Source organism: Bradyrhizobium sp. CSS354, assembly GCF_029051725.1.
GTDB lineage: Bacteria > Pseudomonadota > Alphaproteobacteria > Rhizobiales > Xanthobacteraceae > Bradyrhizobium.
In genome coordinates, this window is record NZ_JAACFU010000004.1 from 394645 (window position 1) to 450011 (window position 55367).

Sequence of the window (55367 nt, forward strand, 5' to 3'; positions counted from 1 at the left end):
GCTCGGCGTCGCGCTCAAGAGCGCCAACGAGGACGTCCGCAACTTCTTCTTCGGCAACATGTCCTCGCGTGCGGCAAAAATGCTCCAGGACGACATGGCGGCGATGGGTCCGGTCCGCCTGCGCGACGTCGACGAGGCCCAGGCGCTGCTGGTCAACCTCGCCAAGGATCTCGCGGCCAAGGGCGAGATCATGCTGACCAAGAACCGCGCCGACGACGAGCTGGTGTATTGATGGCCGCTCCGGCAAAATTCCTGTTCGACAACGACTTCGCCGCGCCCGAGCGGACGCGGGAGAAGGCCGCAACCGCGGCCGAGATCGCCCAGAAGGTCGCGGAAGCCGAGGCGCGCGCCTATCAGGACGGCTTCGCCGCCGGCCAACGCGAGGCCAAGGCCGAGAGCGACCGCCGTGTCGCGCTCGCCATGGAAGAGATCAACATCGCCATCCGGGGCATCGCCTCAGGCATCGGCAACATCGAATCCAAGATGGAGACCGAAGCGGTCGACGTCGCGGTCGCAGTGGCGCGCAAGCTGTGCGCCGATCTGGTCGCCGCCGAGCCGCTCGGCGAGATCGTCGCGCTGGTCAAGGACTGCTTCTCACATCTGGTCGCGACGCCGCATCTCGTCGTCCGCATCAACGACGCGCTCTACGATTCCGCGCGCGAGAACATCGAGCGGCTGGCCAGGCAGAACGGCTTCGAAGGCCGGCTGGTGATCCTGGCCGAGCCCGAGATTGCCACCGGCGACTGCCGGATCGAATGGGCCGATGGCGGCGTCGTCCTGGAGCGCGCCGCCATCGCGGCCAAGATTGACGAAATGGTGGGACGCTATGTTGCGTCCCGCAGGGGGAGCTAAGCCATGAGCGACACCGACGGACAGGTCCCGCTGCCCGATCTCAACGGCCCGATGCCGCCTGCCGGCACCGACGTCGGCTACAACGAGGACGAATACGCGACGCGCGCCGCCGCCGACCTCGAGGCCGTGTTCGACGTGCCGGTGCAGGTTTCGGCCGTGCTCGGCCGCTCCAAGATGGACGTCAGCGAGCTGTTGAAGCTCGGACCCGGGACGGTGCTCGAGCTCGACCGGCGCGTCGGCGAGGCCATCGACATCTACGTCAACAACAAGCTGGTCGCCCGCGGCGAAGTCGTCCTGGTCGAGGACAAGCTCGGCGTGACCATGACCGAAATCATCAAGACTGAACGCGCCTAAAGCGACGACGCGCGGCAGCGCGACCAGACGGACAGGAGACTGACATGCGGCTTCTCATCGTTGGCACATTGAAGGGCCAGCTCACCACCGCCACCAAGATCGCGATGGCGAACGGCGCCACCGTGACCCACGCCGAGGATAACGAACAGGCGATGCGCGTGCTGCGCGGCGGCAAGGGCGCCGACCTGCTGCTGGTCGACGTCGCCCTCGACATCCGCGATCTCGTGATGCGGCTCGAGGCCGAACACATCCACGCACCGATCGTTGCCTGCGGCATCACCAACGACGCCCGCGCCGCGGTCGCCGCGATCCACGCCGGCGCCAAGGAATACATCCCCCTGCCGCCAGACCCGGAGCTGATCGCAGCCGTGCTGGCCGCGGTCGCCAACGATTCCCGCGAGCTGGTCTACCGCGACGAGGCGATGGCCAAGGTGATCAAGCTCGCCCAGCAGATCGCGGGCTCGGACGCTTCGGTGATGATCACCGGCGAATCCGGCACCGGCAAGGAAGTGCTGGCCCGCTACGTCCACACCCGCTCGGCCCGTGCCAAGCGCCCGTTCATCTCGATCAACTGCGCCGCGATCCCCGAGCATCTGCTGGAGTCCGAACTGTTCGGCCACGAGAAGGGCGCCTTCACCGGCGCGATCGCCCGCCGTATCGGCAAGTTCGAGGAGGCAACCGGGGGCACGTTGCTGCTCGACGAAATCTCGGAGATGGACGTCCGCCTGCAATCCAAACTGCTCCGCGCCATCCAGGAGCGCGTGATCGACCGTGTCGGCGGCACCAAGCCCGTCCCGGTGGACATCCGCATCATCGCGACCTCGAACCGCAACCTGGTTGAGGCCGTACGCGAAGGCACGTTCCGCGAGGACCTCCTGTTCCGGCTCAACGTCGTGAATTTGAAGATCCCGCCGCTGCGCGAGCGTCCCCTCGACATCCTTGAGCTCGCCCAGCACTTCGTGAAGAAATACGCCGAAGCCAACGGCGTGCCGATGCGCCCGATCTCGGCGGAAGCGCGGCGCGTGCTCTCCACCAACCGCTGGCAGGGCAACGTCCGCGAACTCGAAAACACCATGCACCGTTCGGTCCTGATGGCGCAGGGCGACGAGATCGGCGCCGATGCGATCCTCACGCCCGACGGCGACCGCCTCGACCTTGCCAAGACCGCGCCGGCCGTGGCGCATGCCACCATGGCTGCCGAGCAGGTGACGCGGGCGCTGGTCGGCCGCACTGTCGCGGATGTCGAGCGCGACCTGATCCTGGAGACGCTGAAGCACTGCCTCGGCAACCGGACCCATGCCGCCAACATCCTGGGCATCTCGATCCGCACGCTGCGCAACAAGCTCAACGAATATTCCGACGGAGGCATTCCGATCACCCCCGCCGGCACGCCGGGTGAATATCCGCGCATGCCGATGGTGGGGGCGTAGGCGCTCTATGCTGACCGAGAGAAACGAATGCCCGGGCTGGTGCCGGGCATTTTTCTTTGAGAAGAACGCCACCGCGCGCCACACCCCTGTGTCGTCCCGGCGAAGGCCGGGACCCATAGCCACAGGGAGCAGTTTGGCGAAGATTCGTCGTTCGGTACCCTATCGTCCGTACTCGATAGATTCCGCGGTATGGGTCCCGGCCTTCGCCGGGACGACGGTGGAGAGATATCCCACCTTGAACCGCAACATAGCCGCACCGCATCCTGCGACTAGGTCAAGGCCCCACAAGGCCCTATAACCCCGCGTGAAACCACGCGAGGGTCAACATGTCTCAAGCTCAAATCACGGACTGGCTGGCGACGCAGCGGCAGGCGATGATCGACCTGCTGCGCGATGTCGTGAACATCGATTCCGGATCCTATGACAAGGAAGGCGTCGATGCGGTCGGGGCGCGGTTCGAGCGGCATTTCGCCGAGCACGGCATTCCGTTCCGGCGCGAAAGCCACGGTACTTTCGGCGATGCGATCCACGCCGAGGTGGCAAAGCCCGGCAGCAACGAGAAGCCGGTGCTGTTGATGGGGCATCGCGACACCGTGTTCGGCAAGGGCGAGGCCGGTCGGCGTCCGTTTACAATCGAGGGCACGCGCGCCTATGGTCCCGGCGTTGCCGACATGAAGTCCGGCGTCGTCATGAACATATTCGTGGCAACCGCCTTTCACAAATTCGGCGGCAACCCGCACCCGATCAAGCTGCTGATCACCTCGGACGAAGAGATCGGCTCGCCGTCCTCGCGGCCGGTGATCGAGCGCGAGGGACGCACCGCGCGCGTCGTGTTCAATTCCGAGCCGGGCCGTCCGACCGGCAATATCGTCACGGGACGCAAGGGCGGCATCTTCATTCATTTCGCCATTACCGGCAAAGCCGCGCATTCCGGCGCCAATTTCGCCGCCGGCGTCAGCGCAATCGGCGAGCTCGCGCACAAGATCGTGCATATCCACGCGCTGACCGATCTCGACAAGGGCATCACGCTCAATGTCGGCCTCGTCTCGGGCGGGCAATCCGTCAACACGACGGCGCCTTACGCGGAAGGGCAGATCGACCTGCGCTACGTCGATCCCGCGGACCGCGCGAGGGTGATGGCTGCGATCGAAACAATCATCGCGACACCTTACGTGCCTGGCACCAGCGCGACGCTGACCGTCAAGGGCGAGTTCGTGCCGGTGGTGCAGAGCGCCGATTCAAAGGCGCTGTTCGAGAACTATCAGGCCGCAGCAAAGCAGGCCGGTCTCACCACGCTTCAGGGCGAGTTCTCCGGCGGTTGCGCCGATTCCGGCTTCACCGCCGCGGTCGGGACGCCGACCATCTGCGGGCTCGGCCCGGTCGGCGGGCTCGCGCACACGCCGGAGGAATATCTCGAGCTCGACAGCATCGTGCCGCGCGCGCAGGCGCTGGCGCTGGCGATTTTGCGGGGGTGAAAACAGGTGCCGTAGGGTGGGTTAGCGTAGCGTAACCCACCTCTTCTGCTCCCGCGGATATAGAGAGTGGTGGGTTACGCTACGCTAACCCACCCTACACAGCGCCCGTCCGCGAGAACCTCACGAATAGCTCGGCGCATCCGGCCTGCGGAAGATCTGGATGGGGTCGCCCGGCACGATCGGATGGCCGCTGAACATGGCATAGGCGTAGAGCGCGAGATAGGCGATCGCGAGCGCGCCAACCGCGTAGAAGGCCCAGGTCGCGACGCGTTTCATCATTGCTCCATTGCTGTCCCGGCGGGAGGCTGAGGCAGCGCTTCTAGAGCGATGACGGGGAAAAAGCCAGCCTGCACGGCCTGTGGCCGGCGGCGATCAAATGCCGCGCCGGACGTGGGTGGGAACGCTGACGTCCGCAAGCCTGACCGGGTCTTCGTCCTGATCCACCGCCACGTACTGGCCGTGCCAGTAGGCCAGCGCTGCGTTGCGGGTCGAATTCCTGACGTCTAGCACCCGCCCGATGACGATGCCGTGCGAATGGCGCTCGATGATCTCCTCGACTTCGCAATCGACGGCGGACAATGCGCCAACCAGCAGCGGAACACCCGAGACCGCGGTCCCCCATCTGGCGCCCGCGAAACGATCGGCCCCCTTGAGCCCGCCCTTGCCGGCAAAGCGCTCGGCGATGTCGAGCTGATCGGCTGCTAGGATGTTCACGCCGAAGGCGCCATGGCGCCGGATCAGCGGGACGGAGGAGGCGTCGCGGTTGATGCTGACGATCAGCGTCGGCGGATCGACCGAGAACGAGCTGACCGAGGTGACCGTCATGCCGGTGATGTCCTTGCCCCGTCCGGCGGTGATGACGCTGACACCGCCGGTGAGGTGGCGCATGGCGCCGCGGAAATCGGCGGACGAGACGGGGATTTCAGTCATGAGATCGCGGGGCACTACATTCATGGCATACTCCCCGAACCGGGGTTCCCTCTATTTAGGTACGATCGTCCGCCGACAAAAGGTGGCTCAGGATCGAGCCTTCGAGACCCGCGAGCTCGGCCGAGCCGCGTTGGCGGGGCCGGCCCGTGTTAACCACGACGTCATGGGCGATCCGCCCTTCCTCGATCACCAGCACCCGGTCAGCGAGCGCGACGGCCTCGGCGACATCGTGGGTCACCAGGATCGCGGTAAAGCCCTGGTCGCGCCAGACGCGCTCCAGCAACCGCTGCATCGAGATGCGGGTCAACGCGTCCAGCGCGCCGAGCGGCTCGTCAAAGGCGAGCACACGGGGGCGCGAGACCAGCGCGCGGGCTAGGGCTACGCGCTGCTTCTGGCCGCCCGACAGCACAGACGGCCACTGGTCGCGCTTGTCGGCGAGCCCGACTTCGGTCAGCGCCTTCTCCGCGCGCGAATGCGCGTCGGACGAGGCGCGATCGCGGCCTAGGCCGACCTCGACATTCGAGAGAACGCGGGCCCACGGCAACAGCCGGGGCTCCTGGAACATCACGCGGATATCCTCGGGCTTCACGGCGTCACCGAGCGAGATGCTGCCGGCGTCGAACTTTTCGAGGCCGGCAATGAGACGCAGCAGCGTGCTCTTGCCGCAGCCGCTTTTGCCGACGATGGCGACGAACTGGCCGGCGGGGATGTGCAGATCGATTCCGCGCAGCACCTCGTTGTCGCCGTAGGATTTGCGCAGGCCGCGGATGCTGAGCGGCAGGCCAGAGGCCTGCACCGGGCGCTCCTCGCGCACTACGCGGGCGTGAGGCGCGAAATTGGCGCGGCTGGCGATCTCGGTTTCCGGAAGGGAGGTACGAAGGGCTGTCTGCATGTGATTTCCAGTATGTCTGATCAACGTTTCTGGAAGGCGGGGTGCCAGGAGAGCGTCAGGCGCTCCAGCACGCGGGAGGCGCTGTCGGCGAGCTTGCCGAGCAGCGCGTAGATCAGGATCGAGAGCACCACGACGTCGATCAACATGAACTCGCGCGCCTGCATCGCCATGTAACCGAGGCCAGAGGACGCCGCGATGGTCTCGGCGACGATCAGGGTCAGCCACATGATGCCGAGCGCGAAGCGGATGCCGACGAAGATCGAGGGCAGCGCGCCCGGGAAGATCACCCGGCGAAACAGCTCGCCATCGGTCATGCCGTAGATGCGACCCATCTCGATCAGCTGCGGGTCGACGGTGCGGATGCCGTGCAGCGTGTTGAGGTAGATCGGGAAGAACACGCCGAGCGCCACGAGGAACAGCTTCGCGCTCTCGTCGATGCCGAACCACAGGATGACCAGCGGGATCAGCGCCAGATGCGGCACGTTGCGCACCATCTGCAGCGTCGTATCCGTGAGCTTGGCCGAGAGCTGCGACAGCCCGTTGGCGAGGCCAAACGCGAAGCCGATGCTGCCGCCGATCAAAAAGCCGATGGAGGCGCGCCAGAACGAGACCCAGATGTTGCGCACGAGCTCGCCGGAGAGCAGCAGCTGCCAGCCTGCAAGCAAGACGTCGCTCGGCGCCGGCAACACCCGCGTCGGCACGAAGCCGGTGACGCTGGCGACCTGCCAGATCGCGATGATGGCGAGCGGCACGATCCACTGGATCAGGCCGTCGACGCGCGGCAGGCGCAAACTGCGCGGAAGTGAAACGCTGTCGATCAGGCTCATGATTGCGACACCTGCTGCTGCGGACGATAGTCACTGCCGACCGTTTCACCAAAAGGACCACCGTTGAAGTGAAGCCTGGTCACGTTGCTGGGCTGCTCCAGCGAGAGCAGCGGAAACACCAGCTCGGCGAAGCGATAGGCTTCCTCCAGATGCGGGTAGCCCGACATGATGAAGGTATCGATGCCGATGTCCTGGTACTCCCTAATGCGGGCCGCGACCGTCTGGGCGTCGCCGACCAGTGCCGTGCCGGCGCCGCCGCGCACGAGGCCGACGCCGGCCCACAGGTTCGGGGCGATCTCGAGCCTGTCGCGCTTGCCGCCATGGAGCTGCGCCATGCGCTGCTGGCCGACCGAATCCATTCGCGCGAAGTTCTTCTGCGCGGTCGCGATGGTCTCGTCGCTGACATGCTTGATCAGCTCATTGGCCGCACGCCAGGCCGCGTCGCTGGTCTCGCGGACAATCACGTGGAGCCGGATGCCGAACGATAGTTTTCGGCCGCGTGCGGCGGCCACTTCCCTCACCTTCGCGACCTTCTCCGCAACCAGCGCCGGCGGCTCGCCCCAGGTGAGATATTTGTCGACGGTGTCGACAGCGACGTCGATGCCGGCATCCGACGAGCCGCCGAAATAGAGCGGCGGACGCGGCGACTGCACCGGCGGAAACAGCAGCTTGCCGCCCTCGACATGGATGTGCTTGCCCTCGACATTGACGGTCTTGCCGGCGAGCAGCTCGCTATACACGTTGAGGAACTCTCGGGTGACCTCGTAGCGCTCGTCATGGGCCAGGATGATGCCGTCGCCCTTGTTCTCGACGGGATCGCCGCCGGTGACGACGTTGACCAGAAGCCGGCCGTTGGTGATGCGGTCGAGCGTCGCGGTCATGCGCGCGGCCACGCTCGGCGATTGCAAGCCCGGCCTGACCGCCACGAGATAGCGCAGTCGCTCGGTGAACGGCGCGACCGAGGAGGCGACGATCCAGGAATCCTCGCAGGATCGCCCGGTCGGCAGCAGCACGCCGAAATAGCCGAGTTGATCGGCGGCCTGCGCGATCTGGCGCAGATAGTTGAAATTGACCTCGCGGCCGCCGATGCCGGTGCCGAGATAGCGGCCGTCGCCATGGGTCGGCAGAAACCAGAGGATGTTGGCGTTGCTCATGGATGTGCTCCGATAACTAGCCGTAAGTCGTTCCGACCGCGGCAGCGACGATGCCGATCGACATAACGATGGCTGCGATTACGCGTTGAACGATACGCCTCATGTTCAAACCCTTTGAGATGGGGAGATTGGTGGGCACGATCAGGCTGCCGGGTTGCGCCAGACGATGTCGCGGATCACGATTGGCTTCGGGATCAGGCCGAGCTTGTGGAAGCGGTCGGCGACACCCTGCTGGGTCGTGACGATGTCGTCGGTGACCGGGCCGACCACGAAATTCGCGCGATTGGCAGCGACGATCTGGATGTCCAGTGGGACGCCGGTGATCGCGGCGAGCGATTTGGCGACCTCGTCGCGGTGTTGTTCGGCCCATTGACCGGCCGCGGTCGTCACATCGATGATCTGCTGCAGGATGGCGCCGTTGTTCTTCGCGAAATCGCGATTGGCGATGAAGAAGGAGTTGGTCTTGGTGACGTCGCGCGCATTGATCAGGATGCGGCCGCCCTGCTTGGTCTCGCCGATCGCGAAATACGGATCCCAGATCGCCCAGGCCTCGATGCTGCCATTGGCAAACGCAGGCCCGGCATCCGGCGGCGTCAGATAGACCGGCGTGATGTCGGCATAGGTGAGGCCCGCTTTCTCCAGCGTCTGCACGACGATGTTGTGGGCGCTGGATCCCTTGGTGAAGCCGACGCGCTTGCCCTTCAGGTCGGCGATGGCGCGGATCGGCGAGTCCTTCGGCACCAGGATGCCCTGCCCGTTGGTGATCGGCTGGCCGGCGGCATAGACGATCGCCGCGCCCGCGGCCTGGGCGAACACCGGCGGGGAATCCCCGCCCGAGCCGAAATCGACGCTGCCGACATTCATCGCCTCCATCATCGGAGGTCCCGACGAGAACTCGACCCATTTCACGTCGATGCCAAAGGGCGCGAAATGTTTTTCCAGGGCGGCCTGCTGACGCGTGATAACGAGCACGCCGGTCTTCTGGTAGCCGATACGAATTTCCTTCACCGCGCCTTGTGCTTTGGCACTTGAAGCGAAGGCGGCGGCTGCCGCAGTTCCAGCGGATAGTTTGAGAAAGTCCCGACGTTGCATCCGACACTCCCGACCGCGTGCGGCCGTCCTTCATTCGTGCTCGGGAATGATGGTGCGGCTTATCGGAGGTGTCGAGACGCGCGGAAAAATAGCGATGCAGGCACTGCGCGCGTGGCAGAGCGCATGATTAATCTTTCAATCCACGGAGCGAATGCAGCGGATATTTTTCCGCACGCGAATGTGAAAAAACGCGCGCGCCCGGCCGAGATAAAAAAAATCGCGAAAACAACCCCATGCACAGTAGCCGGGCCGTGCGAAAACAATGACTTACGCATTATCCGAAATGCGTTTGACTCGTCGGGCAAAACAGGAGCAGGATGTCATCATGGCGGCGTTGCGGATGGACCGGTCCTTGCCGGACTAATGCAGCCACCTCACCGGCAGGTTTTGCAGCCCCCGAAACGCCCAGCCGCCGATCCGCACCGGTTCGTCGTCGGCGATCTCGAGCCGGCTCGCACGGGCGAACAATGTCGGCAGTGCGACGTCGGCGATCATGGCACGGGAGGCCCAGGCGCCGGCGCAGAAATGCGGGCCGGCGCCGAACGCGACGCTCTTGGCCGTGTCACGCCGCACGTCGAACTGATCGGCGCGCTCGAAATGCTTCTCGTCGCGATTGGCGGAGCCGAACATCAGGAATACGCGTTCATCGGTTTCGAATGCGACGTCGCGGATGGTCCACGGCTTTGCGATGCGTCGCGGCGACATGCCGATCGGCGAGATCCAGCGGGCATATTCCTCGAAGGCCTGGAGCCACGTCACCTCGCCCTTGCGCACGAGATCGAGCTGGTCGGGATGGGTCAGCAGCGCCCACACCGTGCCGGCGATCGCCTTGCGCGGCTCGTTCTGACCGCCTGAGATCGCCAGTTTCACGTTCGCGCGCACGCTCGCCATCGCCATCCCCGACGCGAGCAGCACGCCGAGGATGCTCTGGTCGGGATGCTTGCGCATCACCGGCAGGATGTCGTCGATGGCGGCATCGATGCCTGACGTCGCCGCATGACAGCGCGCCTCGACCGCGGGATCGCCGGCGTAGTTGGCGATGCCCTCGATCATGCCCTGTGACCAGGCGTCCATGTCCGCAAAGCCGATATTGGTGAGGCCGGTGATCGACTTCAGGCATTCGCCCGAGAACGGCAGCGCGAAGTCGCGCATGAAATCGATGCGCCCGGGCTCGATCGCGTCAACGATGCGGTTGGCATGGGCCTGGAACAGCGCGCTCCAGTGCGCCTTCACCGTCTTCGGCGACACCGTCGGAAACATCGCGCGGCGCTCGACCTGGTGCGCCTCGCCGTCCTTGCGCATCATGTTGTGGCCCATCAGCCGGTTCATCAGGCCTGCAGGCTGGTGCGAGGAGAAGACGTCGATCTGTTTCTCGGAGATCGAGATGTCGTCGCGGCACGTCAGCAGCGTCGAGCCGAGCTGCGGCACGAAGGCGATTGGCGCTTCTTTCCGCATCTTTGCGAGCATCGGATAGGGATCGGCCCAGAATGCGGCCGGGTCGATGTCGATGCGCGGCGCCGTGCTCAAGCTTCGCTCCATTGCTGTTCACCGCCAAGGCTAGCGGCTTCAGGAGGCGCCGTCTGTCCCCAGCGATTGGGACAGCTTCAGTTCAGGCTGCGCGGGCCGGCGAGCAGGCGTAGCACGATCGCAAACAGCTCGCTTTGCGAGGAGATGCCGAGCCGCTCATAGGCGCGCTTGCGATAGGTCAGCGTCGAATGCAGGCTGATGCCGAGCGCTTGCGAGATCGCCTCGGAGCTGAAGCCGGAGAGGATCCGCCGGCAAACGTCCTGCTCGCGCGGGGTGAGGCTGGCGAGCGGCGCGCGCGTCGCGAAGAGCGCGGCGAGAGACTGCTCGGTCGTTGCCGCCGAGCTGTGCTGGAAATGGCGTGCCACGCTCGCACTGATGGCCGGTGCGATGGCCTGAAGCCGCGCACGCTGGACGTCGCTGAAGCGGCCCTGGACAGCGATGCGATAGAAGTTGACGTAGAAGCAGGTGTCGTCGACCCAGATCGCGGTCGCGCATTTGTCGACGATGCCGGAATCCACAAAGAACAGTTTTCGGTAGCGGGCGCCGTACATGCGCGGCGCGAAGGAGGGCAGCACGAGCGTCGCGCGGCCCTCGCCGTCGAACAGCGCATCGCGGTTGGGATCGGATTGGTGGAACTGCCCGGCATAGGCGGCGCCGAGATCGCCGCCGATCGGGATGTTGCCGGCATCGAGCAGGCAGTGTGCGGCGCCCGCGCGGCTCAGCGAAAACACCATGCAATGCCCGACCCCGGCCTCCCGGCGCAGTGTATCGATCAGGATATCAGGGAAATTCGGTCGACCGATGGCGAGCACCGCGGGCGTGACATCGCCAGCTGCCGGATTTGCGGGCGTCCCGTGAGGGCGCATCGTTTTCTCCCCATCGCCTTTTGATGAAATTTATCAGCAATGGCCGCGCAGCGGAAGGCGGGTGTCGCCGGATATCTGCCGCAACGTCGCCGAGGCAGGCGGACGAAGGGAGCGCCTCAGTCGGCACTTTTTCGCAAAATCTTGTCCATTGCCTTTCCCTTGGCCAGCTCATCGATCAGCTTGTCCAGGTAGCGGATCTCTCGCATCGTCGGCTCTTTGACATCCTCGACCCGGACGCCGCAAACCACGCCTGTGATCAGGGTTCGCGAAGGATTGATCTTCGGAGCCTTCGCAAAGAAGGTTTCAAAGTCCGTCCGCTGTTCCAGTTGGGCTTCCAGCTCCTTCTGACCATAGCCTGTCAACCATGAGATGACCTGATCGACCTCTGCTTTGGTGCGTCCTTTCTTCTCCGCCTTCGCAACGTAAAGCGGGTAAACGCTTGCGAAGCTGGTGGTATAGATCCGGTGTTTTGTCATGAGCATTCCGGGATCGCTTGTTGCAGGACGTGACACCCTACCCCGCAGCCGCCTTCGCTGGCGCGACGCTGACGGCGAGCTTACCGTAGCGGTCGGTGAAGGCCTCCGTGTCGATTTCCTCGAGCTTGATCTCGCCGCTCATGACGCCTTGCTTCCACGCCGCCTGCGCCGGATCGTTCTGGAATTCCGGCATCACCTCGCGGCCAAACAGCTCCAGCGATTCGCAGATGTGCTCGTGGCTGTTCTTGCCCGCCTGGTTGAGCAAAATGACCTGGTCGATATGCGAGCCCTGGAAGCGCTTCAGCTTCCTGCGGATCGTCTCGGGCGAGCCGATCAGGCCGCCGCGCAGCGCGGCCTCCTGGGCCTCCGGATTGTCGCGTTTCCACTTGTTGTATTCGTCCCACATGTTGACGGTGTAGGGCGCCGGACGCTGGCGATTCTGCGAGGCGCCGTAGAAGCGCAACGCGAACTGGAAGAAGGTGGCGCCGTCGGCCCGGGCGCGGGCCTCCTCGTCCGTCTTCGCGCACATGAAGAACGACACCAGCGCCATGTTCGGGTTGATCTCGTAGTCGGCGAGCTTGGCGAGCCGCTTGGTCATGGCGTTGTAATAGGCGTGCACCCATGCATGCGCGGCATCCGCGCTGACGAACTGGAAGCCGAGCGCGCCAAAGCCGTGCCGTCCCGCGCGTTCGATGGTCTGTAGTTGCGAGCAGGCCATCCACAATGGCGGATGCGGCTTCTGCACCGGCTTCGGCACGACGTTGCGCAACGGGATGTCGAAATATTTGCCGTGGTGCTCGCTTCCCGCGTCCTTGAACATCGGGAAGATCGCGGCGACGGCTTCCTCGAACACCTCCTTCTTGGTCTCCATGTCGCGGCCGAACGGCGTCAGCTCGGTGATGGAGGCGCTCTCGCCCATGCCGAATTCGCAGCGGCCGTTGGAGAGCAGGTCGAGCACCGCGACGCGCTCGGCGACACGTGCAGGGTGGTTGGTGGTGAGCTGGAGGATGCCGTGGCCGAGCCGGATGTTCCTGGTGCGCTGGCTCGCGGCTGCGAGAAACGATTCCGGCGAGGGCGAGTGCGAGTATTCTTCGAGAAAGTGATGCTCGACAACCCAGGCGTGGTCGTAGCCGAGCCCGTCGGCAAGCTCCATCTGCGAGAGCGCGTTCTGGTAGAGGCTGAGCTCGTCGCCGGCCACCCACGGACGTGGCCGTTGCAGCTCATAGAAGATGCCGAACTTCATGACGCCGTCTCTCCCAATTTTTTTGCCCGCTTATTTTGTTGCGCTCATCTTAATGCGCGAGGCAGCGCTGTCTACGAGAACACAATTCCGCCGTGCGGGAGATCGATTTTCGCGCATACGTCGCCACGCGCGGTCCGAGAAGCCGCGCTGCGACAATCCGGCGGCCTGACGGATTGATCCAGATCAAGGCGTCGGTGGCCCTGCTGCATCTAAAATGCAGCAAGGCAACGGCCCGGATGCCGTCCCAATCCCCACATTTCAGACGAGACCGAATATGTCGGCCCCCGACGACGCGACTTCGCGCGTGCGCCGCAAGCGCATGGAGATTTTCGCATTCCTGTTCCTGACCGCAATCGTGATGCCGGTCCTCGCGGTCGGAACGGTCGGCTCATACGGGCTCGGCGTCTGGATCTACCAGATGTTCGCCGGCCCTCCCGGCCCGCCGCCCTCGCCGCATTGATCTCCTCGAAGCGAAAGACAGGCATCATGGCCGAATCCAAACTCAACCGCCGCGCCTTGATCACCGGCCGGGTGCTCAGCGCCGACCGCATCGTCGCGCCGCCCGGTTGCGAAATCGCCAGCATCATCGTGCAGGCCCGCCCCGAGCGTCTGGACCAGCTGGAAGCCGCGATCACCGCCCTTGCCGGCTGCGAGATTCACGGCCGCGACGCGCGAGGAAAACTCGTCGTCGTGACCGAGGCGCCTGATTCCGGCAGCCTCGGCACGCTGCTCAACACCATCCAGTCGCTGCCCGACGTCTATTCGGCGGCGTTGGTCTTTCACGCCATCGAAACGGCTTAAGGCCGGGAGAGTCGTCATGACATCGCCAAAGCTCGACCGCCGCCAGATGCTCAAGCTCGAGGCCGCCGCCATCGCGGCCGCCGCTGCGGGCATGCCCGCACCGGCGCTCGCCGCCAACCTCGTCGCCGAGCGCGATGTCGCCGAACTGAAATGGGACAAGGCCGCCTGCCGCTTCTGCGGCACCGGCTGCTCCGTGATGGTCGCGACCAAGAACAATCGCGTCGTCGCCACCCACGGCGACATCAAGGCCGAGGTCAATCGCGGCCTCAACTGCGTCAAGGGCTACTTCCTCTCCAAGATCATGTACGGCCACGACCGCCTGACGCAGCCGATGCTGCGCAAGACGGCCGGCAAATACGACAAGAACGGCGAATTCACGCCCATCTCCTGGACCGAAGCCTTCGACATCATGGAGGTGAAGTGGAAGGAGGCGATCAAGAAGCGCGGCCCGAACGGCGTCGCCATGTTCGGCTCCGGCCAGTGGACGGTCTGGGAGGGCTATGCGGCCGTGAAGCTGTTCAAGGCCGGCTTCCGCACCAACAACATCGATCCCAATGCGCGCCACTGCATGGCTTCCGCCGTCGCCGGCATGATGCGCACCTTCGGCATCGACGAGCCGGCCGGCTGTTATGACGACATAGAGGCCACCGATGCCTTCGTGCTGTGGGGCTCCAACATGGCGGAGATGCATCCGATCCTGTGGACGCGCCTGGCCGACCGGCGGCTCTCCGCGCCGCATGTCCGCGTCGCCGTGCTCTCGACCTTCGAGCACCGCTCGTTCGACCTCGCCGACATCGGCATGATCTTCAAGCCGCAGACCGACCTCTACATTCTCAACGCCATCGCCAACCACATCATCAAGACCGGCCGGGTCAACAAGGACTTCGTTGCCGCGCATACCATCTTCAGGCGCGGCCAGACCGACATCGGCTACGGCTTGAGGCCCGAACATCCGCTGCAGAAGAAGGCGACGGGCGCGGCGAAGGCCAACGATTCCACCGAGATGAGTTACGACGAGTACGTCAAGTTCGTCTCCGAGTACACACTGGAGAAGGCGGCGGAGATGTCGGGCGTGCCGCTCAACCGGCTGGAGGCGCTGGCCGAGCTCTATGCCGATCCCAAGACCAAGGTGGTCTCGTTCTGGACCATGGGCTTCAACCAGCACACCCGCGGCGTCTGGTGCAACAACCTCGTCTACAACATCCATCTGTTGACCGGAAAGATCTCCTCGCCCGGCAACAGCCCGTTCTCGCTGACCGGCCAGCCCTCGGCCTGCGGCACCGCGCGCGAAGTCGGCACCTTCTCGCACCGTCTGCCGGCCGACATGGTCGTGACCAACAAGGAGCACCGCACCAAGGCCGAGCACATCTGGCAGGTGCCCGAAGGCACCATTCCCGACAAGCCCGGCGCACATGCCGTGCTGCAAAGCCGGATGCTGAAGGACGGCCTGATCAACGCCTATTGGGTGCAGGTCAACAACAACCTTCAGGCCGGTCCCAACGCCAACGAGGAGACCTATCCGGGCTTCCGCAATCCCGACAATTTCATCGTGGTCTCGGACGCCTATCCCTCGGTCACCGCACTCGCCGCCGACCTCATCCTGCCGACCGCGATGTGGGTGGAGAAGGAAGGTGCCTACGGCAATGCCGAGCGGCGTACGCAGTTCTGGCATCAGCTTGTCGCTGCCCCGGGCGAGTCGAAGTCCGATCTCTGGCAGCTCATGGAGTTCTCAAAGCGCTTCAAGATCGAGGAGGTCTGGCCCGAGGAGCTGATCGCCAAGAAGCCGGACGTGCGCGGCAAGACGCTGTTCGACGTGCTCTACAAGAACGGCCAGGTCGACAAGTTTCCGGTCTCCGACATCGAGCAGGGCTACCTCAACGACGAGTCCAAGGCGTTCGGCTTCTACGTCCACAAGGGCCTGTTCGAGGAATACGCCACCTTCGGCCGCGGCCACGGCCACGACCTCGCGCCGTTCGACACCTATCACCGCGAGCGCGGCCTGCGCTGGCCTGTCGTCAACGGCCAGGAAACCAAATGGCGTTTCCGCGAGGGTAGCGACCCCTACGTCAAGCAGGGAACGGACGTGCAGTTCTACGGCTATCCCGACGGCAAGGCGCGCATCTTCGCTCTGCCTTACGAGCCGCCGGCGGAATCGCCCGACAACGAATATCCCTACTGGCTCTCGACCGGCCGCGTGCTCGAGCACTGGCATTCCGGCACCATGACGCGCCGGGTGCCCGAGCTCTACAAGGCCTTCCCCGAGGCCGTGTGCTTCATGCATCCTGACGACGCGCAGGAGGCGAAGATCCGCCGCGGCGACGAGGTGAAGGTGGTCTCCCGCCGCGGCTTCATCCGTGTTCGCGTCGAGACGCGCGGCCGCGACCGGCCGCCGCGTGGCCTCGTATTCGTGCCGTGGTTCGACGAATCCAAGCTGATCAACAAGGTGACGCTGGACGCCACCGATCCGATCTCGCTGCAAACCGATTACAAGAAGTGCGCCGTGCGCATCGAGCGGGTGAACGTGTCATGATGAAACGATTTGGAGTAGCGCTGCTCGCAATCGCGATCGCGGCGGCTGGCGCGAGCTCGCTGACCGCGCAGACGGTGACGTCAGGCCTGCGCGGCCCGACGCCGCTCAACGACGAAGGGCCGGCGCCGCCGATGCTGCCGAACCGCAACACCTCCGAAAGGGAAGTGCGCAACTATCCGGAGCAGCCGCCGGTGATCCCGCATGCGATCGATGGCTATCAGGTCGATCTCAACGGCAACAAGTGCCTGTCCTGCCATGCGCGGGCGCGCATCGCGGAATCGCAGGCGCCGATGGTCTCGATCACCCACTTCATGGACCGCGACGGCCAGTTCCTGGCCTCGATCTCGCCGCGCCGCTTTTTCTGTACCGAATGCCACGTGCCGCAGAACACGGCGACGCCACCCGTCAGCAACGACTTCACCGACATCGACACACTGCTGTCGCGCGCAAGCCCCGGTGGTCGCCGATGACGACGACCGCTGATGATCCCGACGAGGGAATGAAGGCCAAGGGCGGTTTCGTCGCGCGAAGCTTGGACTTTGCGCGCGAGCTCTGGCAGGTGCTGATCCGTCCGAGTTCGGTGTTCGGGCTCGGCGTGCTGGTGCTGGCGGGCTTCATGGCCGGCGTGATCTTCTGGGGCGGTTTCAACACCGCGCTGGAATTGACCAACACCGAAAAATTCTGCACCGGCTGCCACGAGATGAAGGACAACGTCTATGCCGAGCTGAAGTCGACCATCCACTTCGCCAACCGCTCCGGCGTGCGCGCGACCTGTCCGGATTGCCACGTGCCGCACAACTGGACCGACAAGATCGCCCGCAAGATGCAAGCCTCCAAGGAGGTCTGGGGCAAGATCTTCGGCACGATCGACACCCGCGAGAAATTCCAAGATCACCGGCTCGAGCTGGCGGCGCATGAATGGGCGCGCTTCAAGTCCAACGATTCGCTGGAATGCCGCAACTGCCACAGCGCCGATTCCATGGACATCACCAAGCAGTCGCCGCGGGCCTCGGTCGCCCACCAGCGCTTCCTGTTCACCAAGGAAAAGACCTGCATCGACTGCCACAAGGGCATCGCCCACCATCTACCCGACATGCGCGGCGTTCCCGGCTGGCAATAGGGGCGCTGGCAACCGGATTTGCGCGGCTTGAACCGGCGGTGCGAATGGTTAGTTTTGGGGCTGGCGAATCGCTCCGTTTCGCCCCCTCCTCAAGACAGACATGGCCACATTCACCCCGCATCAGGATGCCGCGCTCAAGGCCGTTGGCGACTGGCTCAAGGCCAAACCCGGCCGCAACGGCACGCCGCCGGTGTTCCGCCTGTTCGGCTATGCCGGGACCGGCAAGACCACGCTGGCGCGGCACATCGCCGACGGCGTCGACGGCGAGGTGAAGTTCGCCGCCTTCACCGGCAAGGCGGCGCTGGTCATGCGCAACAAGGGTTGCGACGAAGCCTCCACCATCCATTCCCTAATCTATCGCACCCGCGAATCCGGCGAGGAACAACCCAGCTTCGAGCTGTGGGACGACGCCCCGGCCTCCAAAGCCAAGCTGATCGTGATCGACGAATGCTCGATGGTCGATGCCGAATTGGGCCGCGACCTGATGTCGTTCGACTGCCCGCTGCTGGTGCTGGGCGATCCCGCCCAGCTGCCGCCGATCCAGGGCGGCGGCTTCTTCACCAATACCGAGCCGGATGCGATGCTGACCGAGGTGCACCGCCAGGCCCAGGACGACCCGATCGTGCGGATGTCGATGGACGTCCGCGAGGGACGCGAACTCGACATCGGCCGCTACGGCGAGAGCGAGGTGGTGTCGCGCAAGGAGCTCGATCCTGATCGCGTCATGGCCGCCGACCAGGTGCTGGTCGGCCGCAACAACACGCGGCGCGCATATAATATGCGGGTGCGTCAGCGCCAGAACATCGAAGACGTCTTCCCCGTCGCCGGCGACAAGCTGGTCTGCCTGCGCAACAATCGCAAGAAGGGCCTGTTCAACGGCGGGCTGTGGCGCGTGAAGTCGCGCAACACCTCGCGCTCGAAATCCCGCATTCTCAGCATGAGGCTGTCGCCGGACGAGGATCTCGGCCACAAGGTGACCAAGGTCTCGGTGCGCGCCGATTGCTTCGAGGGTGGCGTCGAGGCGATCGCCTGGGAGCAGCGCAAGCCCTATGACGAGTTCGACTACGGCTACGTGCTGACCGTGCACAAGTCGCAGGGCTCGCAATGGGACGACGTCGTGCTGTTCGACGAGAGCTTTGCGTTTCAGGAGAGCCGCGCGAGGTGGCTGTACACGGGAATCACGCGGGCGGCGAAGCGGCTGAGCATAGTGGTGTGAGGCTGCCGTAGCCCGGATGGAGCGCAGCGTAATCCGGGGTTAGCTCCGCGATCGTGATTCCCGGATTGCGCTGCGCTCCATCCGGGCTACGGTCCCCTACGATCCCTACTTCCCCGCGACGAAATAAAAATCCTCTCTTCCCGGCGGCGAGCCGTATGAAAACGGCTGCTGCACGTGCTTGGTCACAAGCCAGACATCGTCGCGGACGATGTCGAACAGTTTTCGGATTTCGACGCGCGGCACCTTGATTTCGCGGGCGAGCGCGGTGGCGAACGGGCTGTCGGCGCCGCCGTCGCCGTCCATCGCTGTCTCGCCGTGCTTGGCGGCGTAGACCACCATGAAGCCGGCGCCGGGCTCGATGTTGGAAAAGCCCTTGTCTACCAGCTTCAGCGACAGGGTGCGCTGCATGGTCGGCGCGAACGGATTGTCGCGGCAGGCATCCAGCATCACCAGCCGCACTTTTCGCGCAGCGCCCACCGCCGCGATCACCTGCTCGAGCGCAACCGCCTGGGTCTCGGCGTCCCTGTCGGCGGCAAGCTTGGCATCGACGGGAACGAGATAATTCACGCCGCCGATCTCGAAACCGTGGCCGGCGTAATAGACCACCGCCCAATCCGCCTTCTCCGCCTCGGCCGCAAACGTCTGCAACGCTTCGAAGAACTTGTCGCGGGTGAGGTCGCTGACGGATATCACGGTCTGGAAGCCGACATCGCGCAGCACGGCTGCGATCATTTTCGAGTCACGTGGCGGATTGGGCAAGGCGTGGACGTTCTTGTAGGCACCGTTGCCGATCACAAGCGCCACGCGGCGTCCCGTGGATCCAGCCGACGGCTGCGGGGTCAGCGCGGCTAATCGCTCCTGTGCGATCGCGCGGGCACGCGCGACATCGAACTCGTCGAACTTCGTCAACGAATAGGCCGCCGCGCGATAGTCTGCACGGGCCTGGGCAAGATCCTTCTTGCGCTCGTAGATCTGGCCGCGACCCGAATGTGCCCGGACGTTGTTCGGGTTGATCTGGATCGCCGTGTTGTAGTCCTTCAGCGCGGCGTCGAAATCGCCCTTCAACATGTTGACGTCGGCGCGATTGTTGATCGCGTACACGTTTTTCGGCTGCTTTTCGATCAAGCCGTTGCAATCGGCGAAGGCCTGGTCGAACTTGCCCATCATGCCGTAGGTGATGCAACGGTTGCTGGTGATCTGCGGCGCGGCCGGTTCGATCTTCTCGGCCTCCGCGAAATCGGCGAGCGCGCCGTCAAAATCCTTCATCAGCGTGCGCACGCGGGCGCGGTTGGTATAGCCGAGCAGAAACTTGGGCGCGTATTTGATCGACAGGTTGAAATCGTCGAGCGCGCTTTGCAGCGCCCCCCGGCGCACCTGGATGATGCCGCGGTTGTTGTAGGGCACACCGTAGGTCGGGCGCTTCTGAAGTGCGAGGTTGTAGTCCGCCATCGCACGGTCGTCCTGGCCCGTCCGCTCATAGGCGAGGCCGCGCAGATTGAGCGTGACGACGTTGTCGGGATCGAGGTCGACGGCCATGGACAAGGTCTCGATCGCGTGGACGTAGTCGCGCTTGTTGATCAGCGTATTGCCGCGCACGGAGAGCGCGATGGCCTTGTCCTTGCCGGTGAGCCGGTCGGCGTTGAGCAAATTGTCGCAGGCCTGCGCCCTCGCCTGCGCATCCGCCTGGCGGTCGCGGCAAAGGGCGAGGTCGTCGCCGGGCTTCGGATCGGCCGCCGCGATCGAACTCCAGCCGGCCAGGACGGCGAGAACAGCGACGAGGGTCAGGGATGCGACGCGCAGCATGTTGTCAGGTCAGCTCCAGCCACGATTCTTTTAAGTCGATCACCGATCGCGCCGGTTCATCTAGCGCGGAGTTCCGGTCCTCGCCAAGCCGGGCTGCTCCAGGCGGCGCGTTTCACACACTCGTGTCCGTCCGGCCGTAACAATCGCCGGGTCGGCCCGTATCTCGAATGTCCGAAAATGCCGGGCAGGCTATTCGCCCGGCCCCAACCGCCCTAGACTGTCAGACCTTCGGAAAGAGGATCGCCATGCGCCGACCTGCCCTCCTGTCCCTGCTCGCCGCAACCACCGCCCTGACGCTGGCTTTTGCCGCGCCGACCCGGGCTGCAGAGGATGCGGTCGTGATCCCCGCTCCCGCCGTTGACGCGGCGCCCGCTAGCGGGATCCAGACCGCCGTGATCGCCGGCGGCTGCTTCTGGGGCGTGCAGGGCGTGTTCCAGCACACCGCAGGCGTCGTCAACGCGGTCTCCGGCTATGCCGGCGGCACCAAGGCGACGGCCGACTACCAGACCGTATCGAGCGGCCGGACCGGCCACGCGGAATCGGTCGAGATCAAGTACGACCCGAAGAAGATCTCCTACGGCAAGATCCTCCAGATCTACTTCTCGGTGGCGCACGACCCGACCCAGCTCAACCGGCAGGGCCCCGACACCGGTACGCAATATCGCTCGGCGATCTTCACCACCTCCGACGAGCAGAAGAAGGTGGCCGAGGCCTATATCGCCCAGCTCAACGGCGCCAAGGTCTTCAGCAAGCCGATCGCGACCAAGGTCGGCGCGCTTGAGGCGTTCTATCCAGCGGAGGCCTATCACCAGGATTATCTGACGCTGCACCCGAACCAGCCTTATATCGCCTACAACGACCTCCCGAAGGTCGAGAACCTGAAAAAGCTGTTCGCGGATAACTATATCGAGAAGCCGACGCTGGTGAGCGCCAGCAAGGCCACCAATTGATCGCGAGATCATCGAAACAAGATCATCGAAAAACGGGAGACCCATGCCCGACACCAAGACGAAAACCACGGACGACAAAGTCATCAAGAGCGAACAGCAATGGCGCAGCGAATTGTCGCCGATGCAATACGCGGTGCTGCGCGAGAAGGCGACCGAGCGTCCCTTCTCCGGCGAATATGAGCACGACCACCGCGCCGGCACCTATACCTGCGCCGGCTGCGGCAATGTGCTGTTCGAGTCCGACGCGAAGTTCGATTCCGGCTGCGGCTGGCCGAGCTTCACCCAGCCGGCCGTCGAGGGCCATATCGACGAGGAGCGGGACGTCAGCCACGGCATGATCCGTACCGAGGTGCTGTGCGCCAAGTGCAGCGGCCATCTCGGCCATGTCTTCCCCGACGGCCCAGGGCCCACGGGCTTGCGCTACTGCATCAATTCCGCGGCGCTGAAGCTCGAACCCAAATAAACCTTGCGGGCCGCCGGGTTCCGTCATGGAACCCGGCGGCGCGATGTGCTTTTCTTCCCCGGTGGTGCGGCCGGCCATGGCGTTGCGGCGGCCGCCAGGGAGGATGCCATGACGCTTGGGACCATCCTGATCATCCTGGTGATCATTTATCTCGTCGGCGGCCTGTCTGGCCGCGTCGGTGGCTACGGCTACGGAATGGGTCATTCCGGCATGGGGATCGGCGGCCTCGTCTTGGTGGTGCTGCTCGTGCTCCTGCTCCTTGGCAAGCTATAACCCTTCAAGGCACTGATATTGTTGAACCTTTCCAGGTTGCGGAGCAGCCATGCGCGGATTCATCATCTCGCATCGCGGGGGTCGCAATTTTGTCAAAACGGGCTATATTAGAGGACGAAAATGACATGTGCGGCGCCCACTCAATCGTGGCCTCTGCCCGTCTAAACCCCACGCGCTTAAAGCCCCAGAGAGATCACGAGGTCTTTGACCATGCGTCCACTGCGTCCGTTCAACTTCAATACTTCCGCCGAACTCTTCCCCGCTGCGATCCGCAAGAAGAAGCGTGCAGGCTTCACCTATCGCCGGTTCGGCACCGCGGCCGAAGCCGTCCAGTTCGCGATGGAGCAGTTGCCGACGGACTCGCTGAACGGCGCCTATCTCCAGGTCGAGGAAGCGCGCTTCGACCAGAACGGCATCCGCTCGCTCTATGAGAGCGAAGCCTTCCCGCTGCCCCGTCACCGCAAGCCGGTTGAGGCCAGCACCGACGCTGCTGACGCGGCGTAAGTTTCCGTCAGCCACTCCGATGTGCGCTCAGGGCGCGATGGCCGAAAGGCCGTCGCGCTTTTTGCGTTTTGGGGCGTGTCAGATGCGCGGCTGCTTGTCGAGCCAGCGGCGGAGCAGGCGCACGTTGCGCATGTTGGCACGGAACATGACATCGAAGGCGTCGCCCGCGAACGGGACGATGCCGACGACGCCGTCGAGAGCGACATTCCCGAGCATGCGCGCGGTGATGTACCAGGGCGCCCCGAGCGCTCTCGCCTCTCGCACCAGCCAGAGCGAGATCGCGGTGGTGATGATGTCGCCGACGACGGGGATCAGTCCGATCAAGCCGTCGATGCCATAGCGGATATTGGTCCCGGGCAGCACGAAGGCGACATCGAGCAGCTTTGCGATCGCCTCGATCCGCGCGATCCGCTGCTCGCGCGTCAGATTGCCGAACGGGTTGCCGGCGAAGGGACTGTCCTTCCCGAACTCGAAGCGAAACTCGCGAAAGCCCTGCTCCAGCGTTTCGGGCCGGATCTCGTGACCGTCCTGATCGATGATCGGCCCACGGCCCCCGGTGCCCGAAGAGGCCGCGCCCGAGCGGTTTCCCGAACGGGAGCGACGCGGAGCAAGAATATCGTCATCGGGCATGGTCATGGCCTGTAGGGAACGCGCCAGCGCGGCGGAGGTTGCTGCGGCGTGATCGAAGGTCGCGCCCTCAAGTCTGTGCCGCCGCCGGCTGCGGCTCCTCGACATATCTATGCACGAGCCAGGATGAAATCACCGCCGGCACGAACCCGACGAGGCCGTACAGGATGAACTGCACCGCGCCCGAGTCCGGCCCGCGCGAGCTGTAGGTCAGCGAGGCCAGGATGAAGGCGAACACGCCGACCAGCAGCATCCGCAGCACCGGGCCGATCCGGCGGATGTGGATCAGGATGTCGTCGACCGCACCGATCATCAGCGAGGGCAGAAAGCCGAACAGATAGCTGTATTGCAGGGTTTTGAAGAACACCGCGAACAGCTTGCCGACCTCGCCGAGACTGGTCTGGGTCCAATAGCCGGACTGGTAGGTCGTCGTCAGCAGCAGCAGGAACCCGCCCACGAACGGGCCAACCAGCGCAAACACGAGATAGCGTTTCATCAGGCACCCTCATCCTTGGCCCCGTTTATAGCAGGGCCGCGGGAACCTTGAATAGCGGGGGGTGCGGCACTGCGTCGGGAACAAGCGGCACAGCGACGAGTTCAGACAGGACCTGAAACTCACCTGTCAGATTTGGAGCCGCCGATGTCCCGCAAACTGTTCTTCCTGGCGACGATCGCGCTGACGGCCGTGAGCGGCCTGTCGAACGCGCCCGCTCTCGCACAAGGCCATATGGGTTCGCCGCAGGAGCAGCAGGCCTGTTCGCGGGACGCCTCGCGCTTCTGCCGCAAGGACCTCGGCAATGACATGGCGGTGCAAGGCTGCTTGCAAGCCAACAGAGCCAAGCTGTCGCGGTCTTGCAGCAAGGTCTTTCAGAGCCACGGCATGTGAGGACCGGAACAATTCCCGGATAATGGAGAGTGAAGCCATGTTGCGCGACGAACAGCTCTCGATTCTCAGGGACATCAGCCAATCCATCGCCTTTGCCGACGACCGGCACGGCAAGATAGGCGAGCTGATCGCCGACGGTTACGTGATGAAGGACGGCGATCTGTTCGAGCTCACGGCAAAGGGCGTTACTGCTGTCGAGGAGCACGCAGCGCTTGGCGCAAGCGATGCGGAACAAGCGAGCGCATCCTCCGATCGATTGATCTGATCGCACGCCAGTCGCATTGTGCGTGACGTGCGCGCAACAATTGCGAATTCCTTTTTGCCCGCCATTGCAGCTGCGCGACAATGGCGCATACTTGATTCGGGCGGCGCAGCACTTTTCGATTCGAACATCACGAGAGATCGAGCGACCACATGCGGGATTGAGGTCCCGGCGTGAAGGCTGTGACATGCGGCAGATCAAGCCGCGTGCGGCGCCCCAAAACCAAGTGGCTCAACCCACGGAACTCGGGGACGCATTCCGCATGACACGCTACCAGACCATCGCAACTCTCTTCGCCGTCACAACCGCAGCCATCGCATTCCAGACATCGCCCGGCCTCGCCTTCTCATCCGAAGCGCAGCAGATGTGCTCCGGCGACGCCATGCGGCTGTGCTCGAGTGAGATTCCCGACATCCCCAGGATCAGGGCCTGCATGGTGCAGAAGAAGGCTCAGGTCAGCCCGGGCTGTCGCGCCGTGATGGACCGCGAGCACGCAGCCGCGACAGGATCGCGCAAGCGGGAAGCTGCCGCGCAATAGGACGCATCCACGACGTCATTCCGGGGGCGCCAAGCGCGAGCCCGGAACCCATCGTGCAACGCGTGACTTGGGAAAACGCGTGACTTGGGAAAATGGATTCCGGGCCCGACGCTACGCGTCGCCCCGGAATGACGGAGTGCCCTAGTCGCCCCACTGCGCGAAGGCGTCGTTGAAGGCGCGCTCGCCGGGGGCGCCCTTCTCGATGGCGATGATGGCGCGGCGCTGGTTGGCGTAGACCAGGGGCACGTCGAACCAGGAACGCTCCTTCAGGAGCTGGACGTTGCGGCTGCGGTCGGCGTCGACGTTGGAGAGGCCGACCAGGAAGAAGCCGTCGGTGACCTTGACCGCGAGCCCTGCGAGCGGCGTGCCGCGGGCCTGCTCGTTCGACTTCATCAGGATGCCCGGCACGTTGGCGACGCCGCCGCCCGGAAAGTCCGACGGCAGGACGAAGGTCAGCTCCGCGGTATGGCTCGCCGGCAGCGAGGAGTCGGTGTTGCGGCGGAAGGACATCGTCATCTTGAACTTGCGGTCCGGGATCTCGATGTCGGCGCGCACGGCGACGTCGGCCTTCTGGTTGCCCGAGGCCTTGATCGGCTCGAGCCGCCACACCACCGAGCCGACATACTGCTTGCCCTTCGGATCGGATGGATCCTCGTCATAGAGCACGACCTTCTGCGCCACCGGCGCGACCGGCTGGTCGCTGGCCGAGGGCTGGCCGACGCGATCCGGTATCTTGGGCTTGCTCTGCGGCTGAGACGAATCCCTGGGCGCCTCCACCACTTGCGTCGGCGAAGACTTCAACAGGTTGGTCGCGGTCTGGACCAGCTGCTTGCCCCAGAGGATGCCGGCACCGACCAGGATCAGCACGATGCCGACGGCGATCGCGCTCTTGAACGGAAAGGCGCGGCCGGTGCGGGCGCGCTTCTTCTTCGTGTCGCGGTCGAGAACGGGGATGTGCGGACGTTGCGACGGCGGCTGCGACTGCGGCGCGTAGCGCTCGGCCTCCTCGATCGATTCGTCGTAGGAGTAGGGCGCGTCCGCCCCGGCGGCGCGATTCTCCAGGCTCGGCTCAAGCCGGTCGAATTCCGGCGAGGGCGAGGGCACGTTGGCGTAAGTGCGGCGCGCGGCACGGTTGGCCTGCGCGGCGGCGCCGCCGAGATCGTTGGCGTCGGCCGTGATGTCGCGGAAGCCGCGCACGCCCGGTGCCGGCGGCAGCGGCGGCGGAGGTCCCATGTCGGGCGGACGGCGCCCGCTGGCGCGATCACGTCCGGGCGGCGGAGGCTCCGGCATCGACGGCGGTGCCGACGGACCCGGCTGCCGCGGTGCGTCGAAACGCGGAGCCCGCGGCGCGCGCGGGGCCTCGCCCTGGTCATCGACATTGAAGGAGGGCCGGTCGGCGCGCGGCGGCGGCGGAGCCGGACGGGTGCGCGGCGGGGCAGAAGTTTGGGGCGCGGGCGCGTTGCCCTCGGTGGCGCGGGTGCTGGCGCGGCGGAAGGCATCGCCACTACCGCTGCTGCGGGCACCGCCACCCGGGCGCGAGGCCTCGCGGGCACGCTGGGCAGCCTCTGATTCCACCTTGCGGACGGCCTCTTCCAGCGAAAGCCGCTCGCGGGTGATCTCGGATTCGGAGAGCGGCGGCTGCACGCTGCGGAGCTGCGCGATCAGCGCCGTGCGCGCCCGCTCGTAGAGCGCGCGACGACTCTCGCCGGGAGCGTTGGGGTCCAGGGCGGCAATAGCGCGGGCGATCAGCGGATAGTAATCAGCCATTTCTACTCAATTATACGCGCGTCCCGGTAAGAGATCGTTAAGCCTCAAACGGATTTTGTACCAGGATAGTATCCTCGCGTTCGGGGCTGGTGGAAAGCAGTGCGACCGGGCACCCCACCAATTCCTCGATCCGGCGGACATATTTGATCGCTTGGGCCGGCAGCTGGGCCCAGGACCGCGCATTGGCGGTCGGCTCCTTCCAGCCCTCGATGGTCTCGTAGATCGGCTCGACCCGGGCCTGGGCGCCTTCGCCCGCCGGGAAATGATCGATCTCCTTGCCGTCCAGCTTGTAGCCGGTGCAGACCTCGATCGTGTCGAAGCCGTCGAGAATGTCGAGCTTGGTCAGCGCCAGACCGTTGATGCCGCAGGTCCGGACCGCCTGGCGAACCAGAACCGCATCGAACCAGCCGCAGCGGCGCGGCCGCCCGGTATTGGTGCCGAACTCGCGGCCGCGCTCGCCGATCTTACGGCCTGTCGCGTTGTCCTGCTCGGTCGGGAACGGGCCCTGGCCGACGCGGGTCGTGTAGGCCTTGCAGAGGCCGAGCACATAGCCGACCGCGGCGGGGCCAAGGCCCGAGCCGGTCGCGGCCTGCGCCGCCACCGTATTGGACGAGGTGACGTAAGGGTAGGTGCCGTGATCGACGTCGAGCAGCGCGCCCTGCGCGCCCTCGAACAGCATACGCTTGCCCTCGCGCCGCTTGATGTCGAGCAGCCGCCACACCGTCTCGGCATAGGGCAGGAGCTGCGGCGCGAGCGCAGTCAATTCCTTCAGGATCTCCTTGCCGTCGAACTCCGGCAGGCCGAGGCCGCGGCGCAATGCGTTGTGATGCGCCAGCAGCCGGTCGATCTTGTGCGGCAGCGTGTCGAGATCGGCGAGGTCCATCAAGCGGATGGCGCGGCGGCCGACCTTGTCCTCGTAGGCCGGGCCGATGCCGCGGCGGGTGGTGCCGATCGCGGTCGCCGCATTGGCGGATTCGCGATGCGCGTCGAGTTCGCGATGCAGCGGCAGGATCAGGGTGACGTTCTCGGCGACCCGCAGATTGTCCGGGCTGACCGCGACGCCCTGCGACCGCAGCTTGGTGACCTCGTCGAGGAAGGCGGTGGGATCGAACACGACGCCGTTGCCGATCACCGACAGCTTCTGCTCGCGCAGCACGCCCGAGGGCAGCAGCGCTAGCTTGTAGGTCTTGCCGTTGATCACCAGCGTGTGGCCGGCGTTATGGCCGCCCTGGAAACGGACGACGATGTCCGCCTGCTCCGACAACCAGTCGACGATCTTGCCCTTTCCTTCGTCGCCCCACTGGGCGCCGACGACGACAACATTGGCCATTCGCGGGTAATCCCTATGCAATCTGTTAGATGCGCCCAGCCCAATCACGGCCGGGGCCGCTCGAACGCGAGGCAGCCAACCGGATAAAGGATGCAGCCTCTGTAAGCAAGCAAGAACGGGGCCTTTTTGGGGCCGCGAGCGCGCTCCAAGCCTTTGATATCCCCGGAAAATTCAGAACCCTTCGCGACAAGCGCAATGGCTTCGACCAAAGCGTGAGAGGCTGCTTCCACCGCTGCATGGTCGCGATGCATCCGGCCCCCGTTGATGCAACCTCGATTTCCGTGTCTTTGAGGGAGCCGGGTTACGAGCCGGCCCGGGTGCCGCCGGGCCGGAGGCTTGGCGCATGACGCGGGGCCACAACAATCACGATGTCCGCCACCGACGAGACCACCGGCGCCGCCACGACCGGCCACAACTGGATCGCCAACCAGCCTTATCTGCTGCTCAGCATCACCGCGCTGTGCTGGGCCGGCAATGCCATCGTCGGGCGGCTCGCCGCCGGTCACATCCCGCCGGTGACGCTGTCGTTCCTGCGCTGGTTCTTTGCCTTCCTGCTGGTGCTGCCGTTCGCCTGGAAACATCTTGCGCAGGACTGGCCCGCGATCCGCGGCAAGCTCGGCCTGATGGTCACGCTCTCGATCACCGGCATCGGCGCCTTCAACACGCTGCAATATTGGGCGCTCGAGCATACGCAGGCGCTCAACACGTTGCTGCTCCAGTCGGCCGCGCCGCTGGTCGTGGCGCTGTGGTCGCTCGCCATCCTCGGTGTCAGGCTCACCGTGGCGCAGGCCTTCGGCGTGCTGCTGTCGATGTGCGGCGTGCTGATCATTCTGCTGCATGGCGATTTCACCACGCTGTCGAACATCGATTTCAACAAGGGCGACCTCATCTTCGTCGTCGCGCTCGTTATCTTCGCGCTGTATTCGGTGCTGACCCTGAAGCGGCCGCCGATGCACGGCCTGTCGTTCCTCGCCTTCACGTTCGGCTGTGGTGCTGCCTGTCTCATTCCGCTGGAGATCTGGGAGCTGTCCGCGCGTCCCGTCATGAAGCTCGACGGGCCGAACCTCCTGACCCTGTTCTATGTCGCCGTGTTCCCCTCGACGCTCGCCTATCTCTGCTTCAATCGCGGTGTCCGGTTGATCGGTGCCAACCGCGCCGCGCCGTTCTTCCATGTCGTGCCGGTGTTCGGCTCCATCATGGCAATGGCATTTCTGGGCGAGCACCCGCAGGCGTTCCACTTCATCGGCTTCGCGCTGGTGCTGGCCGGCGTGTTCGTGGCGTCACGGAAGCAGGCGGCATAGGTCCTCCTTCTCCGCCGTAGGAGAGGGAAAAGCGCGGCGCGGCAGCCGGGGCTATTTCATCTTGAACTTGCTGTACGCTTCGTTGGTCGCAATGATGACGTGCTCGGCGCAGGCGTTGACGCGATGCGGATCGGCCTCGGTCTCATAGGCCTCCGACGTCATCATGTCGACGAAAGCCGCAACCGTGGGATAATAGACCAGCGCCGCGAAATTCCAGTTGTTGCCCTGCTGCGGGCCGAGCGCGACCGTCTTCGCCTCGCCGGTCCAGAGCAGCGTGCCGCCGCGCGCCTTGATCATCGGCACCGTGACCGCACTGTAGCGCAAATAGGCGTCCCAGCCGGAACCGTCGCCGTCGCCCGAGCGCGCGTGGAAGCGCATCAGGTTCAACATCACCACCGGTGCATGCGGATCGAGCCGCTCCAGGCCGTCGATGTTCAACATATTAACCGCCAATCCCGCCTCCTCTGGTCATGCCTGCATTGTAGCATTGCGGCCGCGTGACTTGTGTCACGACGTACATCCGGCGCAAGCTTGTATCCAACCCCAATGACGATCGCTTCGCCCGCGCCACCGGCCTCCAATCCGGCCAGTTGGCTCAACAACCAGCCTTATCTGCTGCTTAGCCTGAGCTCACTGTTCTGGGCCGGCAACATCGTGCTCGCGCGCCACGTCGGTGCGCATGTGCCGCCGCTGACGGTAACCACGATCCGATGGTTCGGCGTGTTCCTGATCCTCCTGCCCTTCGCCTGGCCGCACCTGAAGCGCGACTGGCCGAATTTGCGCAAGAGCCTGCCCCTGATGCTGTTCCTGTCGCTGGTGGGCTTTGCCTTCAACAACGCGATCTCGTACTGGGCGATGCAGTACACGGAGGCGCTGAACGCGCTGCTGATCCAGTCGGCCGGACCGCTGTTCGTGGCGCTGTGGTCGCTGGTGCTGTTCGGCGTGCGGCTGACCGGTGCGCAGCTCGCCGGCATCGCGATCTCGCTTTTCGGCGTGCTGATCATCATCCTGCGCGGCGATCTCGCCGCGCTCGCGAGCATCAGCTTCAACAGGGGGGACATCATGTTCGCCTCCTCGCTGGTGGCGTTCGGGATCTACTCCGCCTTCATCCCGCGGCGGCCGAAGATCCACCAACTGTCCTTTCTCTCCTTCACCACCTGCTGCGGCGCGACGATGCTGCTGCCGACCGCGATCTGGGAGGCCTGGAGCGGCCGCGTCCTGCAACTCGACGGGATGACGCTGGCGACGCTGGGTTACATTTTGATCTTTCCCTCGACGCTGGCCTATCTGTTCTTCAACCGGGGCGTGGCGCTGATCGGCCCGAACCGCGCCGCGCCGTTCTTCCATCTGGTGCCGGTGTTCGGCTCGGCGATGGCGATCCTGCTGCTCGGCGAAAAGATCCAGCCATTCCACCTGATCGGCTACCTGCTGGTGCTCGCCGGCGTCGTGATCGCCTCGCGCCAAGGGTCTGCGGTGAAGTAATTCCGCAGCGCGAGACGAAGCGACAAACTCGCGCCTTCCGATTTCGACGAGGAGACGCTAGGTTCCCCGCCAACGAAAAAAGAGGGAACGAACAGACATGCTTTCAGCGTTGATCCGAAACCTGCGTGCCATCGGCACGGCCGCCCTTTGTCTCGCCGCCGCATCCGCTGCGCAGGCCGACAACTATCCGAGCCGCAACATCACGCTGGTACTGCCGTTCGCGGCCGGCAGCGGCACCGACACCACGACGCGGCTGATCTCGCAGCATTTGTCGCAGGCCCTCGGCGTCGGCATCGTCATCGAGAACAAGGCGGGCGCCAACGGCATGATCGCCGCCACCTATGTCGCGCGCGCCGCGCCCGACGGCTACACGCTGCTGGTGACCACCAACACCACGCATTCGGCCAATCCCTATCTGCTCAAAAGCCTGACCTATGATCCCGTCAAGGACTTCACTCCGATCGCGCGCACCGGCGACCTCCCCTTCATGCTGGTGATCCACCCGGAGGTGCCGGCCAAGACCGTCGGCGAACTCATCGCCTATGGCAAGGCCAATCCGGGCAAGCTGAGCTACGCCTCGGGCTCGTCCTCGGCGATCGTCTCGGGCGCGACCTTTGCGCACAATGCCGGGCTCGACCTTCTGCACGTGCCCTACAAGAGCTCGCCGCCGGCGCTCAACGACGTCATGGGCGGCCGCGTCTCGATGATGTTCGTGGACATCCTGACCGGCCTGCCGCATGTCCAGGGCAACGCGCTACGCGCGCTCGCCGTCACGACAAAGGACCGTTCGCCGCTGGTGCCGAACCTGCCCTCGATGCAGGAGGCCGGCGTGCGCGACTTCGACATCTCGTCGTGGCAGGGCTATTTCGGACCCGCCGGCATGCCCAAGGAGATCGTGACGCGGCTCAATGCCGAGATCCGGAAGATCATCGAGCAGCCGGAGATCAAGGCCAAGCTCGCCACCCTCGGCATGGACGCGTTTTCGGGCACGCCCGAGCAGCTCGGTACGTTCGTGAACGAACAGCTGGTGTTGTGGGAGAAGCTGATCCGGGAGGCGGGGATCGAGAAGCAGTAGGGCTCGCGAAGCTGCGCGCTTCGCATTTTCCGTCATGGCCGGGCTTGTCCCGGCCATCCACGCCTATCGACGCGTACGGCGTCCCAGAACGTGGATGCCCGGGACAAGCCCGGGCATTACGATGGAGTAGATGGGTCGCTCTGGTGTGGCGGCTTACGCCGCGCGCATCTTGGCGAGGAAGCCGTCGACTGCGCTGCGCAACGCGCCGGACTGGCTGTCGAGCTCGCGGGCATTGGTGAGCACGTCGCTTGCCGCCGTGCCGGTCGCTTCCGCGGCCGAGGTGACGCTGCCGATATTGGCGTTGATCTCGCTCGAGCCGGCGGCGACCGACTGGATGTTGCGGGCGATCTCGCGGGTGGCCTCGCCCTGCTGCTCGATCGACGCGGAAATACCCGCGGTGATCTCGCTCATCTCGGCGATGGTCTGGGTGATGCCGCCGATGGCGGCGACCGCATCGCTGGTCGAGGTCTGCATCGCCGCGACCTGGGCGGAGATTTCCTCGGTGGCCTTGGCGGTCTGGTTGGCGAGGGCCTTGACTTCGGAAGCGACGACGGCGAAGCCGCGGCCGGATTCACCGGCACGCGCCGCCTCGATGGTGGCGTTGAGGGCGAGCAGATTGGTCTGTGCCGCGATCGAGTGGATCAGCTTGACCACTTCGCCGATCTTCTCGGCGCCGGTGGAGAGTTCCTGCACCGTGGCATTGGTGCGCTCGGCGTCGTTGACGGCACGGCTCGCCACTTCGGTCGAGCGGGTGACCTGGCGCGAGATTTCCGCAACTGAGCTCGACAGCTCTTCGGCCGCCGCGGCGACCGTGCCGACATTGCCCGACGCTCTCTGCGAGGCCGCGCCGACGGTCGCCGCACGGGAAGAGGCGTCGCTCGCGGTCGCGGTCATGGATTGCGCAGTGGCTTGCATGCCCGTCGCGGCCGAGGAGACCGATCGGACGATGCCGTTGACGCTGCGTTCGAATTCGCTGGCGATGCCCTCCATCGCGCTGCGACGCTCCTCCGCGACACGATCCTTCGCATCGGCTTCGGTCCTCTCGAGGTCGCGAATGCGCAGTGCGTTGTCCTTGAAGATCTGGACGGTCGACGCCATTGCGCCGACTTCGTCGCCACGGCCCACGCCGGGAATGTCGCCCTCGAGCTTGCCCTCGGCGAGATCCTTCATGCGGGCTCCGAGCAGCGCCAAGGGACGGCTGATGCTGCGGCCGAGCAGCCAGGCGACGCTTCCGGCGACGATGACGATACCGAACATGGCGAGACCGAGCAGCCAGTAGACCGGGCCCATCTTTGCGTCGATGTCGTCGAGATAGGCGCCGGTGCCGAGATACATCTCGAGTTCGGGGACGGCCACAGCGTAGCCCATCTTCCGGATCAAGCCTTCCTGGCCCGGTTTCGCGTATTCATAGGTCAAAAGGATCGAACCGTTAGCCTTCGCGCCGTTCATCAGCTCCAAGGACAGTTTGCGGCCATTGGTCAGAACCTCCATGCGGTTGGTGCCGATCTGCTTTGGATCTGGCGCCAGCTGCGTGATACCGTCATAGGACGTCCCGAATAGATAGCCGGCGCCTTTGTCATAGGTCATCGCGTTGCCGTAGCGGCGAAGATCAGCCATCGCGGCGTCCTTCGTCATCTCGCCCGCATCCACCCGCTTCTTCAGCGCCACCGCATAGTTGCGGCCCATGTCGACGATGGCCTTGGCCTGCTCGATACGCGCGTTCACCATCTCCTGCTTCATCAGATAGCCGGCCAGAAATCCGGAGATGCACAGGCCGAACAAGGTGACGCCGACGAGAATGCCGAGCTTGGGGGCGATCTTCAGATTGCTCAATTTCACGGGATGCTCCGGCAACAAAGGGATAAGGACGCGCGAGGGAATCGATCGCAATTGAATCAACTTTTAGTGGCGAGCCCTTAGCAACCTGTTACGGAGCGCCCCGTAAAAGCCCGGAGGAAACGTCGGCGCCGTCGCACAAATCGCCGCCACGGCAACCGCCGATTGTACGCAACCGCCCCGATTTCGCGTAAAAGACGCAGAGGCCCGCGCCAAGTCCGGGTCACAACAAGAAACCAAATCGGGAGCAGGATATGCCGAAATACAGGGTGGTGACGCCGAAGGGCGCGAGCTTCACGGTCGCGAGCAGCGATTATTCCTACGAGCGCGAAGCGCTCGATCCGATCGACGCCGAGATCGTCGAGGCGCCGGCCGACGAGGCCGGGTTCATCGCCGCCGCGAAGACAGCTGACGCCATTTACGCCAAGGGCATCCCGATCACCAGGACCATCATCGACGCGCTGGAGAGCTGCAAGGTCATTACGCTCGGCTCGGTCGGCGTCGACAGCGTCGACATCAAGGCCGCAACCGCGCGCGGCATTCCCGTCACCAACATCCCCGATACCTTCATCGAGGAGGTCGCCGACCATGCCATGATGCTGCTGCTCGCGGGCTTCCGCCGGCTGGTCGAGCAGGACCGGATGGTACGCAGCGGCCGCTGGGCCGAAGGCCGGCCGGCGCTGTCGAAGATTCCGCGGCTGATGGGCCAGACGCTCGGCTTCATCTCGTTCGGCCGCGTCGCGCGTGCAGTTGCGAAACGCGCAGCTCCGTTCGGCCTGCGGATGATGGCCTACGATCCCTTCATCCAGGAAACGCTGATGTCCGACCACGGCGTGATTCCGGCGACGCTGAACGAGGTGTTGTCGCAATCCGACTTCCTCTCGATGCACGCCCCCGCCCGGCCCGAGGTGCATCACATGCTCACCGAGAAGCACTTCCGGCAGATGAAGAAGGGCTCGGTCTTCATCAACACCGGCCGTGGCGCCACCGTGGACGAGGAAAGCCTGATCAAGGCGCTTCAGGAGGGCTGGATCGCCCATGCCGCCCTCGACGTGCTGGAGAAAGAGCCGCCCTCGCACAACAATCCGCTGCTCGGCATGGAAAACGTCACCCTGACCGCCCATGTCGCCTCCGCCTCGGCACGGTTTGACGAGGCGCGCAAGCGCCGGGTGGGCTACGAATTGTCACTGGTGCTTCAGGGCATGTGGCCGGTAAGCTGCGTCAATCCGTCGGTGCTGCAAGACACCGCGCTCCGCCGCTGGCAGCCTGTCAGCATGGACCGCGGCCCGAACAGCTAGGCGGGGCGGCCGCGAAGGCGCGCCGGCAACCGGAAAGACCCTTCACCGGCGATCAACGCCGGGAAGGGAAACATATAGGGAGGAACCGATGAGGAACGACATCACACGTCGTGATGCCTTGGCGCTGGGCCTGTCCGCTGCGGCAATCGCGGCAACCGGTGCTCCGGCAAACGCCCAATCCGCGATCAAGGCCGCGGACGTCCCCGCACCGAAACTGCCGATCGAGAAAGGCGCAACCCTGCGCATGCTGCGGCCGGTACGTTTCGTCCAGGCCGATGAGGATGTGTTCCGCGCCAATGCGGCGAAATTCACCAAGGAAACCGGCGTCGAGATCAAGGTCGATTTCGTCGGCTGGGAAGACATCAACCAGCAGACCGCGGTGACCTCGAACTCCGGCGCCGGTCCCGACATCATCATCGGCTTCTCCGATGCGCCCCACATCTACGTCGACAAGCTGGTCGAGTTGACCGACGTTGCCGATTATCTTGGCAAGAAGTATGGCGGCTGGCTGCCGCTGGCGCAGCGCTACGGCAAGAAGAACAAGAGCCCCATTTGGATCGGGCTGCCGTTCGGAGCCACCGCGGGCCCCGTGATCTACCGCAAGTCGATCCTGCAATCGGTCGGCTTCGACAAGGTGCCGGAAGACCATGCCGGAATTCTCGACCTTTGCCAGAAGCTCCAGAAGGCCGGCAAGCCGGCGGGCTTCGCGCTCGGCAACGCCAAGGGAGACGGCAACGGGTTCGCAAGTTGGGCGCTATGGTCGCACAACGCGGCCCTGCTCGACGAAGAGGGCAACGTCGTCATCAACAGCAAGGAGACCATCGCCGCGCTGAACTGGGTCAAGCAGCTCTACCCGACGTTCATCGCCGGCACGACGTCCTGGAATGACGTCAGCAACAACCGCGCCTACGCCGCGCAGGAGATCGCGCTGACCGCCAACGGCGTCTCGCTGTATTTCTCGCTGAAGAACGATCCGGCGACCAAGGCGATCGCCGACGACAGCGAGCATCAGTTGCTGCCGAAGGGCTTGGCCAAGGTCTCTCCGATGGCGGGCCTGACGCTGAACGCCATGGTGTTCAAGCACAGCCAGTACCCCAACGCCGCAAAGGCCTTCCTGCAATACATGCTCGAAAAGGACCAGTACGAGCCGTGGCTCAACGCCAATTCCGGCTACTGGTCCCAGCCGCTGGCCGCCTATGCCGAGGCCTCGGTGTGGTCGCAGGATCCCAAGGTGCAGCTGTTCAAGAACACCATGAACAGCACCTATTACGACGGTTACGCGGGCCCGATCTCGACTGCGACCGGTGCCGTGAGCGCCGACTACGTGCTGATCCAGATGTTCGCATCCGTCGCGACCGGCGCTGCCACGCCGGAAGCCGCGGCCGCGGAAGCCGAGCAGCGCTGCAAGCGGTACTTCCGGCGGCAGAAGTAACGCTGCACAGAAGCACGTCATTGCGAGCGAAGCGAAGCAATCCAGCCTGTTCCCGCGGTCACAGCCTGGATTGCTTCGTCGCTTCGCTCCTCGCAATGACGGGCGTGGTGACTTCCAGAGACGGGACAACAAACCGATGTCCGTGACCACACTTCCCACTCTCGCCCTCGCACAGCGGCAGCCGTCCTGGCTGGTGCGCCTGTTCGACTACAAGCCGTTCCTGATCGTGATGTGCCTCGCACCCGCGATCGGGCTGCTCACGGTGTTTCTGACCTATCCGCTCGGCCTCGGCATCTGGCTCGCCTTCACCGACACCACGATCGGCAGGAAAGGCGTCTTCGTCGGCTTCGAGAATTTCCAGTATCTGCTCACCGATTCCCTGTGGTGGAACGCGGTGTTCTACAGCGTGGTCTACACAGGGATCGCGACCTTCGGGAAGTTCGCGCTGGGCTTCTGGCTCGCACTGCTGCTCAACAACCATTTTCCGTTCAAGAGCCTGTTGCGTGCGATCATCCTGATGCCCTGGATCGTGCCGACGGTGCTCTCGGCGCTGGCGTTCTGGTGGATCTACGATCCGCAGTTCTCGATCATCTCCTACCTTCTGGTCGACGTGCTGCACTGGCGCACCACCAATATCGACTTCCTCGGCTCGCCCTGGCCGGCGCGCTTCTCGCTGATCGCCGCCAATATCTGGCGCGGCATTCCCTTCGTCGCGATCTCGCTGCTGGCGGGCCTGCAGACCATTTCGCCCTCGCTTTACGAGGCCGCGATGCTCGATGGCGCCAGCGCCTGGCAGCGGTTCCGCTACATCACCTTCCCGATGATGATGCCGATCCTCGCCATCGTCATGACCTTCTCGATCATCTTCACTTTCACCGACTTCCAGCTCGTTTACGCCATCACCCGCGGCGGCCCCGGCAACTCGACCCATTTGCTGGCAACCCTGGCCTTCCAGCGCGGCATTGCCGGTGGCGAGCTCGGCGAGGGCGCGGCGATCGCGGTGTCGATGATCCCGTTCCTCGTGTTCGCGACGCTGTTCTCTTATTACGGCCTGGCGCGCCGCAAATGGCAGCAGGGAGAGAGCAATGACTGATACCGCCGCCCAACCGGCCGCCGTCGCCACCACACCGCCGGACACCATGGCCTGGGATTCCGGGTTGCGGCGGCTGATGATGATCTATCTGCCGCTCGGCTGCTTCGTGCTGATCCTCCTGTTTCCGTTCTACTGGATGACGATCACGTCATTCAAGCCGAACGCAGAGCTGATGAACTACAAGGAGCACAATCCGTTCTGGATCTCCTCGCCGACGCTGGCGCACATCAAGCACCTCTTGTTCAACACCGCCTATCCGCGCTGGCTATGGACGACGATGCTGGTCGCGATCGGCTCGACCACGCTGTCGCTGATCGCGAGCACGCTTGCCGCCTATGCGATCGAACGCCTGCGCTTCCGCGGCAGCCCCTATGTCGGCCTCGGCATTTATCTCGCCTATCTCGTTCCGCCGTCGATCCTGTTCATTCCCCTCGCAACCGTGGTCGTGCAGTTCGGCCTGTTCGACAGCCCGCTCGCCCTGATCCTGGTCTATCCGACCTTCCTGGTGCCGTTCTGCACCTGGCTCCTGATCGGCTATTTCAAGTCGATTCCCTACGAGCTCGAGGAATGCGCTCTGGTGGACGGCGCCACACGGCTCCAGATCCTGCGCCGGATCACGCTGCCACTGGCGGTGCCCGGCCTGATCTCGGCCGGCATCTTCTCCTTCACGCTGTCCTGGAACGAGTTCATCTACGCGCTCGCCTTCATCCAGAGCGGCGCCAACAAGACGGTGCCGGTCGCGATCCTGACCGAGCTCGTCACCGGCGACGTCTACCAGTGGGGGGCGCTGATGGCGGGATCGCTGCTCGGCTCGCTGCCGGTTGCGATCTTCTACTCGCTGTTCGTCGACTACTACGTGTCGTCGCTGACGGGGGCGGTAAAGGAGTAACTCGCGGCTGCGCGCAAGCGCAGTCGATCGTGCTATCGTGATAGACTGCTTGCTGTATTGGCCCCACGCTCCATCGTGACAGCGGGGTCGATCATTGGCGCCTCGATTGTCGCTCGAGAAAGCGAGAATTGCATGCGTTCGCCAAAGCTCCCGTCGTTATCTCGACGCGGTTTCTGCCTGTGTTGCGTCGGCGCCGCTGCGTCCGCCGCTGCTTCGGGATGGCTCAGCCCCAGGCAAGCCTACGCAGAAGCGCGAGGCATCGTCAGCCTGATCAAGGACAGTGCTGCGGTATCGCCGATTGTCACGCACAAGCTCCGAAACAACATCACCGTGCTGGAAGGCTCCGGCGGCAACATTGCCGTGCTGACCGGACCAGATGGCAAAGTCCTGATCGATGCGGGCATCCGCGTCTCACGCCCCCAGCTTACCAAAGCGCTGGCTGATCTGGGCGCCGATCCCGTCACCCATCTCGTCAACACCCACTGGCATTTCGATCATGCCGATGGCAACGAATGGCTGCATGCAGCCGGCGCCAAAATCATTGCGCAGGAAAACACCCGCAAACACCTTGCCGAAGTGCAGCGGGTCGAGGACTGGGACTACAATTTCCTTCCGCTCGGCGCGGGCGGAATCCCCAGCGAAGTCTTTGCCGACAGCCGCGAGCTCAAGCTCAACGGAAGCTCGATCGGCCTGAAGTATTACGGGCCCGCGCACACCGACAGCGATATCTCCGTCACCTTCGCGGAAGCCAACATCGTTCACGTCGCCGACATGTTCTGGAACGGCATCTATCCTTTCATCGACTATTCGACCGGCGGCAGCATCGACGGGATGATCGCTGCATGCGACGGCAATCTCGCGGCGATGGACAAGGACACGATCGTCATCGCCGGGCATGGCAAACCGGTCGGCAACAAAGCCGAGTTCCAGGCCTTTCGCGACATGCTCGTCGGGATCCGCGACAACGTCGCCCGCCTCAAGAAGCAGGGACGAACGCGGGATGAAACCGTTGCGGCGAAGCCGACAGCGGCCTTCGACGCGATATGGGGGCAATTCGTGATCGATCCCGGCTTCTTCACCCGGCTGGTCTATCAGGGCGTTTGAAAAACGCCTCGCGGCCGTCGGCGAACTCATCGTTTTGAAAGGACATTGACATGGAAACCGCGGAGACCACACGCAAGCCATCGCTCCTCGATCGTCGCCGTCTCGTTCTTGGGTTGTCCGGAGCGGCTGTCGCATTTTCTTCGACAGCAGCATCCGCGAAGCCGGAGCGCGACGCACACACCGCCGCTGCCTATCCGGTCACCTATCATCGAACCGCGACCGTCGACGGGATCAAGATCTTCTATCGCGAGGCGGGTCCAAAGGACGCCCCGGTTGTGCTGTTGCTGCACGGCTTCCCGACCTCCTCCCACATGTTCCGCAACCTGATCCCGGCACTGGCCGACAGGTACCACGTGATCGCTCCCGACTATCCTGGATATGGCCAGAGCGAGATGCCACCGCGCGCGACATTCAAGTACACGTTCGATCGTTTCGGCGAGCTTGTCGGCGGCCTGCTCGACCAGCTCGGCGTCACCCGTTATGCGATGTATGTCATGGATTACGGAGCTCCCGTGGGCTGGCGCCTCGCGCTCAAGAATCCAGAGCGCATCAGCGGCCTGATCGTGCAGAACGGCAACGCCTATGATGAAGGGCTGAAGGAGTTCTGGAATCCGATCAAGCAATACTGGGCCGACGGATCCGATGGCAGCCGGCAGGCATTGATGAAGTTGGTCACGCTGGAAACGACGAAATTCCAGTACACCGACGGCATGTCCGACGTCAGCCGGATTTCACCCGACAATTGGGTGCAGGATCAGGCGCTGCTCGACCGTCCCGGCAACAGCGAAATCCAGATGGACCTGTTCTACGACTATCGGACCAATTTGCCACTCTATCCCGCGGTACAGGCCTATTTCCGCAAGCACAAGCCGCCGACACTGATCGTCTGGGGCAAGAACGATTTCATCTTCCCGGCCGATGGCGCCCATCCCTACAAACGCGACCTGCCCCAGGTGGAATTTCACCTCATCAACACCGGCCATTTCGCGCTCGAGGACAAGTTCGACGAAATGGTCCCGCTGATCCGCGGCTTCCTCTCCCGCAAGATCGCCTGATCATTCCGGAAGAAAATAACGGTCGGCTGCGGCGTTTGGCCCGGCTTCACAAAACTGCAATGCGCGTCCGCATAAGACGGTCTCCGTTAACAGGAGACGCACATGCGCGCGACTTTTCTTGGCACCGTCGCAACGATCATTCTCACCGCGAGCTCCGCGCTCGCGCAGAGCGAAGGTGAATTCCCCGCCAAGCTCGCCGGCCACGTGGTGATGCCGGCTGCCACGTTCATCGACGCGCCGGCAGACGCGCCCGCCGATCTCAAGACATCCGGCAAATACACCACCGGCAAGCGGGTCGACGCGCTCGGCACGGTGATGGGCAAGTCCTATGAGCGGGCGACCGGCGTGTCGCTGCCGTTCAAGGGCCAGCCGCTGCAGGGTCATTCCGGCATCAAGACCATGCCGGACGGCACCTTCTGGGTCATCACCGACAACGGCATGGGCGCGCGCGCCAACTCGCCGGATTCGATGCTGTACCTCAACCGCTACAAGATGGATTGGGCCGGCGGCAAGATCGAGCGGCTGGAGACCGTGTTCCTGCACGATCCCAACAAAAAGGTGCCGTTCCGCATCGTGCACGAGGACACGGAGAGGCGTTATCTTACCGGCGCCGACTTCGACACCGAGGGCTTTCAGATCATCGGCGACACCATCTGGATCGGCGACGAGTTCGGCCCTTACATCCTGAAGGCCGACAAGACCGGCAAGATCCTCGGGCTGTTCGAGACGGTCACTGACGGCAAACCGGTGCGATCGCCGGATCATTGGGCGGCGGCGACGCCGGGCGCGCCGGGCGCAACCTACACCAACGTCAACCTGCGTCGCTCCAAGGGTTATGAGGGCTTCGCCTCCTCCAAGGACGGCAAATTCCTCTACGGCCTGCTCGAGGGCCCGCTGTGGGATGCCGAGAAGAAGGACTGGGAGAAAGTCGACGGCAAGGAAGCCTCCCGCATCCTCGAATTCGACGTCACCGCGGAGAAGTTCACCGGTCGCTACTGGCAGTATGTGTTCGAGCAGAACGGCAATGCCATCGGCGACTTCAACATGATCGACCCGAGCGCCGGCCTGATCATCGAGCGCGACAACGGCGAAGGCACGCCCGACAAGGCCTGCCCACAAGGCACCCGCGGCGAGAACTGCTTCCCTGACGTGGCCAAGTTCAAGCGCGTCTACAAGATCGAGCTCACCGACGCCAATGTCGGCAAGCCCGTGCGCAAGATCGGCTATATCGACCTCCTGAAGATCAGGGATCCCGACAAGAAGGCGAAGAAGCCGCTCAATGACGGCGTCTACACCTTCCCGTTCTTCACGATCGAGAACGTCGATCGTGTCGATGAAACCCACATCATCGTCGGCAACGACAACAATCTGCCGTTCTCGTCCAGCCGCGATCCCAACAAGGCCGACGACGACGAGTTCATGCTGCTCGATGTCGCGGATTTTCTGAAGGCGAAATAAGCTGACGCTCTCTCAATGCGGGTCATGCCCCGGTCAAGCCGGGGCATGACAGCGGAGGGCTTATCGCACCGTAAACTCCACCGGAATCGTAAAGCTCATCACGCCGTTCCTGATCTCGTCCGGGATCGGCGGAAATGGCGAGGCCTGGCGGGCCATCGACATGGCCTGGGCGTCGAACGCGGCAACACCGGACGAGCCACTGAGCCGGCTCGACGTGACCTGTCCGCTGCGGCTGAGGGTGAAGCTGAGCCTGGCAACGCCGCGCTGACCGCCGCCGCCGGACGGATATTGGTGGAAGCGCATCAGATGCGCGCGAACCCGCTGATTATAGGATGCGATCACGGAGGCCACCGCGCCGGCGCTCATCGCGGATGCCATCGGCGCCTCACGCTCGGCCCGCGGCGGAGCGCTGGTGCGCGGTGCGGGCATCGCCTCCGACGGCTTCCTGGCCTCGCGGCGGACCAGCTTCGGCTTCGCCGGCGCAGGCTTTTCCACCGGCACGATTTTCGCCGGCTCGGGCTTCGCCGGTGTCGGCTCGAGCTTCTGCTCCGGCGGCGCGACGACGTCCGGCTTCTCCTGCGGCGGTGTCGGCGCGATGGTGTCCTCGGCGGCCTGCTGCTGCACCGGCTCCGGCGGCGAGGCGTCGGCCTCCTGCATCACCGGTCCCGGCGCGACGTCGTCCTGCACCGAATGCGGTGCCGACGTCACCGGCGCCATATCGATCATGATCGCCGGCAGGCTGACGCCCCGCTCGGGCTGCGATTTGAGCCAGTTCGTCGCAAGAAGCGCGGCCGCGACGTGCAACGCCACGATCACCGCGGCCGCTACGCTCCATCGTGCCCCCTCGCGCTCGCCGAGCGGCTCGTGCAGAGCAAAGGCGTTCGCGGCCATCAGTTGCGTCCATCGAGGCCGACCAGCGCAACCTTCAAATAGCCGGCGTTGCGCAAGGCGTTCATCACCTCCATCAGGTCGCCATAGGAGACGGCCTTGTCGGCGCGCAGATAGATGCGCTCGTCCTTGCGGCCGTTGGTGGCGGCATAGAGCGAGGTGCCGAGCGCATCGCTGGCGACCACGTTCTCGCCGACCGCGATCGAGAGATCCGGCTTCACGGTGAGGAAGACCGGCTTGTCCGGCCGCGGTGCCGGCTCGGCCGCGGTCGCCGGCAGTTCGACCCCGATGTCGACGGTGGCAAGTGGGGCAGCCACCATGAAGATGATCAGCAGCACCAGCATCACGTCGATGAACGGCGTGACGTTGATCTCATGGGTGACGTCGAGATCATCCGGATCGCCGCACTTGAGCGGCGATCCGGACCGTGCGCCGAGCTTCGCGGCCATGGCCTACTCCGCCGCCCGCGCCATGCGGAACTCTCTGTGGTCGCGCTGCCGGCTCACCAGCAGCATGAGCTGCGCCGAGGCATCGCCCAGCAGCGCCCGGTAGTTGGCGATGCCGCGGACGAGGTGATTGTAGATCACGACCGCCGGAATCGCGGCGACGAGGCCGAGCGCGGTCGCGAGCAGCGCTTCCGCGATACCGGGCGCGACCACTGCGAGGCTCGTGGTGTGGCTCTCGGAGATACCGATGAAGGAATTCATGATGCCCCAAACCGTGCCGAACAGGCCGACGAACGGCGCCGTGGCGCCGATGGTCGCGAGCACGCCGGTGCCGCGCGCGATCTGCCGCGACATCGCGGCTTCGACCCGCTCCAACCGCAGCGCGACGCGCTCCTGAAGGCCGTCGTCCAGGATGCCGCCGGAGAGCTCTGCTTCCTTCGCGCAGGACTGGATGAGCTGGGCGACGGCGTCATGTGCGTCGCCGGTCTGTTCTGCCGCCTCGATCAGCTTGATGTTGCCTTCGAGCGCGCGCGTCCGCTGCAAGGCGAGCGCGCCTTTGCGGCGTAGTTCGATGGACTTGGCGAGCCAGACCGTCCACGTCACCAGCGAGGCGATGGCGAGCCCCACCATCACCGTCTTCACGATGATATCGGCGCCGAGGAACATGCCCCAGGGCGACAAATTGCGCGGCAACAGCGCTTCGTCGATCGCGAAAGCTGGAGTCGGTGCGAGCGCCGCCAGCAGGATGGATCCAATCATGTGCCGAAGGCTGGAAATGCTTCGCATGCCTGATCTCCCGACAGACAGAGAAAGCTACGCGGCCGGCGCGGCCGTGCGATCCGCAAGCTGCCGGAACCGCACAAGCTGGTCCGCACGCAGCGCCCGAGTCTCGTCGCGCCCGACGAAGACCTTGAACATGATGCCGCCGTCCGCATTGACAAAGGCGACGAAGGCGGAAGTCTTGCCATGAACGGACGCTCGACGAAAGCAACGGCCGCACAGCGCTCGTGGCGGAGATGGCCGTGCAAGCCCTTCGGCTGCATCAGGTTGAAATAGCCGCGGCCGATCTCGCCTGCCGGGATCGCGCCGGTGAACTCGAAGATCGCATCGTCCGTATGAACGATCAGCGTCACCTCGCCCCACGCGGCGATGTCTTGCATGGCAGCGACGAAATGCTCGCCGCCACCCACCCGAACCATCGACGACGGCAGCGCCTCGATCACCGCGCGCGGCGTGACCTTGCGCTCGCGCGCGACGTCCTCGATCACCGCGCCGGGATTGTCGGCCATATACGCATTGAGATCGGCGAGATCGGTGCTCAGCATGTCCAACTCCTCTCGTGCTTCGCGCTGCCTCAGGCAGCCGCGGCCTTGCGCTCGCTCTGGATCACCTCGAAACCTTCGAACTTGGGATGGCCGAGATAGAGGCTCTCGCCGGTCGGATTGTCGGCGCGGGCATGGGCACGACGAAACTGGTCCGAGCGCGTCCAGGCCTCGAACGCCGCCTTGTCGACCCAGGTGGTGTGCGAGGAGTAGAGCGTGTGGTCCTCGGCCTCGGGACCTTTCAAGAGATGAAACTCGACGAAGCCCGGCATGCTGCCGAGATAGGATTCGCGGGTAGCCCAGACGGTTTCGAACGCGGTCTCCGCGCCGTTCTTCACCTGAAAACGGTTCATGGCGATAAACATTTAACTCTTCTCCTGTCAGTCATGCAGATCGGCGAACGCCGACCGGGTCTTCAGAACGCGCCGAAACCACGCCGGGGACATCGGCGTGGCTTTGGAGGCCGATGCGGCCCCCCATCGGGATCGCCGGCAGTCGTTAGGTACCGCCAAAGTGGTACTTGAGGCCTCCCTTGATCACGAGCCCGGCGCCGGCGCTCGCCCATTTCACGTCGTTTTGCGTATCGCCGGTACTGCCGACCGGAATGGCGTAAGGCCGGTAGTACCGGTTGAAGAGATTCTCGACCGAGAAATTGAGCGTGAGGTCCGACGTCGGCTGATATTGGGCATAGAGATTCACGAGATCGTACGACGTCGCCGGAGTGTAGCTCCGTGGGATGTCGTAATTGGCGATGGCCGATGTCCACATCACCGAGAGGATCAGGGTTCGGTCGAGCAGGCGCACGCCGGCCGTCGTGGTGATCTTCTGCGGTGGAACGCTGTACAGGCCAAACCCCGTCTGCAGGTTCTTGCCATTTTGATAAGTGCCGGAGAGACCGAGGAACCAGAGGTTTGCGTCGTACATCGCCTCGGCTTCCAAGCCCTGAATGCGCGCCGACGCCACGTTCTGATATTGCAGGAACGGCAGCACGGTGATGGTCGGTGCCGGCGGCGGACCGGTGGGAACGACCAGGGGATTTCCGTAGGCGACCTGATCGATGAAGTCCGTTATGTCGTTGCGGAATACGTTGATCTTGCCGCGCAGCGTATCACCCGGAGTGAACAGGTCATTCTTCTTGATGTTGAAGCCGATCTCCTTGTTCTTGCCGACCTCGGGCCGCAGGTTCGGATTGGGCACGAAGCAGAAAGTCGAATCCGCGCCCGGTCCCGGCGTGCCTGACGGACAGCGGAAGAAGGAGTCGTTGATCGTGGCACCCGAATGCGGCCCGCTGACCAGCGTCTCCGTGATCGATGGAGCGCGATAGCCTTCGGCATAGCTGACATACGGCGTCACGACCGCGGTGGGAACAAGCGCAACCGTGATCTTCGGCGACAGGCGATCGCCGCCGGACGACGAGGAAGCCGAGGAAAGCTGATAATTGTCGTACCGGAGCGCGCCGATCACCTCGAGCATCGAGGTATAATTCGCCTTCCACTGCACGAAACCGCCAGACACCGTGCGCTGACCGCCGGGCGTCGTGACCTCCGACGTGCCGGTCGTGTCGCGCGACGATACCTTGTCCTGGAACGCGTCCAGTCCGTAGGTCAACGCGTGACGCCAGCTTCCGGTCTCGAAGCGCGACGTGTTGTGCACGTCGACACCAATCGTGTCGAGCAGATATCCGCGATTACTGCCGATACAGCCCGACACGGCATTTCCAGGCACGCCGCCGCAATAGACCGACGGCGTTACGCTCGTATGCGCGCTCTTGACCTGATCGTTCTCGGTGCGATTCCAGTACACCTTCGCGTCCCAGTCGACCCATGGATTGTCCGGCTGTGAATATTTCCAGCCGAGCGTCGTGGTGTAGTTCTTGACATTGGATGCGTAGATCGACGTGCCGCCGAGATTGTTGGTGCCGTTCGCATTGGTCGAGTTGGGATCACCGGCGCGCCGTGGCGGCTGGCCCACGCGGTAGATGTCTTCCTGGAAGATCGTGCCGAGCTTGACTTCGTGCCCGTCCGCAGGCCGCACCGTCAGCTTGGCGATGCCGCTCGTGAGGCGGTTGCCCGTATTGGCAACCTCGAAGCCCGTGCCGTCCTTGTAGTTCTCCTGCGTGGAGTAGGTGCCGCCGGCGAACACGTCGACATCCGGGTTGACGCGGACGCCGCCGAAGGCTGAGCCGAGCGCACGCCCGTAATTGCTACCAAGGATGGTCTTGACGTCCACGCCCCATCGCTCTCCCGCGCGCACGACATCCTCGATGTCCTTGGTACGGAACGACGCCACACCTCCGATCGCACCGGAGCCGTAGATGTTGGCGGTGGGGCCACGGACGATGTCGATGCCGCCGATCAGCTCGGGATTGAGGAAGAACGAGCCGTTTGCGAAATGACCGGTCCGCTGATAGTTCTGCCGCGCGCCGTCGACGACGACAGCGACACGGCCGAAATCCTGCAAGCCGCGGATGTTGATCGAGGTCGACGGCTCGTCGCCGCGATTCTGAACCCACACGCCCGGCACGTTGTAGATGAGATCGCCGACAGTACTGGCCTGCCGCGCCTCGATCTGCGCCGACGTCACGACGCTGACCGGCGCAAGCGCATCGACGGCACGCTCCTCGGTCTTTGAGGCCGCGGCCGTGATGGTGTCGAGCGCTTGAACGGGCGCGACGCCGCCGGCCTGGGCGCGGGCGTTCATGACATCGGGCGCCGCCTGCTGCGCGAGCTGCGGCTTGGGCTGCTTGCGCTTGGCCTGCTTCGGCCGCTCCGGCGACACACTCTCGGCTTGCGGCTGAGCAGTCTGCGCGAGGCCGCTCTCCGTCACCAATGCCGCAATTGAAACCACCGACGCGCCCAAAATAAGGGCGCGCGAATACCTAGCCCCGTCAGCCATATCAGCCCCAGCCTGCACTTCACTTTTTGGAGTCTTTTGGCTGGCGTGCGTTCGCAAAGCGAACGACTGGCTGGCTGATGTTCTCGAGACGCGGACAAGCTGTCCGCTGCCTTAATTGGTTACGTGGCCACACTTCGACGGTCAATGACATCAGGTTGCAGTTTATATCGATTGTAAATCGTCGCCGTTGGAATGCGCTACCCGCCGCTTATACAAGCAAGACGCATCTGAAATTTCGAAAGCGCATCACACCTACCATGTCAGCAACGTCCGGAGACAGCGGCGGCGATGCGGCAGGGCCGACACAAAGCCCTTCCGCAACAACGAGAACCCTCATTATGCGAGGGAGCCGGATCGACAGCCGCGAGCTGTTTGCGGCCGAGCGCGAGATCATCATCGCGCATGGCGAGGACAATTATCGCCTTCGTTTGACCTCGCAGAACAAGCTGATCCTGACGAAGTAACCTGCAATGGCATTTTGTCGCACCCTCGCGAATATCCTGCTCTCCGGCACGATCGCGCTCGCGTCCATCGCGCACGCCGCCGGTATCACCGTGCATGACGCGCGCAACCGCGATGTCGTTGTCGCCGACATTACACGGACGGTCTCGATCGGCGGCGCCATCACCGAGATTCTCTATGCGCTCGGGCTCGAGAGCCGCCTGGTCGGTGTCGACACCACGAGCCTCTATCCGGCAGCGGCGCTGCGCGACAAACCCAATGTCGGCTACATGCGCCAGATTTCAGCCGAGGGCGTGCTCGGCCTCAACCCCACTCTGATCCTGGCGATCCAGGGGTCGGGCCCGCGCGAAACGATGGACCTGCTGGAGACGGCGAAGGTGCCGCTGGTGCTGGTGCCGGAGACCTTCTCCGAGGACGGCCTGATCGAAAAAATTAGACTGGTGGGCCATGCCATGGGCGTCGACGCGCGCGCCGAATGCCTGACCGCCGCGGTCAGCGCCGATCTCGCGCAGCTGCGCGCACTGCGCGCCAAGGTGACGAAGCCGGTCCGCGTGATGTTCGTGATGTCGCTCCAGAACGGACGCGCCATGGTCGCCGGTCACAAGACCGCTGCCGACGAGATCATCCAGCTCGCGGGCGCCGCCAACGCGGTCGACGATTACGACGGCTACAAGATCATCGGCGACGAGGCGATCGTCGCGGCGAAGCCCGATGTCGTGCTGTCGATCGAGCGCGGCAAGGACTCACTCCAGGCCGACGCGATCTATGCCCATCCGGGCTTTGCGCTGACGCCGGTCGCAGCCAACAAGAGTTTCATCACGATGGACGGGCTATATCTGCTCGGCTTCGGGCCGCGCACCGCGGCGGCGGCGCGCGATCTCTCCGTCAAGCTCTATCCGGCATTGTCCGACCGGGGTGGCACGTTCGCCTCGGCCTTGTCGGCAGCGAACTGCCGGCAATGAGTGTTGCGGTCGGAACAGGAGCGCGTAGCACCGGGCAACGCGCCGGTAGGGGACGCAGGTTCGGGTCGGTTGCGCTTCCTCTGCTCCTCGCAGCGCTTGCAGTCATCGCGACCGTTGCGCTGACCGTCGGCGCGGCCGGCATTCCCCTCTCGCGGCTGCCTGCCGCACTCGGCTTTGCCGGCAACGCAGCCGCCGATGCCATGACCGCCCGTGACCGGCTCGTACTGTGGTCGATCCGCATCCCCCGGATCGCGGCGACCGCGATGGTCGGCGGCCTGCTCGCCGCGGCCGGCGCAATCATGCAGGGCCTGTTCCGCAATCCGCTCGCCGATCCTGCGCTGGTCGGCGTCTCCAGCGGCGGCGCGCTCGCGGCCGCAAGTACCATCGTCTTCACCGATTCACGCTTCGGCGAGACGCTGCATTTCCTCCAGACCGAGCTGTTGCCGCTTGCTGCTTTCGCGGGATCGCTGGTCACGACCGCGACCCTCTATGGCATCTCCAGCCGCTCGGGGCGGACCTCGATCGCGATCTTCCTGCTCGCCGGCGTTGCCATCACCGCGATCACCAATGCCGGCATCGGCCTGCTGGTGTTCGTCGCCGACGACCGCCAGCTCCGCGACATCACGTTCTGGCTGCTGGGTTCGATGAGCGGCGCGACCTGGACCAAGGCCGCCGTGCTCGTGCCCATCCTGGTCGTCGGGCTCTTGGCCTGCACCTACATCGCCCGCGGTCTCGATCTCCTGGTGCTCGGCGAGGCCGACGCCTTTCATGGCGGCGTCGACGTCGAGCGGCTGAAGCGGATCTCGATCGTCATGGTCTCCGCCATGACCGGAGTCGCGGTGTCGATCAGCGGCGTCATCGGCTTTGTCGGTATCGTCGTGCCGCATCTATTGCGCCTCGTCATCGGCCCGACGCACCGCCTGCTGCTTCCGGCCTCGGTGCTGCTCGGTGCGATCCTGATGGTCGGCGCCGACACGCTGGCGCGCACCATCGTGGCGCCGGCGGAAATGCCGATCGGCATCTTGACCGCCGCGGTCGGCGCCCCGGTCTTCCTGGGGATTCTGCTGCGGCAGCGTGGGCTCGCCTCGCTATGAGCGCCGTGATCGAAGCCCGTGCTTTAACCAAGCGCGCCGGCCGCGCGACGCTACTCGATGGCGTCGACCTGAGCGTGGGGGCCGGCGAGATGATCGCCATCATCGGTCCGAACGGCGCCGGCAAGTCGACGCTGCTGCGGCTGCTCTCGGGCGACCTCCGCCCGAGCGAAGGCGAGGTGCGGCTGCAGCAGCGCGATCTCCGCAGCTATACGCCACGCGAACTCGCCGCGCGCCGCACGATGTTGTCCCAGCACATCAACGTCACCTTCCCCTTCACGGTCGGGGAGATCGTGCTGATGGGCGCGGGCGACCGCAGCTTGCGCGATCCCGGTCCGCTTGTCGATGCCGCACTGGACGAGGTTGGCCTGACGAAATTTCGCGACCGGCAATTGCCGACGTTGTCAGGCGGCGAGCAGCAGCGCGCCCATTTCGCCCGCGTGCTGGTGCAGCTCGCCTGCGGCGAGGCCGAGCACGGACCGGGCCTTCTGCTGCTGGACGAGCCGACGTCGAGCCTCGACCTGCGTCACCAGATCGACCTCGTCGAAGCCGCGCGCCGCCGCGCGGCGCATGGCACCGCCGTCATCGCGATCCTGCACGACCTCAATCTCGCGATCCGGTTTGCCGACCGGCTGGTCGTGCTGAACCGCGGCCGGCTCGCCGCCGACGGCCCGCGCGCCGATGTCGTCACACGCGAGACCATCCGCGACATCTTCGAGATCGACGCCGTCGTCCATCAGGCTGACGACGGCGTACCTTACGTGTTGCCGCAATCGATGCGCGCGGCGCCGCCTGTGGCGGGAATTTAGCCAGCCGGCACGATCACCATGCTCTTGTCCTTCGGCCAGCGAATGCGCCAGGCGAAGTTGATGTCCTTGACCTCGCCGGGCTTGGCGTCGAACGACCATTCCAGGACGCCGCGCCGGTCGCGAATGTTGCTTGCGGTCGGCGGCGTGGTCGCAGGCAACATCTCGACGAGGATGTCCTCGCTCTCGCTGACCGGCAACTGGTCCTCGATCGCGACCTTGATCGGGAAGTCGTGACCATTGCGGATTGTGGTCTTGAATGCGCGCTCGTCGGTCTTCGACGTGGTGACCAGGAGACCGGCCGAACCTTCGTTGCGCTTGAGCACGGCGCGCTCGATCCTGATCTTGTCGTCGGCGCCGAAGCCGAGCCGCACGATGTCATCCTTGGCCGAGGCCGAGAGCTTGCCGCGGCCGACGAAAGTTCCATCGCGATAGATTGCGACCTTGCCCGGCAACAGGCTCGTGTCGTCCGCCTGCTTGAAGCTGGCCTCGAGGAAGGCGGTGGGATCCATCACCGGTGCCGCGCGCACCGTGAGATCGGCGGGCACGGTCACCGAGGCGATGCGCAGGCTCTTGGCGCCCTCGGCGGCGCCGAGGCTGACGCGGCCGGGAATTTTGTAGGTAGCCTGGAAGTCCCCGATCTCGGCGACCGCCTGCTGTTCTTCGGCGCGCTCGCGAATGTCGTCGGCCGCCTTGGCCGCGGACGTTTCCATCTTTCGCTGCTGCATTGGCGCCGCCGCAGGCATTGCCGAATCCGAAAGCGAACCCAGCGCCCGCGGCCTCGGTAGCTGCGGATATTGTGCGACCAGCGAATTCAGCTCCGCCGCGCTGCCGCCGCGGCCGATGCGGACCGTGGAGACGCCGAGCGTGACGTTGGACCAGTCCTCGCCGGTTGATTGCGTGACCTCGGCGCGGCGGACCAATTCGAGCTGCGGCTTGCGGTCCTTGGCGCCGGTGTCGAGCCGGGCGTCATAGAGCGGCAGCCATCGGGCGTTGCGGACATTGTAGGTGACCCTCAACGTCGCCTTGGTTGCTGCCGGCGCGGCGATGTCCATGCGGACTTCGAGCTTGCTCGGCGGCTTGGCCTTCCGCTCGACTTCGAGCTGGGCGATCTGCCGATCAATGTCGCGCATCTTGCGCGTGGCGTCGCGGACGGCGGTATCGGCGCTCGCAATTTCCTCACCGACGGTGGCAAAGGCCGTGCGCCATTCGGCAATCGGCCGCGCCTCGCCCTTGTCGCCAATGCCCGCGGGCGACGCTTCCGCAAAATGCTCCGCGAATTTGCGCCGCGCATTGGCCGAGTCGATCGCGCCTTGCAGGTCGGCGCGCTGGTCGTTCAGCGCCTCGATGCGCTTGTCCAGCTCCGGCAAATTGACCGGCGCCGCACGCGGTGTTCGCGCATCGATCGTGCCGATGGTGAGCTTCGCTCCCCCCTCGCCCTCCACCCGGATCGAGGAGGTGTCGAGACCAAGCGGGAAGTCCTTGGCAATGAGCGTCGAGTCACCAGACGGCAGGTCCACCGCGATGACGCGGGTGACGGTCGCGCCATCGGGGTAAACGGTGACGGTATCGATGGCCGATGTGGCGTCCAATTCTGCGGCCCATGACGGCGACGCGAATGCCGTGGTCAACAGAACCAGGCTCGTCGTTGCCAAACATTTTGCGGTGATGCGCATCAAGTCCCTCCTCCAACTCATCGCCGCCGCCAGCCGGACGCGCGATCCAATGCCTCGCCAACATGGTTGGACGCGGCAGGGAAGGAATTGGTTCGATTGGGGTTTCCGTGGGGCGTCGCCGCGGCGGCAGCAAGGCCCGCAATATGTCGTCGGCCCGCGACGAAGCCCTTAATCCTGAGCGGACGAACCCTGCCCGAAGATGCGGCGAAGCAGGTCTGTCACGTTCTTGGCACCGGCCTTCCTCAGAATGCCGGCGCGATAGCCCTCGACCGTCCGTGCGCTCAGATGCATGCGCCGGGCGATCTCCTTGTTGGTCAGGCCGGCGGCGAGATGCTCGAGCACGTCGCCTTCACGCGCGCTCAGGGGTTCGCAGCCCGGCAACCAGCGCTGCCGGTTGGAGCCGGGCTGCGCGAACTCGTCGATGGCGGCACCGATCCGGTCGACGATGTCGCGGGTGCGGAACGGCTTCTCGATGAAGTCGGCCGCACCGCTCCTGATGGCGTCGACCGCCATGGCGATGCTGCCGTTTGCCGCGGTCACCAGCACCGGCGCCATGCAGTTTTCCTCGCGCAGGCGCTTGAGCACGTCGAGACCGGAGCGATCGGGCGGCATCTCCAGCAGCACGCAGGCCGGCATCCGCGCCTTGGCTTCCGAGAGCAGAGATGCGCCGTCGGCGAAGCAGATCACGTTGTATGCGCTCTGTTGAAGCGCGGTGGAAAGTTGTTCGCGGGAGGCGGCATCGGTGTCGATGACGAATACCTCACCCTTGGAAAGCATGTTCCCCGGCATAATTCCGATCCAGCAATGTCTTTGGTCAAATGGTCCGAGACGGCAGCGGGGCCTCATCGCGCCGCGCCGTCATATGCACGGCATTCGCGCCCGTGCTTCGGTTTCACTTATGTATGTTCCACCTGGTTCTCGGATTTGACGGATCGGGACATAAACTTTACATTTCGGGACATCTGCGGGAATGGCTGGCAGGAACGGGTCGCATGACCGACCTCATTCGTAGCGCAGGCTTGAGCTATTACCCGGAGGTCGCCCGGTCGGTCGGGCTCGACCCCAAACAAATGATGCGCAAGGTCAGGCTGCCGCTAGCCTGCCTCGACAAGCCCGACACGCCCATTGCCGTCACCGGCCTGCGACGTCTGCTCGAATTGTCGGCAGAGGCGTCCGGAGCCGAAGATTTCGGCTTGCGCCTTTCCGAGCGCGGCGGGCTGACCAATTTCGGAGCGGTCGGCTTGATCGTGCGTGAACAGGCGACGGTTGGTGAAGCCATCGAAGCCTTCTCGCGCTTCATCCCGATCCATCACGACGGCATGAAGCTGGACGTCACCCGCGACAAGCAAACCGTAACCGTCACGCTGCACCTGCGCGGCCGGCAGCCGACCGCGCCACGCCAATCGATCGACATGGCGCTCGGCAGCGTCCACCGCATCATCCAGTCGCTGTTCGGCAGCGATTGGCGGCCGCAGGAAGTGCACCTGCATTATCCACCGCCGCACGACCGCAAGCGCTACCGCGAGTTCTACGGCTGTCGTGTGACCTTCAACGCGGAGGACGATTCGATCCTGTTGTCGGCACACGACATGGAGCGCCGGATCCCGAGCGCGCATCCGCTGATCGCGATCTATCTACGGAAGCGGATCGAGGCGATCGAGACGCGGCCGGCAAGCTGGGAGGAGAAGGTCGACGAGGTCGTGCGTCTCCTGCTCGCCGGCGGCGACTGCACGGTCGAGCGCGTCGCCGAGCACCTCGGCTGCACCCGCCGCACCATCCACCGCCACCTCGCCGAAGCCGGCACCAGCTTCTCGGCCATTCTCGACGCCCAGCGCGCCGATCTCGTGGTCCAGCTGATCCACGACCCCGGCCGGCCGCTGGCCGACATCGCCGTGCAGCTCGGCTTCTCCGCACAGAGCGCCATGGCCCGCTGGTTCCGCGGCCGCTTCGGCTGCACCATCACCGCATGGCGCAAAGGCGTCCGGCCACCGGAATCATCGAGCGTGGCGACCGCGGCTTGAATTCAGCGTGCCGGGACGGGCACGCCCATGATGGCGAGTGCGCGGCGACGGCTGCCGGCGAGCAGCGGGCCGAACGCGATGGCAAAGCCGAGGAACGCAACGATCCAGCCGCAGGCGGCAAGGTGCAGCAATGCATCGCTGTGCGCAGGCCAAGCCACCGCCGCGACCCGCGCCAGCGCCGCGACGATGATCGCGGCATAGATGGCTTGTGTCGCCGGCGAAGCCGTCAGCGCCTGTCCGGTATGGCCGAGACTCGCACGGGTCATCACCGCGAGCGTCATGGTCCCGGCCGCGCCCGCCATCCAGGCGTGGATGCCCGCACTCGGCGGCAACGCGCCGAAGACGGCAAAAGCATGCAGGAGGAAGCCAAGCGGCACGAAGACATAGCCGACATGGAGGATCAGGAGCAGCCGCTCGCGGAAGGTGCGGTCACCGGCCCAGCGCGCAAGCCGCACCAGATGGAGCCCGCCGACCAAGGCCATCGCCGCCCCGGTGACCGTACTCAACGGCGCGACAATCCATGAGACGAGCGCCAGCGCGCTGCAGCCGATCACCACACCGTCAAAGCGCCCGAACGGCACCGGGAG

Annotated in this window: 58 protein-coding genes and 1 pseudogene (2 of these 59 only partly in view); 33 read left to right on the forward strand and 26 right to left on the reverse strand. The window is 64.6% G+C overall.

Annotated elements, in window-relative coordinates; all coding sequences use genetic code 11:
• From fliG to GWG67_RS11840, 5 genes are all read left to right on the forward strand, one after another.
• Positions 1-232 carry the final stretch of a flagellar motor switch protein FliG gene (fliG, locus tag GWG67_RS11820; RefSeq protein ID WP_275169511.1) on the forward strand. It extends 860 nt beyond the left edge of the window, so 232 of the gene's 1092 nt are visible here — the last part of the coding sequence; its start codon lies off the left edge, out of view; its stop codon occupies positions 230-232.
• The gene (locus GWG67_RS11825) at positions 232-852 is read left to right on the forward strand and encodes a FliH/SctL family protein (RefSeq protein ID WP_275169512.1); all 621 of its coding nucleotides are present in this window, start codon (positions 232-234) and stop codon (positions 850-852) included. The genes fliG and GWG67_RS11825 overlap by 1 nt, the downstream gene beginning before the upstream one ends.
• A 3-nt stretch (positions 853-855) precedes the next feature.
• Positions 856-1206 (forward strand): flagellar motor switch protein FliN, encoded by a 351-nt coding sequence (fliN, locus tag GWG67_RS11830; protein ID WP_007614079.1) that lies wholly within the window; start codon positions 856-858, stop codon positions 1204-1206.
• Positions 1207-1250: 44 nt separating this feature from the next.
• Positions 1251-2636, forward strand: a complete 1386-nt coding sequence (locus GWG67_RS11835) for a sigma-54-dependent Fis family transcriptional regulator (RefSeq protein WP_275169513.1) — start codon at positions 1251-1253, stop codon at positions 2634-2636.
• A 326-nt stretch (positions 2637-2962) separates the two neighbouring features.
• A complete protein-coding gene (locus GWG67_RS11840; protein WP_275169514.1) occupies positions 2963-4111 on the forward strand; it encodes a M20 family metallopeptidase in 1149 nt (382 codons plus the stop codon).
• A 120-nt stretch (positions 4112-4231) separates the two neighbouring features.
• Here GWG67_RS11840 and GWG67_RS11845 read toward each other — a convergent pair whose 3' ends face one another.
• The 10 genes from GWG67_RS11845 to GWG67_RS11890 form a co-directional block, all read right to left on the reverse strand.
• Positions 4232-4390 (reverse strand): hypothetical protein, encoded by a 159-nt coding sequence (locus tag GWG67_RS11845; protein WP_018453881.1) that lies wholly within the window; start codon positions 4388-4390, stop codon positions 4232-4234.
• A gap of 93 nt (positions 4391-4483) precedes the next feature.
• Entirely contained in the window at positions 4484-5065 is a 582-nt protein-coding gene (locus GWG67_RS11850) for a flavin reductase family protein (RefSeq protein ID WP_275169515.1), read from the reverse strand.
• A 31-nt stretch (positions 5066-5096) separates the two neighbouring features.
• The gene (locus tag GWG67_RS11855; RefSeq protein ID WP_275169516.1) at positions 5097-5933 is read right to left on the reverse strand and encodes an ATP-binding cassette domain-containing protein; all 837 of its coding nucleotides are present in this window, start codon (positions 5931-5933) and stop codon (positions 5097-5099) included.
• 20 nt (positions 5934-5953) lie between these two features.
• Positions 5954-6760 (reverse strand): aliphatic sulfonate ABC transporter permease SsuC, encoded by an 807-nt coding sequence (gene ssuC / locus GWG67_RS11860; protein ID WP_275169517.1) that lies wholly within the window; start codon positions 6758-6760, stop codon positions 5954-5956.
• A complete protein-coding gene (gene ssuD, locus GWG67_RS11865; RefSeq protein ID WP_275169518.1) occupies positions 6757-7914 on the reverse strand; it encodes an FMNH2-dependent alkanesulfonate monooxygenase in 1158 nt (385 codons plus the stop codon). Before ssuD ends, ssuC begins: the two co-directional genes overlap by 4 nt.
• Before the next feature lie 141 nt (positions 7915-8055).
• A complete protein-coding gene (locus GWG67_RS11870) occupies positions 8056-9006 on the reverse strand; it encodes a sulfonate ABC transporter substrate-binding protein (protein ID WP_275169519.1) in 951 nt (316 codons plus the stop codon).
• Between the two features lie 360 nt (positions 9007-9366).
• A complete protein-coding gene (locus GWG67_RS11875; RefSeq protein ID WP_275169520.1) occupies positions 9367-10533 on the reverse strand; it encodes a cytochrome P450 in 1167 nt (388 codons plus the stop codon).
• Positions 10534-10610: 77 nt separating this feature from the next.
• Entirely contained in the window at positions 10611-11399 is a 789-nt protein-coding gene (locus tag GWG67_RS11880) for a helix-turn-helix transcriptional regulator (protein WP_275169521.1), read from the reverse strand.
• Between the two features lie 116 nt (positions 11400-11515).
• Positions 11516-11875, reverse strand: a complete 360-nt coding sequence (locus GWG67_RS11885; RefSeq protein WP_275169700.1) for a DUF2200 domain-containing protein — start codon at positions 11873-11875, stop codon at positions 11516-11518.
• Between the two features lie 37 nt (positions 11876-11912).
• The gene (locus GWG67_RS11890) at positions 11913-13118 is read right to left on the reverse strand and encodes an LLM class flavin-dependent oxidoreductase (protein WP_275169522.1); all 1206 of its coding nucleotides are present in this window, start codon (positions 13116-13118) and stop codon (positions 11913-11915) included.
• 274 nt (positions 13119-13392) lie between these two features.
• Between GWG67_RS11890 and napE the strand changes: the two genes are divergently transcribed.
• From napE to GWG67_RS11920, 6 genes are all read left to right on the forward strand, one after another.
• Positions 13393-13578, forward strand: a complete 186-nt coding sequence (gene napE / locus GWG67_RS11895; protein ID WP_007596178.1) for a periplasmic nitrate reductase, NapE protein — start codon at positions 13393-13395, stop codon at positions 13576-13578.
• Positions 13579-13604: 26 nt separating this feature from the next.
• Positions 13605-13919, forward strand: a complete 315-nt coding sequence (locus GWG67_RS11900) for a chaperone NapD (RefSeq protein ID WP_275169523.1) — start codon at positions 13605-13607, stop codon at positions 13917-13919.
• A 16-nt stretch (positions 13920-13935) separates the two neighbouring features.
• Positions 13936-16449 (forward strand): nitrate reductase catalytic subunit NapA, encoded by a 2514-nt coding sequence (gene napA, locus GWG67_RS11905; protein WP_275169524.1) that lies wholly within the window; start codon positions 13936-13938, stop codon positions 16447-16449.
• Positions 16446-16919 carry a nitrate reductase cytochrome c-type subunit gene (locus GWG67_RS11910; protein WP_275169525.1) on the forward strand — a complete coding sequence of 158 codons (474 nt, stop codon included), beginning with the start codon at positions 16446-16448 and terminating at the stop codon, positions 16917-16919. The genes napA and GWG67_RS11910 overlap by 4 nt, the downstream gene beginning before the upstream one ends.
• Positions 16916-17569 carry a NapC/NirT family cytochrome c gene (locus tag GWG67_RS11915; RefSeq protein WP_275169526.1) on the forward strand — a complete coding sequence of 218 codons (654 nt, stop codon included), beginning with the start codon at positions 16916-16918 and terminating at the stop codon, positions 17567-17569. Before GWG67_RS11910 ends, GWG67_RS11915 begins: the two co-directional genes overlap by 4 nt.
• Before the next feature lie 100 nt (positions 17570-17669).
• On the forward strand, positions 17670-18785 hold the full coding sequence (locus GWG67_RS11920) for an ATP-dependent RecD-like DNA helicase (RefSeq protein ID WP_007596183.1): 1116 nt from the start codon (positions 17670-17672) through the stop codon (positions 18783-18785).
• A gap of 105 nt (positions 18786-18890) precedes the next feature.
• Here GWG67_RS11920 and GWG67_RS11925 read toward each other — a convergent pair whose 3' ends face one another.
• Entirely contained in the window at positions 18891-20588 is a 1698-nt protein-coding gene (locus tag GWG67_RS11925; protein WP_275169527.1) for a tetratricopeptide repeat protein, read from the reverse strand.
• 245 nt (positions 20589-20833) lie between these two features.
• Between GWG67_RS11925 and msrA the strand changes: the two genes are divergently transcribed.
• From msrA to GWG67_RS11945, 4 genes are all read left to right on the forward strand, one after another.
• On the forward strand, positions 20834-21538 hold the full coding sequence (gene msrA / locus GWG67_RS11930) for a peptide-methionine (S)-S-oxide reductase MsrA (protein ID WP_027519935.1): 705 nt from the start codon (positions 20834-20836) through the stop codon (positions 21536-21538).
• 43 nt (positions 21539-21581) lie between these two features.
• Positions 21582-22001 (forward strand): peptide-methionine (R)-S-oxide reductase MsrB, encoded by a 420-nt coding sequence (msrB, locus tag GWG67_RS11935; RefSeq protein ID WP_275169528.1) that lies wholly within the window; start codon positions 21582-21584, stop codon positions 21999-22001.
• Between the two features lie 108 nt (positions 22002-22109).
• Positions 22110-22274 (forward strand): DUF3309 family protein, encoded by a 165-nt coding sequence (locus GWG67_RS11940; protein WP_081747975.1) that lies wholly within the window; start codon positions 22110-22112, stop codon positions 22272-22274.
• Between the two features lie 210 nt (positions 22275-22484).
• Complete coding sequence (locus tag GWG67_RS11945) at positions 22485-22778, forward strand: hypothetical protein (RefSeq protein WP_007596188.1); 294 nt, start codon at positions 22485-22487, stop codon at positions 22776-22778.
• Positions 22779-22856: 78 nt separating this feature from the next.
• Here GWG67_RS11945 and GWG67_RS11950 read toward each other — a convergent pair whose 3' ends face one another.
• Entirely contained in the window at positions 22857-23414 is a 558-nt protein-coding gene (locus GWG67_RS11950) for a DUF4112 domain-containing protein (protein WP_275169529.1), read from the reverse strand.
• Between the two features lie 61 nt (positions 23415-23475).
• Positions 23476-23901, reverse strand: coding sequence for a DUF5413 family protein (locus GWG67_RS11955; protein WP_275169530.1), 426 nt, complete (start codon positions 23899-23901; stop codon positions 23476-23478).
• A gap of 144 nt (positions 23902-24045) precedes the next feature.
• On the opposite strand from GWG67_RS11955, the gene GWG67_RS11960 reads away from it, so the two are divergent.
• The 3 genes from GWG67_RS11960 (at position 24046) to GWG67_RS11970 (ending at position 25091) form a co-directional block, all read left to right on the forward strand.
• Entirely contained in the window at positions 24046-24291 is a 246-nt protein-coding gene (locus tag GWG67_RS11960; protein ID WP_247431606.1) for a hypothetical protein, read from the forward strand.
• A gap of 37 nt (positions 24292-24328) precedes the next feature.
• Positions 24329-24556, forward strand: coding sequence for a hypothetical protein (locus GWG67_RS11965; RefSeq protein WP_275169531.1), 228 nt, complete (start codon positions 24329-24331; stop codon positions 24554-24556).
• Between the two features lie 259 nt (positions 24557-24815).
• Complete coding sequence (locus GWG67_RS11970) at positions 24816-25091, forward strand: hypothetical protein (protein WP_275169532.1); 276 nt, start codon at positions 24816-24818, stop codon at positions 25089-25091.
• 141 nt (positions 25092-25232) lie between these two features.
• Here the strand turns inward: GWG67_RS11970 and GWG67_RS11975 are convergent, their stop codons facing one another.
• On the reverse strand, positions 25233-26858 hold the full coding sequence (locus GWG67_RS11975; RefSeq protein ID WP_275169533.1) for a hypothetical protein: 1626 nt from the start codon (positions 26856-26858) through the stop codon (positions 25233-25235).
• Between the two features lie 37 nt (positions 26859-26895).
• Positions 26896-28188 (reverse strand): adenylosuccinate synthase, encoded by a 1293-nt coding sequence (locus GWG67_RS11980; protein ID WP_275169534.1) that lies wholly within the window; start codon positions 28186-28188, stop codon positions 26896-26898.
• A 368-nt stretch (positions 28189-28556) separates the two neighbouring features.
• Here GWG67_RS11980 and GWG67_RS11985 point away from each other — a divergent pair, with 368 nt between their 5' ends.
• On the forward strand, positions 28557-29489 hold the full coding sequence (locus tag GWG67_RS11985) for a DMT family transporter (protein ID WP_275169535.1): 933 nt from the start codon (positions 28557-28559) through the stop codon (positions 29487-29489).
• 51 nt (positions 29490-29540) lie between these two features.
• Here the strand turns inward: GWG67_RS11985 and GWG67_RS11990 are convergent, their stop codons facing one another.
• Positions 29541-29942 (reverse strand): DUF1330 domain-containing protein, encoded by a 402-nt coding sequence (locus GWG67_RS11990; RefSeq protein ID WP_275169536.1) that lies wholly within the window; start codon positions 29940-29942, stop codon positions 29541-29543.
• 93 nt (positions 29943-30035) lie between these two features.
• Between GWG67_RS11990 and GWG67_RS11995 the strand changes: the two genes are divergently transcribed.
• Together GWG67_RS11995 and GWG67_RS12000 are read left to right on the forward strand one after the other, a co-directional pair.
• Positions 30036-30971, forward strand: a complete 936-nt coding sequence (locus tag GWG67_RS11995; RefSeq protein ID WP_275169537.1) for a DMT family transporter — start codon at positions 30036-30038, stop codon at positions 30969-30971.
• Between the two features lie 97 nt (positions 30972-31068).
• On the forward strand, positions 31069-32046 hold the full coding sequence (locus GWG67_RS12000; protein ID WP_275169538.1) for a tripartite tricarboxylate transporter substrate binding protein: 978 nt from the start codon (positions 31069-31071) through the stop codon (positions 32044-32046).
• A gap of 153 nt (positions 32047-32199) precedes the next feature.
• On the opposite strand, the gene GWG67_RS12005 is transcribed toward GWG67_RS12000, so the two are convergent.
• On the reverse strand, positions 32200-33885 hold the full coding sequence (locus tag GWG67_RS12005; RefSeq protein ID WP_275169539.1) for a methyl-accepting chemotaxis protein: 1686 nt from the start codon (positions 33883-33885) through the stop codon (positions 32200-32202).
• 251 nt (positions 33886-34136) lie between these two features.
• On the opposite strand from GWG67_RS12005, the gene GWG67_RS12010 reads away from it, so the two are divergent.
• From GWG67_RS12010 to GWG67_RS12040, 7 genes are all read left to right on the forward strand, one after another.
• Complete coding sequence (locus tag GWG67_RS12010) at positions 34137-35180, forward strand: C-terminal binding protein (protein ID WP_275169540.1); 1044 nt, start codon at positions 34137-34139, stop codon at positions 35178-35180.
• A gap of 88 nt (positions 35181-35268) precedes the next feature.
• A complete protein-coding gene (locus GWG67_RS12015; RefSeq protein WP_275169541.1) occupies positions 35269-36612 on the forward strand; it encodes an ABC transporter substrate-binding protein in 1344 nt (447 codons plus the stop codon).
• Positions 36613-36748: 136 nt separating this feature from the next.
• The gene (locus GWG67_RS12020) at positions 36749-37705 is read left to right on the forward strand and encodes a carbohydrate ABC transporter permease (protein ID WP_275169542.1); all 957 of its coding nucleotides are present in this window, start codon (positions 36749-36751) and stop codon (positions 37703-37705) included.
• Entirely contained in the window at positions 37698-38594 is an 897-nt protein-coding gene (locus tag GWG67_RS12025) for a carbohydrate ABC transporter permease (RefSeq protein ID WP_106942023.1), read from the forward strand. The genes GWG67_RS12020 and GWG67_RS12025 overlap by 8 nt, the downstream gene beginning before the upstream one ends.
• Before the next feature lie 132 nt (positions 38595-38726).
• A complete protein-coding gene (locus tag GWG67_RS12030; RefSeq protein ID WP_275169543.1) occupies positions 38727-39698 on the forward strand; it encodes an MBL fold metallo-hydrolase in 972 nt (323 codons plus the stop codon).
• Between the two features lie 50 nt (positions 39699-39748).
• Positions 39749-40753 (forward strand): alpha/beta fold hydrolase, encoded by a 1005-nt coding sequence (locus GWG67_RS12035; protein ID WP_275169544.1) that lies wholly within the window; start codon positions 39749-39751, stop codon positions 40751-40753.
• Between the two features lie 102 nt (positions 40754-40855).
• Positions 40856-42211 (forward strand): esterase-like activity of phytase family protein, encoded by a 1356-nt coding sequence (locus tag GWG67_RS12040; RefSeq protein ID WP_275169545.1) that lies wholly within the window; start codon positions 40856-40858, stop codon positions 42209-42211.
• Positions 42212-42271: 60 nt separating this feature from the next.
• Here the strand turns inward: GWG67_RS12040 and GWG67_RS12045 are convergent, their stop codons facing one another.
• The 6 genes and pseudogenes from GWG67_RS12045 to GWG67_RS12070 form a co-directional block, all read right to left on the reverse strand.
• Positions 42272-43102, reverse strand: a complete 831-nt coding sequence (locus GWG67_RS12045) for an energy transducer TonB (protein ID WP_275169546.1) — start codon at positions 43100-43102, stop codon at positions 42272-42274.
• Entirely contained in the window at positions 43102-43548 is a 447-nt protein-coding gene (gene exbD / locus GWG67_RS12050; protein ID WP_275169547.1) for a TonB system transport protein ExbD, read from the reverse strand. Before exbD ends, GWG67_RS12045 begins: the two co-directional genes overlap by 1 nt.
• 3 nt (positions 43549-43551) lie before the next feature.
• Positions 43552-44331, reverse strand: a complete 780-nt coding sequence (gene exbB / locus GWG67_RS12055; RefSeq protein ID WP_275169548.1) for a tonB-system energizer ExbB — start codon at positions 44329-44331, stop codon at positions 43552-43554.
• Positions 44332-44358: 27 nt separating this feature from the next.
• Positions 44359-44870: pseudogene (gene hutX, locus GWG67_RS12060) on the reverse strand (heme utilization cystosolic carrier protein HutX).
• Between the two features lie 29 nt (positions 44871-44899).
• On the reverse strand, positions 44900-45232 hold the full coding sequence (locus GWG67_RS12065; protein ID WP_275169549.1) for an antibiotic biosynthesis monooxygenase: 333 nt from the start codon (positions 45230-45232) through the stop codon (positions 44900-44902).
• A 133-nt stretch (positions 45233-45365) separates the two neighbouring features.
• Entirely contained in the window at positions 45366-47762 is a 2397-nt protein-coding gene (locus GWG67_RS12070; RefSeq protein ID WP_275169550.1) for a TonB-dependent hemoglobin/transferrin/lactoferrin family receptor, read from the reverse strand.
• A 257-nt stretch (positions 47763-48019) separates the two neighbouring features.
• Between GWG67_RS12070 and GWG67_RS12075 the strand changes: the two genes are divergently transcribed.
• Genes GWG67_RS12075 through GWG67_RS12090 form a run of 4 tightly spaced genes read left to right on the forward strand, consistent with a single transcriptional unit; the run spans position 48020 to position 51086 of the window.
• Positions 48020-48226, forward strand: coding sequence for a hemin uptake protein HemP (locus GWG67_RS12075; protein WP_275169701.1), 207 nt, complete (start codon positions 48020-48022; stop codon positions 48224-48226).
• 6 nt (positions 48227-48232) lie between these two features.
• Positions 48233-49186 carry a hemin ABC transporter substrate-binding protein gene (locus tag GWG67_RS12080; protein WP_275169551.1) on the forward strand — a complete coding sequence of 318 codons (954 nt, stop codon included), beginning with the start codon at positions 48233-48235 and terminating at the stop codon, positions 49184-49186.
• Positions 49183-50280, forward strand: a complete 1098-nt coding sequence (locus GWG67_RS12085; RefSeq protein WP_275169552.1) for an iron ABC transporter permease — start codon at positions 49183-49185, stop codon at positions 50278-50280. Before GWG67_RS12080 ends, GWG67_RS12085 begins: the two co-directional genes overlap by 4 nt.
• Entirely contained in the window at positions 50277-51086 is an 810-nt protein-coding gene (locus GWG67_RS12090; RefSeq protein ID WP_275169553.1) for a heme ABC transporter ATP-binding protein, read from the forward strand. The genes GWG67_RS12085 and GWG67_RS12090 overlap by 4 nt, the downstream gene beginning before the upstream one ends.
• Here GWG67_RS12090 and GWG67_RS12095 read toward each other — a convergent pair.
• A complete protein-coding gene (locus GWG67_RS12095; RefSeq protein WP_275169554.1) occupies positions 51083-52759 on the reverse strand; it encodes a mucoidy inhibitor MuiA family protein in 1677 nt (558 codons plus the stop codon). The two genes, GWG67_RS12090 and GWG67_RS12095, sit on opposite strands and share 4 nt — an antisense overlap.
• 168 nt (positions 52760-52927) lie before the next feature.
• Positions 52928-53548: a response regulator transcription factor gene (locus GWG67_RS12100; RefSeq protein WP_275169555.1), complete on the reverse strand. Its 621-nt coding sequence runs from the start codon at positions 53546-53548 to the stop codon at positions 52928-52930.
• A 203-nt stretch (positions 53549-53751) separates the two neighbouring features.
• Between GWG67_RS12100 and GWG67_RS12105 the strand changes: the two genes are divergently transcribed.
• Positions 53752-54780 carry an AraC family transcriptional regulator gene (locus tag GWG67_RS12105; protein WP_275169556.1) on the forward strand — a complete coding sequence of 343 codons (1029 nt, stop codon included), beginning with the start codon at positions 53752-53754 and terminating at the stop codon, positions 54778-54780.
• Between the two features lie 2 nt (positions 54781-54782).
• Here GWG67_RS12105 and GWG67_RS12110 read toward each other — a convergent pair whose 3' ends face one another.
• Positions 54783-55367: the final stretch of an NnrS family protein gene (locus GWG67_RS12110; protein ID WP_275169557.1), read on the reverse strand. The gene runs 627 nt beyond the window's last position; 585 of the gene's 1212 nt are visible here — the last part of the coding sequence; the start codon falls outside the window, past its right edge — the gene reads right to left on this strand; its stop codon occupies positions 54783-54785.

Coding starts and splice junctions, on each gene's coding strand:
- GWG67_RS11825 (WP_275169512.1), top strand. CDS start 232: ATGGCCGCTCCGGCAAAATTCCTGTTCGACAACGACTTCGCCGCGCCC.
- fliN (WP_007614079.1), top strand. CDS start 856: ATGAGCGACACCGACGGACAGGTCCCGCTGCCCGATCTCAACGGCCCG.
- GWG67_RS11835 (WP_275169513.1), top strand. CDS start 1,251: ATGCGGCTTCTCATCGTTGGCACATTGAAGGGCCAGCTCACCACCGCC.
- GWG67_RS11840 (WP_275169514.1), top strand. CDS start 2,963: ATGTCTCAAGCTCAAATCACGGACTGGCTGGCGACGCAGCGGCAGGCG.
- GWG67_RS11845 (WP_018453881.1), bottom strand. CDS start 4,390: ATGATGAAACGCGTCGCGACCTGGGCCTTCTACGCGGTTGGCGCGCTC.
- GWG67_RS11850 (WP_275169515.1), bottom strand. CDS start 5,065: ATGAATGTAGTGCCCCGCGATCTCATGACTGAAATCCCCGTCTCGTCC.
- GWG67_RS11855 (WP_275169516.1), bottom strand. CDS start 5,933: ATGCAGACAGCCCTTCGTACCTCCCTTCCGGAAACCGAGATCGCCAGC.
- ssuC (WP_275169517.1), bottom strand. CDS start 6,760: ATGAGCCTGATCGACAGCGTTTCACTTCCGCGCAGTTTGCGCCTGCCG.
- ssuD (WP_275169518.1), bottom strand. CDS start 7,914: ATGAGCAACGCCAACATCCTCTGGTTTCTGCCGACCCATGGCGACGGC.
- GWG67_RS11870 (WP_275169519.1), bottom strand. CDS start 9,006: ATGCAACGTCGGGACTTTCTCAAACTATCCGCTGGAACTGCGGCAGCC.
- GWG67_RS11880 (WP_275169521.1), bottom strand. CDS start 11,399: ATGCGCCCTCACGGGACGCCCGCAAATCCGGCAGCTGGCGATGTCACG.
- GWG67_RS11885 (WP_275169700.1), bottom strand. CDS start 11,875: ATGACAAAACACCGGATCTATACCACCAGCTTCGCAAGCGTTTACCCG.
- GWG67_RS11890 (WP_275169522.1), bottom strand. CDS start 13,118: ATGAAGTTCGGCATCTTCTATGAGCTGCAACGGCCACGTCCGTGGGTG.
- napE (WP_007596178.1), top strand. CDS start 13,393: ATGTCGGCCCCCGACGACGCGACTTCGCGCGTGCGCCGCAAGCGCATG.
- GWG67_RS11900 (WP_275169523.1), top strand. CDS start 13,605: ATGGCCGAATCCAAACTCAACCGCCGCGCCTTGATCACCGGCCGGGTG.
- napA (WP_275169524.1), top strand. CDS start 13,936: ATGACATCGCCAAAGCTCGACCGCCGCCAGATGCTCAAGCTCGAGGCC.
- GWG67_RS11910 (WP_275169525.1), top strand. CDS start 16,446: ATGATGAAACGATTTGGAGTAGCGCTGCTCGCAATCGCGATCGCGGCG.
- GWG67_RS11915 (WP_275169526.1), top strand. CDS start 16,916: ATGACGACGACCGCTGATGATCCCGACGAGGGAATGAAGGCCAAGGGC.
- GWG67_RS11920 (WP_007596183.1), top strand. CDS start 17,670: ATGGCCACATTCACCCCGCATCAGGATGCCGCGCTCAAGGCCGTTGGC.
- GWG67_RS11925 (WP_275169527.1), bottom strand. CDS start 20,588: ATGCTGCGCGTCGCATCCCTGACCCTCGTCGCTGTTCTCGCCGTCCTG.
- msrA (WP_027519935.1), top strand. CDS start 20,834: ATGCGCCGACCTGCCCTCCTGTCCCTGCTCGCCGCAACCACCGCCCTG.
- msrB (WP_275169528.1), top strand. CDS start 21,582: ATGCCCGACACCAAGACGAAAACCACGGACGACAAAGTCATCAAGAGC.
- GWG67_RS11940 (WP_081747975.1), top strand. CDS start 22,110: ATGACGCTTGGGACCATCCTGATCATCCTGGTGATCATTTATCTCGTC.
- GWG67_RS11945 (WP_007596188.1), top strand. CDS start 22,485: ATGCGTCCACTGCGTCCGTTCAACTTCAATACTTCCGCCGAACTCTTC.
- GWG67_RS11950 (WP_275169529.1), bottom strand. CDS start 23,414: ATGACCATGCCCGATGACGATATTCTTGCTCCGCGTCGCTCCCGTTCG.
- GWG67_RS11955 (WP_275169530.1), bottom strand. CDS start 23,901: ATGAAACGCTATCTCGTGTTTGCGCTGGTTGGCCCGTTCGTGGGCGGG.
- GWG67_RS11960 (WP_247431606.1), top strand. CDS start 24,046: ATGTCCCGCAAACTGTTCTTCCTGGCGACGATCGCGCTGACGGCCGTG.
- GWG67_RS11965 (WP_275169531.1), top strand. CDS start 24,329: ATGTTGCGCGACGAACAGCTCTCGATTCTCAGGGACATCAGCCAATCC.
- GWG67_RS11970 (WP_275169532.1), top strand. CDS start 24,816: ATGACACGCTACCAGACCATCGCAACTCTCTTCGCCGTCACAACCGCA.
- GWG67_RS11975 (WP_275169533.1), bottom strand. CDS start 26,858: ATGGCTGATTACTATCCGCTGATCGCCCGCGCTATTGCCGCCCTGGAC.
- GWG67_RS11980 (WP_275169534.1), bottom strand. CDS start 28,188: ATGGCCAATGTTGTCGTCGTCGGCGCCCAGTGGGGCGACGAAGGAAAG.
- GWG67_RS11985 (WP_275169535.1), top strand. CDS start 28,557: ATGTCCGCCACCGACGAGACCACCGGCGCCGCCACGACCGGCCACAAC.
- GWG67_RS11995 (WP_275169537.1), top strand. CDS start 30,036: ATGACGATCGCTTCGCCCGCGCCACCGGCCTCCAATCCGGCCAGTTGG.
- GWG67_RS12000 (WP_275169538.1), top strand. CDS start 31,069: ATGCTTTCAGCGTTGATCCGAAACCTGCGTGCCATCGGCACGGCCGCC.
- GWG67_RS12010 (WP_275169540.1), top strand. CDS start 34,137: ATGCCGAAATACAGGGTGGTGACGCCGAAGGGCGCGAGCTTCACGGTC.
- GWG67_RS12015 (WP_275169541.1), top strand. CDS start 35,269: ATGAGGAACGACATCACACGTCGTGATGCCTTGGCGCTGGGCCTGTCC.
- GWG67_RS12020 (WP_275169542.1), top strand. CDS start 36,749: ATGTCCGTGACCACACTTCCCACTCTCGCCCTCGCACAGCGGCAGCCG.
- GWG67_RS12025 (WP_106942023.1), top strand. CDS start 37,698: ATGACTGATACCGCCGCCCAACCGGCCGCCGTCGCCACCACACCGCCG.
- GWG67_RS12030 (WP_275169543.1), top strand. CDS start 38,727: ATGCGTTCGCCAAAGCTCCCGTCGTTATCTCGACGCGGTTTCTGCCTG.
- GWG67_RS12035 (WP_275169544.1), top strand. CDS start 39,749: ATGGAAACCGCGGAGACCACACGCAAGCCATCGCTCCTCGATCGTCGC.
- GWG67_RS12040 (WP_275169545.1), top strand. CDS start 40,856: ATGCGCGCGACTTTTCTTGGCACCGTCGCAACGATCATTCTCACCGCG.
- GWG67_RS12045 (WP_275169546.1), bottom strand. CDS start 43,102: ATGGCCGCGAACGCCTTTGCTCTGCACGAGCCGCTCGGCGAGCGCGAG.
- exbD (WP_275169547.1), bottom strand. CDS start 43,548: ATGGCCGCGAAGCTCGGCGCACGGTCCGGATCGCCGCTCAAGTGCGGC.
- exbB (WP_275169548.1), bottom strand. CDS start 44,331: ATGCGAAGCATTTCCAGCCTTCGGCACATGATTGGATCCATCCTGCTG.
- GWG67_RS12065 (WP_275169549.1), bottom strand. CDS start 45,232: ATGTTTATCGCCATGAACCGTTTTCAGGTGAAGAACGGCGCGGAGACC.
- GWG67_RS12070 (WP_275169550.1), bottom strand. CDS start 47,762: ATGGCTGACGGGGCTAGGTATTCGCGCGCCCTTATTTTGGGCGCGTCG.
- GWG67_RS12075 (WP_275169701.1), top strand. CDS start 48,020: ATGTCAGCAACGTCCGGAGACAGCGGCGGCGATGCGGCAGGGCCGACA.
- GWG67_RS12080 (WP_275169551.1), top strand. CDS start 48,233: ATGGCATTTTGTCGCACCCTCGCGAATATCCTGCTCTCCGGCACGATC.
- GWG67_RS12085 (WP_275169552.1), top strand. CDS start 49,183: ATGAGTGTTGCGGTCGGAACAGGAGCGCGTAGCACCGGGCAACGCGCC.
- GWG67_RS12090 (WP_275169553.1), top strand. CDS start 50,277: ATGAGCGCCGTGATCGAAGCCCGTGCTTTAACCAAGCGCGCCGGCCGC.
- GWG67_RS12095 (WP_275169554.1), bottom strand. CDS start 52,759: ATGCGCATCACCGCAAAATGTTTGGCAACGACGAGCCTGGTTCTGTTG.
- GWG67_RS12100 (WP_275169555.1), bottom strand. CDS start 53,548: ATGCCGGGGAACATGCTTTCCAAGGGTGAGGTATTCGTCATCGACACC.
- GWG67_RS12105 (WP_275169556.1), top strand. CDS start 53,752: ATGACCGACCTCATTCGTAGCGCAGGCTTGAGCTATTACCCGGAGGTC.